Genomic DNA, 56,284 nt, shown 5'->3' on the forward strand with positions numbered 1-56,284 from the left:
AGATCGAGCCACTGACCGCGAAGGAGGGGCGTCAGCTCCTGGCGGTGGCACGGGGCAACCGGCTGTGGGCGGCCTACGAGCTGGCCGTACGGATCGGCCTCCGCCGCGGGGAGGTCCTCGGCCTGCGCTGGCGTGACGTGGATCTGCACGAAGGCGTGGTCACCATCCGCCAGACGATCCAGCGCGTGGGCGGCGAACTGCTCATCGCGGCCCCGAAGACCCAGCGTTCGGCACGCCGGGTGGCCCTGCCCGACGAGTGCGTGGCGGCGCTCCGGGCCCGCCGTGCGGAGCAGCAGGGGGACAAGCGGGCGGCCGGCGACAAGTGGAAGGGGGACGGCAGCGACCTCGTCTTCATGACGAAGAACGGCACCCCCATCGAGCCGCGCAACCTGAACCGGTCCTTCACGGCGCTCTGCGACCGGGCCAAGGTGCGCCGCGTCCGCTTCCACGACCTACGCCACACCTGCGCCTCGCTCCTCCACGAGCGCGGAGCCGACGCACGAACGATCATGGAAGTCCTCGGACACAGCTCCATACGCGTGACGATGGACATCTACACCTTCGTCCGACTGGACTCGCAACGCGCCGCCTTCGACCGCGTCGGCGACGCCCTGCGTGACGGCAACGAGCCAGACGACGATGCCGGCGCGGGCAGTGTCCCGGCCGCCGTCTGATCCACCCCGCGGAGCGGTTGCCGTCAAAACTGCCGTCATCGCAAACACCAGAGGCCCCTTCCGTTCCCGGAAGGGGCCTCTGGCCTGCTGCGCGCTCGGCAGGATTCGAACCTGCAACCTCTTGATCCGTAGTCAAGTGCTCTATCCGTTAAGCTACGAGCGCTTGGCTTCCCGGCGGTTTTTCTTGCCGGTCGGCGTTGCGGGAACAACATTACATGACCTGCGCCGTCACGCGAAATCCGTTTGCCACACCCCCTCTGACCTGCGAAAACGCCGACTACACAAGATCGACCGGCGAGTGCCCACGCGGAGCGCGGACCGCTTCGGAGGGCCGAATGTGAGCGCTTGCACATCCCTGGGGGCCGTCGGGATGTCCGAGGGGCGCGGTGGGGACGTTCGAGGGACCTTCGAGGGGTGTTCCAGGGGGCGCCGACGGGCGGACGGCGGGTCGAGGTTGTCCGAGGGGTGGACGGGGAGCGCGCCGGAAGGTGTCCGGAGACCACCAGAGGGCCGCGCGAGTCGGCCGGAAGAGGGGAAGGGCTCCACGCGGCCGGAAGCGGGAAGAGTCCGTCGGCCGGAAGAGCGAAGAGCACTCCGGCCGGGAACGGCGAAGGGCCCCGGTCGGTAGCGACCGGGGCCCTTCTCGTAAGCGGAGGCGGAGGGATTTGAACCCTCGATGGGGGGTAAGCCCCAAACCGCATTAGCAGTGCGGCGCCATAGACCGGACTAGGCGACGCCTCCATTGCCACTCCACACCGCGCAAGCGCGAGGTGGCGTGTGCAGATGATGACACAGCCGTGCGGCAGGTCACCAATCGCGTTCTACGGTACTAGGCCGCCCGGCACCGGAGCAAAGCGCTCGCCGGGGCCGCAACGTGCGGGGCGTGTGCGCGTTAGAGGAAAGGGGGCAGTGTGTGCCCCCGGCCCGCCGAGTCCAGGAGTACGACCATGAGCACGTCCACGCCGCTGCCGCTACTGCTGCGCCGGGCCGCCGTCGCCACCGCAGCGGCCGCCGCCGCCCTGACCAGCGTCCCGGCGACGGCCGTCGCGGCACCGCTGCCGCTGCCGCTCCCCGAGCGGGAGCAGCGCGCCGTGCCCGAGGACTCGGTGACGGGCGGGCCGGTGCACGACCCCGCCGGCCGGCCGGGCGACGGGGCGGGGACCGGCGACGCCGAGGAGCCGCGCGACCCGGAGCAGCACCTCACCGTCACCGTCCACGGCGCGGGGCTCGGCACGGACGGGATGTACGACTTGACCTGCCACCCCACCGGCGGCGACCACCCCAAGGCGAAGGCGGCGTGCGAGACGCTGGACGGGCAGACCCGGTGGGGTCGTGACCTGTTCGCCCCCGTTTCGCCCGGCTCGAACTGCACCCTGCAGTACGGCGGGCCGGCCACCGCACACGTCACCGGGGTCTGGGCCGGCCGCCCCGTAGACGCGCACTTCAACCGCGAGGACGGCTGCGAGATTGCCCGCTGGAACAAGTTCGTGCCCCTGTTGCCGAAGATCGGCTCGTGACGGACGCCACATGTCCGGCGTGCGGCGAGTCGCACAAAGGCGTGGCAGAACCTCCCTCTCATCCGCCGCCGCTCCCGCATCCCCTGCCCTTAGACTCCCTTCTAGTGACACTCCAAGGGCCGGGCGGCAGACTGGCCGCGGGTGTCGGCAAGGTGCGGTAACCAGGGAGGAAGCGTCGTCGTGAGCAGCAGGCCATCCCGAGGCGCTGCTCGCCTCGCAGCCATACTCGACGCCCTCCCCGACGCGCTGCTGCTGGTCAACTGCAACGGCACGGTGGTCAACGCCAACCACATCGCACTGGAGAGCTTCGAGACGCCCGGCACCGCGCTGGTGGGCCGTGGGCTCCTCGATCTGCTGCCGGACTTCGACTCCAAGCGCATCCCGGGATCGATGCGCCGCCCCATCGACGACCGCGAGGGCGGCCGCACCCGACCCACCCGGATGATGGCGCGGCGCACCGACGGGTTCCAGTTCCCGGTCGAGGTGACCAGCGCCAATCTGGAGGACGGCCGCACCCCGTACGCCGACAACCACAGCTACACCGGCGACGAGCTGCTCATGCTCGTCGTGCGCGACCTGACCGGCACGGTGGACACCGAGGCCGAACTCGCGCGCCAGCAGCGGCAGACCGAGATGATCCTGCGCGCCGCCGCCGAGGGCGTGGTCGGCGTGGACACCGACGGCAAGGTCGTCCTGGTCAACCCGTCCGCCGCGCAGATCCTGGGCTTCCGCGCCAGCGACCTGGGCGGCCAGGAGCTGCACCCGCTGGTGCACCACTCGCGCGCGGACGGCTCCCCGCTGCCGTACGAGGAGTCCCCGCTCGCCGACACGCTGCGCTCCGGGCGCAAGCACCGGGTGCGCAACCAGACGCTGTGGGCGAAGGACGGCACCAAGGTGCCCGTCGACCTGACCACCGCCCCGGTGCGCGACGGGGACCAGCTGGTCGGCGCGGTGATGACCTTCACCGACCGGCGGCAGTACGAGGCGATGGTCGCCCGCCACACCGAGCGCTATGACGCGATGGTGGCCGAGCAGACCGAGCGCTACGACGCCATGGTCACCGAGAAGACCGCCGCCTACGACGCCATGGTCGCCGAGAAGACCACGGCCTACGACGCCATGCTGGCGGAGAAGACCGAGGCGTACGACGCCATGCTCGCCGAGCAGACCGAGCGCTATGACGCGATGGTGGCCGAGCAGACCGAGCGCTACGACGCCATGGTCACCGAGAAGACCGCCGCCTACGACGCCATGCTCGCGGAGAAGACCGAGGCGTACGACGCCATGCTCGCCGAGCAGACCGAGCGCCACGACGCGCTGGCCGCCCGGCACGCGCAACTCCTCGCCGTGCTGGACGAGTCGCTGCGCGGGCCGCTCCTGCAGCTCCGCGCCGAGCTGGGCACGCTCGCCGCCGACCCGGCCGGCCAGCTGTGGCCCGAGGCCAACCAGATCCTGCACTACCTGGCCGCCGGCTACACCCGGATGACCACCCTCGTCGACAACGTCCTCAGCTTCCAGCGCCTGGACACCGGTGTCGAGCGGCTGGAGCGGCGGCGCGTCTCCCTGGACGCCGTGGTGACCGCGGCTGTCGAGGGCGCGGTCGAGCTGATCGGCCCCGGCCGGGCGCAGTTCGCGGTGCACGCGCCGCCCATCGAGGCCGAGGTGGACCCGGTGCGGCTGGCCCAGGCGCTCGCCCACCTGATCGCGGACGTCGCCGGGGTCGACTCCACCGGCAACGCGGCCGGCGGCGGAATCCCCGCCGGAGACTCCACGATCGTCGTCGCGGCCGCCCAGCGCGGTCAGGCCGTGCGGATCGAGGTCCGCGGGCCCTACCCGGGCGGCGACGCGGTGCACGGTCCCCTCGTCCGCGGCATCGTGCGGTTGCACGGCGGGGTGCTGCAGACGCACGAGGTGCCCGGGATGGGCGGCGGCAGCGCGTACGTCCTGGACGTACCGGCCTCGGCGGCGGCCGCCGGCCCCGCAGCCGCCGCTCCCTCCGGAGCCACCGCCGCATCCGGCGAACAGACGAACGGCGCGGGCGGCACCGCCGGCACGGACGCCACACATGGCACGCACGGCGCGGACGCCACGCATGGCGCGGACGTCACGGGCCGTGCGGACGCGACCGACGGCGCGGGCCACACCGACGGGAGCGGCCGCACCGACGGCGCCGTCGCCGCCACCGGTTCGATCCCGGTGCCGGTCGAGGGTGGCGAGCCGGACCAGGACGCCGAGCCGCAGGCCGGCGCGGATCCCGCGGCCGCCGGCGCCCCGAAGGGTCGCCGCGCCCGCCGCGCCGCGCCCGGCGACGCCACCGCGGGCCGAGCCCAGGGCCAGAGCCAGGGCCAGGGCCAGCTCCCGCCCGCGACCGACGGTGCCGACGCGACCGACGGGCGTGCGGTCGGCGGTACGGCCGGCGGCGCGCTCCCGACAGCGGCTCCGGTGGCCGGCGCGGGCGCGCCGAACGGCCTGGTGGCGGTCGCGGACGCGACTGCCGTCGCGCCGGAGGAGTTGCCCCGGCCGACCGGGCGGCGCCGGGCGCGCCGCGCCCCGGAGCCGGCTCCCGCCGCCGAACCCCTGCCCGCGACGGCCCAGGGTCAGGCGCGCGGCGACGCTCCCGGCGTCCTCGCGGCCGGTGCCGCCACTCCCGACGGATCCGCCGCGCCCGCCGGGCTCTCCGGCGCGCCCGGCGACGGCCACACTCCCGAGCAGGGAGTCCCGGCCCTCGACGGCCCCGCCGGGCTGAGCCCGGTCGGCCCCGCGGGGGTCGGACCGGGCGGCCAACGGCTGGTGCCCGCCCAGGGTCCGGCGGGCGAGGCCGTCCCTTCCGCACCCGCGCCGACCGGCCGCCGAGCCCGACGCGGCGCCCCCGCCCAGGAGTCGGAGGCCCCGGCGGGTGCCCGTGCGGCCTTCGCGCTCCCCCCGGCCGCCGCCGACGCCGCCACCCCGCCCCAGGGGCCCGCGGGCGCCGAAGGCCCGGTCCCCGCACTGTCCGCGGCGCCTGTTCCCGGCGAGGCCCAGCAGGCGCCTCCGGGCACCGGTCGCCGCCGCGCCCGGCGCGCCCTCTCGGAGAGCGCGGACCAGCCCGGACCCGGCGCGCCCCACGCTCCCGAGGCCACCGGCCCGCAGCCCCAGGGCGCCCCGGCCGACGGCGCCGCGCCGCCGGCCGCCCGCGCCCCCTTCGCCCTCCCCCCGGCCGCCGCCGACCGCGCGCCCGCGTCCCCGCCGCCGGGTGACCTGAGCCCGGCAGACCCGGGTCCGGCCGACCTGACTCCCGCCGACCTGGGTCCGGCGGGCCTGGTGCCCGCCCAGGGTGCGCCCGGCGCGCCGGGCGGGAACGGCCCCGCCGGGCTGCCGGCTGTGCCCGGCCCCCAGCACGCCCCGGACGGACACGGTCTGCCGGGCGGCAGCGCCCCCCTGCCCGTTCCCGGTGCCCCGGCGGGCGCCGACGCACGGGCCGTCCCCGGCGCCCGCGGTGTGGGCGGTCGGCCGTCCGACGCCGACGGGGTGAACGGCGTGCCCGCCACGCAGCGAGTCCCGCACGGCCTGCCCGGCTCACAGGACCTCGCCGCCGCCCGAGGCATGGCGCTGGCGGGGCCCGGCGCCGCCGCGCGCGGACGGCTCGACGACGGTACGGCGCCGGGCGGCGCACCCCATCCGCGCAGCCCTGGAGTGGGCACGGCGCGCGGCGCCGCCCCGGACGACGCCGCGGGCATGCCCGTGCCACCGCAGGCCGGTGCGCGCGGCGCCCTGCCGGCGCGGGACGACGACCGCCACGAGCCCGAGCTCGACGCCGATGCCGGGGCCGAGGTCGAGGCCAGCTGGTCCGCCGGCCCGCACGGCGCCGCGCCGCGCACGGAGGAGTGGGGCCACGCGCCGGGCGACGCGTTCGCCCCGGCCCAGCACGGTGCGCCGCAGACCGTCGCCGGTGCGGGTGCGCCCGCCGCGGGCCGACGCGCCCACCGCGGCGGCCCCGCGACCGCGCTGCCGGGTGGCCCGGGTGTTCCCGGTGCCCCGGACGTTCCCCGTGCTCCTGGCATTCCCGGTGCTCCTGGTGCCGTCGACGCCTCGGCCGACTGGGCGGAGGGTTCGGGCCACCCGCAGGGTCCGTACGCCCCCGAGGACAGCCAGGACGGTGCCCCCCGTGCAGTCGCCGTGCCCGGCGCGCGCCGCGCCCGCGTGGCCCAACCTCCGTACGGTCCGGGCGGCATGCCCGTCACCGATGACGACGCGGCCCCGGACGACGGCTGGGCCGACGGCCCGCAGGCCCCGGGCGCTCCCGCCGTGCCCGGCGCACGCGGCGCCCAACCCCCGTACGGCGAGGGCGCCACGGCGGCGCGGGACGGCTGGGCCGACGGCCGCCGGGCGGCGGGACCGTACGGCCCCGGCGTGGGCGCGCCGGCCGTCGACGAGGACCCCGGGACGCAGGGCGGCTGGGCCGGTGACGCCCCGGCCCCCGGCCGGCGGACGAGGGCGGACGAAGGGCCGCACGGGCCCGGCGCGGCCGGTCTGCCCGCCGCGCGACGGCCGGACGGCGGCCGGGGCGCCGGTTACCCGGCGGACGACACGACGGCGGGCGGCCCCGGCGCGGGTCTCGACGCGGGTCTCGACGCCGACGGGTCCGCGCCCGCGTTGCCGGCCGCGCGCGAAGCGGGCGACGGGGCACCGTACGACCCCGCGCGGCCCATCGCGCCCGGACAGCCGCAGGCGCCGGGGCAGGAGCCGACCGGCCGACGGCGGGCCCGCCGCCCCCTGGCCGAGGAGCCCCGCCAGTCGGCGGAGCCCGGACCCGGTACGGGCCTGGCCATGGGACCTGGGCCGGGCGGTCTGGGCCAGGGCGTGCCCGGCGGCTCCGGCGGGGCCGCGCAGCCGGGTCAGGACGCCTCCCACGGGCGGCCGATCAGCGTGCGCACGCTGGGACAGGGCGTGCCGTTCGCGCCGCCCGGCACCGACCCGCAGCGGCAGGGGCCGACCCCGACCGGCAGCGTGCCCGTCGCGGGTTCCGGCCGGCGCCGCAAGCTGGCCTCGCGACCGGAACTCGACGAGCAGGTCGGGCCGATGCCCGCCGGGCGCCCGGGCGCCACTCCGCCGCATACCCCACCGCACCCTCAGCCGCACTCCCAGCCGCGTGCGCAGTCGCCCGGCGGACCGCAGCAGGGCGCGCAGCCGCAGGGCGCCGCGGGTTCCGCGCTGGCCGGGACGCCGCAGCAGCCGCACCGGCCGGGGGCGCCCGTGGACGCCACCACCGGGCGCGGACGGACGTTCGCGATCGGCGCGCCCGACGAGGGCGAGGAGGGGCCGCAGCCGCTGGACGGGCCGAACGGCGCCATAGAGGTCGTCGACGACCGCACCCCGCAGCCGCCGCCGGACGACGAACTGCCGCCGGAGCCGCTGGACAACCCACGCCGGCTGCTGGTCTGGCCGGCGCCGGACGTCTCCACCCAGCAGGCGCTGAGCGACCGCGGCTACCGCCCGGTGATCGTCAACTCCCGGGAGGAGGTGGACGCTCAGATCGCGGCGTATCCGGCCGCGCTCTTCGTCGACCCGCTGACCGGGCCGATCACCAGGACCGCGCTGCAGTCGCTGCGCACGGCCGCCGTCGCGGCCGAGGTCCCGGTGCTGGTGACGGCGGGGCTCGGTCAGGCGACGCGCGAGGCCGCGTACGGCGCCGACCCGGCCGTGCTGCTCAAGGCGCTCGCGCCGCGCGACAGCGAGCAGCACCCGCCGCGGGTGTTGCTGATCGAGGAGCACGAGCCGATCGCCAGCGCGCTGACGGCGACGCTGGAGCGACGCGGGATGCAGGTCGCACGGGCGGTGACGGACGCGGACGCGGTGGCGCTGGCCGGGCAGATGCGGCCCAATCTGGTGGTCATGGACCTGATGCAGGTGCGGCGTCGCCGGGCCGGGATCGTGGACTGGCTGCGCGGCAACGGGCTGCTCAACCGCACCCCCCTGGTCGTCTACACCTCGGCGGACATCGACCCGGGCCAGCTGTCCCGGCTGAGTTCGGGCGAGACCGTGCTGTTCCTCGCGGAGCGCTCGACGAGCGCGGAGGTGCAGACGCGGATCGTGGACCTGCTGGCCAAGATCGGCACCAACTGACGGCGTCCGGCCGTCGACGGGCTGACGGCGTCCAGCGAACGCCGCTGCGGACGCGGACACGGACACGGACGCGGACACGGACGCCGCGGACACGGACGCGCGACGAGCGTTTCGGTGGTTCCGTAGGACGGTGGCTGTACGGCCGTGTCCGCGGGCGGTCACGCCGAACGGCCGAGCCGAGCGCCGTACGGGCGGAGTCCGGACCCCGTACCAGCGCCGCGCGGACGCCGTACGGAAGCCGCACCCGCGCCGCGCGGAAGCCGTAGCAGCGCCGCACGGGCGCGGTTACGAGCGCCGTACGGGCGGAGTGGGAGGGGCGGCGCCCGACGGCGCCGCCGCTCTCCCGCCGTACCGGCCTCAGTCCAGTGTCGTCACATCCAGCTCGCCCTCGGCGTACTGACGCCGGATCACCTTCTTGTCGAACTTGCCCACGCTGGTCTTGGGCACGGCGGGGACCAGCGCCCATCGCTCCGGGAGCTGCCAGCGGGCGATCCGCTCGCTCAGGAAGGCGCGCAGCTCCTGGTAGTCGACGGTGCTCCCGTCCCGGAGCACGACCGTGGCCAGCGGGCGTTCGCCCCACTTGTCGTCGGGGACGGCGACGACCGCCGCCTCCGCGACCGCCGGGTGGGCCATGAGGTGGTTCTCCAGCTCGACGGAGGAGATCCACTCGCCGCCCGACTTGATGACGTCCTTGGCCCGGTCGGTCAGCGTCAGATAGCCGTCGGGGCTGATGGTGCCCACGTCGCCGGTGCGCAGCCAGCCGTCCTCGCTGAACTTGTCGTCCGGGCGGAGCGGGGCGGCGCCCTCGCCCCCGTAGTAGGCGCCCGCGATCCACGGGCCGCGCACCTCCAGCTCGCCGGCCGAGGCGCCGTCCCAGGGCAGGAAGCGCCCCTCGCCGTCGCGCAGCCGGGCCTCGACCGAGGCGGGGAAGCGGCCCTGGGTGACGCGGTAGCGCCACTCGTCCTCCCCGGCCAGGCCGGCCGGGGGGTGGGCGACGGAGCCCAGCGGCGAGGTCTCGGTCATGCCCCAGGCGTGGATCAAGCGCAGCCCGTGCCGCTCCTGGAAGGCGCGCATGAGGGCGGGCGGGCAGGCCGCGCCGCCGATGATCACGCGCCCCAGGAAGCTCACGTCCCGCGGCCTGGCGTCCAGCTCGGTCAGCAGCCCGGACCAGATGGTCGGGACGGCGGCCGCGATCGTGGGCCGCTCCCGCTCGATCATCTCGGCGAGCGGGGCGGGCTGGAGGAAACGATCGGGCATCAGCAGGGAGCTGCCCGCCATGAAGGCGGCGTGCGGTGTGCCCCAGGCGTTGACGTGGAACATCGGCACGACCGGCAGCAGCACGTCGTGCGCGGCGAGGGCGAACGACTCCGCGGCGTTGAGCTGCAACGAGTGCAGATAGATGGAGCGGTGGCTGTAGGCGACGCCCTTGGGGTCGCCGGTGGTCCCGGAGGTGTAGCAGAGCGCGGCGGCGTCGCGCTCGTCGACCTCCGGCCAGTCGAACTCCACCGGGCGGCCGGCGATGAGCTCCTCGTACTCGTGGACCCGGGCCCGCGCGCCCTCCAGCGGACCGCGGTCGCCGGGGCCGGTGACGACGATGTGCTCGACGCAGGGCAGGTTCGGCAGCAGCGGGGCGAGCAGGGGCACCAGCGAGCCGTTGACGACGACGACCCGGTCGGCGGCGTGATTGATGATCCAGGCGAGCTGTTCGGCCGGCAGCCGCAGGTTGAGGGTGTGCAGCACGGCGCCCATGGAGGGGACCGCCAGATACGCCTCAAGGTGTTCCGCGTTGTTCCACATCAGGGTGGCGACCCGCTGGTCGCCGGTGACGCCCAGTTCGTCCCGCAGCGCGTGGGCGAGTTGCGCGCAGCGCGCGCCGACCTCTCCGAACGTGCGCCTGGTCGGTGTGGAATCCCCGGTCCATGTGAGGACGTACGAGCCGCTGTGCACGACCGCGCCATGCCGCAGTATGCGGCTCACGGTCAGCGGGACATCCTGCATCGTGCTGAGCACCGGGGCCTCCTGAAGGACCGGTTACGCGCCAGTAGGTGCCGCCGATTCTGCATTCGACCGGGCGGGATGTCACTACTTCGGCGTGACCGAGCCCTCTCGGCGCGTCGCGAGGAGCGCGATGCGGGCCGGCGCCGTGAGCGTCCACCTGCGCCATCGGGCGCGTCGGACGCCGTCGGGCGTGTCGCACACCGTCGGCACCCTCGGGCGTGTCGCGCGCCGTCGGACGCCACCGGGGGCGGTTCGGCACCTCGGAGCCGGTGTCTCCGCCGCCATGGGTGGCGGTCGGCGCCGTGGGAGGGGCGGGGCTCAGGCTGCGCGCAGCTGCTCGGCGCCGCGGCCGGGCTGCAGTTCGGGGTTAAGCTCGGGGTCCTCGCGCAGCTTGCCGAGGGCGCGGGAGACGGCGCTCTTGACGGTGCCGACGGACACCCCGAGCACCTCCGCCGTCTGAGCCTCGCTCAGATCCTCGTAGTACCTGAGGACGACCATGGCCCGCTGGCGGGCGGGCAGCCGCAGCACCGCTCGCCACATCGCGTCGCGCAGCACCTGCTGCTCGGCGGGGTCGGGGGCCGGGATCGGATCGGGCTCCGGCAGCTCGTCGCAGACGAACTCCTCGACCTTGCGCTTGCGCCACTGGGAGGTGCGGGTGTTCACCAGCGCGCGACGGACGTAGCCGTCCAGCGCGTGGTGGTCCTCTATGCGCTCCCACGCCAGGTAGGTCTTCGTCAGCGCGGTCTGCAGCAGGTCCTCGGCGTCGCAGGGGTTGGCGGTGAGGGCGCGGGCGGTACGCAGCAGAACCGGCCCTCGTGCCCGGACGTACGAGGAGAACGACGGGAACACGACGGTCGATGCGCTGGGGCACACTGGCGTGGTCATGGCGTCCACGCTATGAGCGCGTAGCGCCTCAGGGATCGGCCCCAGGTGCCGAAGCCGGATCCCCCTCAGGTTGTAGGGGTGGGGCTGGCACCACCTCCTGGGGGCGGACGGGAGGAGGAGGTCCTTCAGGGTCGGCTCTCAGGGATGCGGTCCCTGGACCCGGTATCAGCGGTGGTCAGCCCGATGATCGCCGACCCGCGGGGCAGGGGGCCGGCGGCCATCCGTGCTTATTCATCACTCAACTTTCCATGGTCAGCGGACGATCGCCACCGGGGCGTCGACCCTGTTGCGGTCGATGCTCAACCGCTTGCCGCCGTGCTTCTCGCTCACGTTGCCCGCGTACTGGTGGATGCGGCGGTGGGGGTGCCACGCGTTCGGCCGCAGCACCGGCTCCCCGAAGACCGTGGCCTTCACGCCCCAGCGCGCGAACCACATCGCCGACGGCAGATCACGCACCCCGGCCCGACGGGCCTGCTCCAGGTGAAGCACCCCGGACTCGGCGCTGCTGTAGAAGCCGGGGAAGTAGCCGGAGTCGCGCACCTCGCGGTTCCAGCCGCGGATGAAGGAGAGGGTGGCGCGGGCGCAGGCGCGGCGGGTGTGGTCGTACGCCTCCATGTCGAGGTAGAGGGCGCTGCGCTCCCGCAGGCCGAACGCCTCCGCGCGCCGCACCGCGTCGCGGCCCTCGCTGCGGCCCTGCTCCCAGGGGTGGGCACCGATCCGGACGCCCATCTTCGCCGAGTTGCGCACACACGGGGACTGCGAGCCGACGTACACCGGCAGCAGCCGCCAGCCCAGATCCTCGGCGCCCAGCGCCCAGGAGCGGGTGAGCCGGGGCTGGCTCGGGCAGGCGCGACCGCGGCCGCCGAAGTAGACGCCGATCACCCGGTACGGGGAGGAGCGCCACGCGCGGAGGGTGGCGAGGGAGGGGGCGTGGCAGGTGTCGATGCCCCAGCCGCGGAAGATCCGGGCGCCGTGGACGCGGGGGTCGGGGAGAGCGGCGGGAATGGCGGGGCCGACGGCGCGGGGCCCGGTCATGGCGTCCCGCTCGCCCTTCGTTCCCGCCGTTTCCTCCGCTTCCCTCCTTCCCTTCGCGTCCTTGGGGTCCCTGGGGTTTCTGGGGTCCTCGGCGCCCTTCGCATCCGTCGCGTCCGTCGCGTCCTCGGCCTTCGTGCTCTTGCCGTCCGCCGTCGTCTTCGCCGCACGGGCGGCCTTGGCTTCCTTGGCCACCTTGGCGGCCTTCGCTGCTTGGGCCGCCGTCGCCGCTTGCGTGCCCACGGACTCGGCGGCCTTGGCGGCGGCGGCCGCCTTGGTCAGGGCGAGCCGGGCGACAGTGGACGGATCGGCGGAGGAAGCCGCGACCGCCGGAGTGGCGGCGGCGTGGGTGGAGCCGGGTTGCGGGGCACCGGCGAACACGGTCTGCCCGGCCAGCCCGGCGCCCGTGGCGACCGCCGCGAGCAGGCCGACCGTAAATCCGGTGATCTTTCTTCGTCTGATCGTCTTGAGTCGGTCCATACGGCGAGTCAAGGCGGCGACCGCCGGGCCGGTCCCGTAGACACGCGCGCGGGGAGCCGCGATTCAGCCGTCTGCACCGATTCGACCACCTGCACCGATTCGACCGGCTGCGCCGATTCGACCACCTACGCCGATTCCGAGGCCGCGAGGGTGTCACGTCCGGGTCGGGTGACCGGCCGACCCGTCGTCCATGCCGAGGATCAGGGCGGAGGTGGGCACACCGGTTCCCGCCGTGACCAGGACATGGCGGACCTCCGGCAGCTGGTTGACGGCGGTGCCGCGGAGCTGCCGCACCGCCTCGGCGATGCCGTTCATCCCGTGCAGATACGCCTCGCCGAGCTGGCCGCCGTGGGTGTTGAGCGGCAGCGCGTCCGCCGCCACGAAGTCCGCCGCCTCGCCTCGCCCGCAGAAGCCGAACTCCTCCAGCTGCATCAGCACGAAGGGGGTGAAGTGGTCGTACAGGATGCCCACGTCGATGTCTTCGGGGGTGAGCCGGCTGGTGCGCCACAGCTGCCGCGCGACGACACTCATCTCCGGCAGCCCGGTGAGCCCGCCGTCGTAGCCGCGGTCGCGGTAGTAGCTGGTCATCTGCTCCTGCGCGCGGCCCGCCCCCTGCGCGGCGGCGCGGATGACGGCCGGCGGGTGGCGGAGGGTCCGGGCCCGTTCCACGCCGGTGACCACCAGGGCCTGCCCCCCGTCGGTCTCCTGGCAGCAGTCCAGCAGCCGCAGCGGCTCGGCGATCCAGCGCGAGGCGGCGTGGTCGGCGAGGGTGATCGGACGGCCGTAGAAGTACGCCGCCGGATTGGTCGCGGCGTACCGGCGGTCGGTGACCGCGACATGGCCGAACGCCTCAGGGGTCAGCCCGTACGTGTGCAGGTAGCGCTGCGCGGCCATGGCGACCCAGGAGGCCGGGGTGAGCAGGCCGAAAGGCAGCGACCAGCCGAGCGCCGTGCCTTCGGCGGAGGGCTCGCGGTGAGTGACGCCGGAGCCGAAGCGACGGCCGGAGCGCTCGTTGAACGCGCGGTAGCAGACGACGACGTCCGCGATCCCGGCGGCGACGGCGAGCGCGGCCTGTTGGACGGTGGCGCAGGCCGCGCCACCGCCGTAGTGCACCCGGGAGAAGAAGGACAGCTCACCGATGCCGGCCGCCTGCGCCACGGTGATCTCCGGGCTGGTGTCCATGGTGAACGTGGTCAGCCCGTCCACGTCGGCGGGGGTCAGCCCGGCGTCGTCGAGCGCCGCCCGCACCGCCTCCACGGCCAGCCGCAGCTCGCTGCGGCCGGAGTCCTTGGAGAACTCGGTGGCGCCGATCCCCACGATGGCGGCCCGACCGCCGAGGCTGTCGGCACGGTGCAGACTCATGGCGTCCTCCGGCGCCGCGGGTCGGGCCGGGGCGGGTCGGAGGGCCGGGGTGGGCCGGAGGGCCGGGGTGGGTCGCAAAGCCCTGGTGGCCCGGGCGGGTCGGAGGGCCCAGGTGGTGGGGGTCGCTCGGAAGAGCCCAGCTCGACGGTGGCCTCGCCGGTGACGTGCCGTCCCAGGGAGTTGCGGCCGACGATCCGTACCCGCGCCGTGCTCCCCTCCACGGCGGCGACGGTCCCTGTCAACGTCAACTCGTCCCCCGGATAGTTGGGCGCTCCGAGCCGGATGGCGAGTCGACGCAGCACGGAGGCCGGGCCCGCCCAGTCGGTGACGTAGCGACCGACCAGGCCGTTGGTGGTCAGGATGTTCATGAAGATGTCCGGCGTCCCGCGCGCCCGTGCCGCCTCCGGGTCGTGGTGCACGTCCTGGAAGTCGCGGGAGGCGAGGGCCCCGGCGACGATGAGGGTGCGGGTGACGGGGATGCGGAGCGGGGGCGGCGCCTGGGCGGCCCGGAACACGGGCAGTAGCTCCCCCTCCGCGTCATGGAGGAACTCCAGCTCGACCTCCATGCCGATACGCACCGCCTCCGGCGGCACCCCGACGATGTTGCTGATCATCCGGACACCCTCGGCGAGCTCGACGAGCCCGACGACATACGGGGGGTCGAACGCGAGGAACGGCGGGTGGTGCATCACGACGCGGCTGAAGACGGTGCCGCGGCCGGAAGCCCGCACGGTGTCCCAGCCCTGCCCCCCGCAACCGTTGCACCCCGGCAGCCAGGGGAAGCGCAGGGCGCGGCAGTCGACACAGCGCTGGATCAGCAGCTGACCGGCGGCGACGCCCTCCCAGAACCCGGCGTTGTCGCGGTTCACGACGGGCTGCGGGCGCGCCGGCCGCTGACCGGGGCGGACGGGCCCGGGAGCGGGGGCGGAGCCGGGGGCCGGAGCCGTTCCGCACGATCGAGCCGGGTCCGAGGACGGAACCGGGCCGGGGAACGGAGCCGGACCGGGGGACGGAACCGGGTCGGGGCACGGAACCGGGTCAGGCCGCTCCGAACCGGCGTGCGGCGGCGCGTACTTGAGGATGCGGAAGCGATGGGTCCCGGCGAGCTCGCCGTCGGCCCGTAGGTCCATGCGCGTGGTGACGAAGTGGCCGCGACCCAGCCTGGTGGTCTTGAGCGGCGAGACGGACTCGATCACGGCGTCGAAGGTGACGCGGTCGCCGGGACGCAGCAGGCGTGGGTACTCCTGCTCGCAGTCGGTGGCGACGACGGAGGTGAACCCGGCCCCGTCCAGCCGGGACAGCAGCTCGTCGTAGGCGCTCGAACGCTCGCCGGCGGCACCGCGGCCGGAGAGCCCGCGCATCGTCCACACCTGGAGCATGGCGGGCGGGGCGACGGCGGGGTAACCGGGGTGGGTGTCGCCGACGGCCTCGCACCAGTGCCGGATCATCGGCTCGTTGACGGGGTCCTTGCCCCGCCCGCCGATGACGGCGGCGTGGCCCTCGTACGCCTTCAGCTGCTGGTAGAGGGAGTCGGCGCTCATGGTTTTCTGACTATCCGTCAGCTATGCGACTCCGTCAAGACATTGCGGCGCGGAGGGGCGGGACGGCCGGTTTGGTCGGGCTGGCCGGGTTGGCCGGGGGCCGGGGGCTGGGGAATCCGGGGAGACGGAAGCGCGACGGCACCGAAGTGCCGCCGCGCGACCATCTGACCTCACCCAGTCCCTTTCAGTTCACCGCATCACCACCACGGAACGAAGACGACAGTGGCGTTGTGCTGGTCGATGTAGACGTCCTCGGCCCCGATGACACTGGCGGTGTTGTTCTGGTTCGACGCACCGGTGCCGGTGGCGATCTGCTGAGTGGTGGTGGAGTTGCCGTTGTTGTCGTCGCCGACGCCGCTGCCGACGATGGACCCCACGGACTTGTTCGGCCCGTCACCCGCGCCGTCGTCCCCGTCCGCGTGGGCGACGCCCCCGAAGAGCGCGACGGCGAGGGGGAGAGCGGCAACGGCGGCCAGGGTACGGGCGGGACGGATACGCGCCATGTCCATTCCTCCAGGAAATCGAGAGTCGAGGTGTGGGGAGCCCGGGATGGCGGTCGGCCGGTCGCCCCTCGGTGTCGCTCCGCCACGGTCGTACTGAAGCGTGACGACGTCGCGGAAGCAGAGTTGCCCATGAACTCCCTGGCGAACCATCCGTGTTGTCCCAATTACCTCGCAAGCATGAGGAACCTTTCTTAAACACCGCTTGCGCCCCCAATGCACCCCTCTCCCTCACCCCAGGCGGTCACAGGCCGTAAGGGAGAAGGGAAGAACCGTTCCCGCATGCCTTCGGCCACGCACGGCCCCCGACGCCCCCGAATCCCCCGCTTCGGACCTCCCTCACCCTTCCCAGAATCGAACATCTGCGCGAAAATGACCCTATGGCGGACAACCCCCTGGTCCACGCCCTGGCCGCCGCGGCGCACGGCTTCGCGGTGATCCCGCTGACCCGCGCGAAACTTCCCGCCGTGCGCTCCCCGCACCACCGCGACCCGGTCTGCGCGCCACCACCGGGGGTCGACCCGGACTCCACCGAGCCTCCGGGGCCGGAACGGGGACGGTCCCCGACCACGGGCACAGGCGGGAGAGCGGTCATGGGCACGGATCCGTGGTCGGTCATGGGCACGGACCCGTGGTCGGTCATGGGCACCGACCCGAGCCCGGACGCCGACACCGACCCGAGCCCGGACGCCGACACCGACCCGAGCCCGGACGCCCGTACGGGCCCGAGGCCGGACGCTCACACAGGCCCGAGCCCGGACGCCCGCACGGGCCCGAGCCCAGGCCATGGGCAGAGGGGTGCGCCGGGCCGTGGGCCGGGGGGTGATCCGACGACGCCCGGCCGGGGGTGCGGACCGGCGACGCCCCGCCCCGCGCGGGCGGCCCCCTGCCACGGTGAGTGCGGACGGCTCGGTCACGGCGTCTACGACGCCTCGACGGACCCCGACACCATCCGCGCCCTCTTCGCCGCCGCCCCATGGGCCACGGGCTACGGCATCGCGTGCGGAGTCCCCCCGCACCACCTGGTCGGGGTGGACCTGGACCACAAGCCCGCGACGGCCACCGACGGCCTGGCGGCCTTCGCCCGGCTGGCGCGCGAGGACGCCTTCGCCGTCCCCCACACGGTGACCGTCCTCACCCCCAGCGGCGGTCGCCATCTGTGGCTCACCGCCCCGGGGGACGCTCCCGTCCACAACTCCGTGGGTCGGCTGGCACGCGGCGTCGACATCCGTGGCCTGGGCGGCTATCTGGTCGGGCCGGGCTCCCGCAGCTCGCGCGGCGACTACCGCCGGGCCCCCGGGTCCCCCCTCTGGACCCCGGCTCCCGCACCGGAGGCGCTGCTGCGCCTGCTCGCCCCGCCCCGTCCCGTCTCCCGGCCGCGGCCGACCCGCCCCCTCACGCCCCACCGTGCCGCCGCCCTGGTCGCGTTCGTCCGCGCCTCCCGCCCCGGGGAGCGCAACTCCCGCCTCTACTGGGCGGCTTGCCGCGCCTGCGACGCGGGAGCCGACCCGGCCCTCACCCATGCCCTTCTGAACGCGGCCCTCAGCACCGGCCTCCCGTCCCACGAAGCCGCCGCCACACTCGCCTCGGCGGCGCGCCGGGACGGGCTCCGAAGCGCCGGTCAGGGGTGAGCGGCCGGCCCCCCGGCGTCCGCGCTGCCCCGTGCCGCCTGCCAGGCCGCGGGGTCGTGGAAGTGCACGTCGTAGCGGTCCTGTTGGGGCAGGAGGCTCTCGAAGGGCTCCAGTCCGTGCTGGATGCGGCCCAGGGCCCGGAAGTACCCGAATCGGTCGACGCCCGGCGTCAGCACCGCGATCAGGTCGGCGGTGGTGCCAGCGGCGGCTCCGAAGGCGTGCGGCATCGTCGGCGGGACGACGACCAGTCCGCCCGCGCCCACCGGCTTCAGCTCGCCGTCCAGGAAGAACTCCACCGTGCCGTCGAGCACGTAGAAGAGCTCCGTGGAGAGCGCGTGGTGATGCGTCCGGGCGCCGTCCGCGCCCGCGCCGAGGGTGAGGCGGTTGGCGCCCAGCGCGCCGCCGGTCTCACCGCCGTCGGCCAGCAGCCGGAAGCCTCCGCCGTGCGGCAGCGGCACGTGTTCGGCCTGCTCGGGCAGGATGACGAGCGCGTCACGGGTTTCCAGGGTCATCGTTCCCGGTTCCTCTCCGGAGTCTCCGCCAGGCCCGACTCCGTTCGCCGTGGCCGACTCCGTCGACTCCCACGGCTCCATTCGAGCCCGGGAAGAAGCTCCGTACCAGAAGCGGTTTCCACCGGCAGAAATCATCGATCGTGATGAATCGGGGGACGGGTGGAACTGCGGCAGCTCCGGTACTTCGTGGCCGTGGCCGAGGAGGGCGGGTTCGGCCGGGCCGCCGAACGGCTCAGCATCGTCCAGTCGGCCGTGAGCCAGCAGATCCGCCGTCTGGAACGCGAGCTCGGGGTGACCCTCTTCGACCGCTCCACGCGCCGTGTGCACCTCTCCGGCGCCGGCGAACGGCTGCTCCCGGAGGCCCGTGCCGCCCTCGCCGCCGCCGAGCGGATCCGGCGGGTGGCCGCCGACATCACGACCGGCGACGAGGGGGTCCTGCGGCTGGGCGGCGTCCAGGGGCCCGGTGATCGGATCTACCGGCTGCTCGCCGCGCTGTCGTCCACGGCCCCCCGGCTGCGCGTCCGGCTGCGGCGTCTCCCCGTCTCCGACCGACTCACCGCCGTGCGCACCGGCGAGTTGGACGCCGCGCTGGTCCGGGCCCTGCCCGCGGCGCCGGGGTTGGAACTCCTCCCCGTCTGGACCGACCCGCTGTACGCGGCCCTCCCCGCGGACCACCCCCTGGCGGCCGAGCCGTCCCCCCGTCTGGAACACCTGGCGGAACTGCCGCTGCGGCTGGCCCCGCGCGAGCAGAACCCGCCCTTTCACGACCTGGTCACCGAGGCGCTCCGCACGGCGGGCGCCGACCCGGTGCCGGGACCTCCCTTCACCCACCTCCAGGAGACGCTCACCGCGATCGCCGCCGGCGCCCCCTCCTGGACGGTCTTCTACGACGTGGTCGGGCTGCCGCCGCTCCCCGGCGTCGCCCTCCGCCCGCTGGCCGGGCTCACCCTGACCACCTTCCTGGCCGTGCTCCCGGGCCCTCCCCCCGCGCCGGTCCGCCACCTCCTCCAGGCCGCCGCCAGCGCCGAACTCCCGACCTGACCAGGCGCTTCACGACCAGTCAGACGGCAACCGACCCGGCTCCCACCCACTCCGGAAAAAATCCTCACCGCTCCTGTCACACGCGCGCGGCGCGCCGTGTCAATCAGGTGACGGGCTCACCGCGCCCGGCCGGCGCGGCCCGCACCGGCACACCGCCTGATGAGGAGCACCTTCGGATGTCCACCACCTACGTCGTCATCACCGTTCTGGCCGCCGTCATGTCGGGCTTCTCCGCCGGCTCGATCTTCTTCAACGCTCCCTGGGTCGTGCAGCCCATGATCGACTACAGGGTCCCGCGCGGTTGGTGGACCTGGCTGGGCATCGCCAAGGCCGCCGGCGCCATCGGCCTCCTCGTGGGCCTGGCCATACCGCTCATCGGCGTGCTGGCCGCCATCGGCCTGATCCTCTACTTCACCGGCGCCGCCATCACCGTCGCCCGCGCCCGCTGGTACAGCCACATCGCCTTCCCCCTCGTCTACATGGCCCCGGCGGCCGCCTCCCTGATCCTGGGCCTCACCTCCTGAGCCCGCGCCCCCAGCCACGCGCCGGCATGCACCGGCGAGCCGGGGGACGGGGGGAACCACTATCTCTTGATGCTGCCGACGGTCACCGCGCCCGCGGTGCGGATGTAGGCGCTGAGGGCGTGCAGGAGCATGCCGAAGGCGTGGGAGGGGGGCCGGGAGGCCGACCAGGCGAGCATCGCCGTGCACGGGGGTAGGTCGGTGACGGGGATGAAACGGATGCCAGGCCAGGGCATGAGCCCCCGGCTGCTTTCGGAGACGAAGCGGATGCCGTTTCCCAGACTGACGAGGGAGACGCAGGCCTCCAGCGTGATGCCCGTCTGGTCGGTGTACCGCACCGGACTCCCGTCGGGGCGGGGGTCGGCGGCCCAGAAGTCGCGCCACTCCCGGTCCATCTCGGGCGGGAAGCCGATGACCGGCTGGTCGGCTAGGTCCGCGAGGGTCAGGGCTTCACGGTTCGCCAGTGGATGAGTGTCGGCCAGGCAGGCGAAACGAGGTTCGGTCGCCAACTGAAGCGCCCGGATCCCCTCGGGCATGGGCCCGTAGCACGCCACGCCGTCCACCTCCCCGTCCAGCACCACGCGCGCCTGCTCGACGGGGTCCACGGCACGCCACTCGACGTCGGGAACCTCATGGCGTTTACGCAAGTCCTCGACGAGGATTCGCAGAGCGGGTAGGCCGGAGACGTAGCCCCCGAGAACCACCCGGTCCGGTGCCGCCGGGCGCGCTTGCACCTTTGCGGCACCGCGAAGGGCGTCAACGGCGTCCACCACCGCCCGCGCGCGCGGCAGCAGTGCCTCCCCAGCCGGCGTGAGCTCCACCCGCCGCGTGGACCGCTCCACGAGCGGCACCCCCAGATGCTCCTCAAGGGTGCGGATCTGGCGGCTGAGCGTGGGCTGACTGATGAACAGCCGCCTGGCTGCACGTCCGAAATGAAGTTCCTCTGCCAACACCAAGAGCAGGCGCAACTGATGCGCGCTCGGATCCGTGGTCATGAATCCCCCCAGCGGCCTACTGATCACTCGTCCGCGACGTATGCGGGCAAGGATATCAGTGGCTCATTCAGCCACGTCGATCACCATGCCGATTTCGGTATCAATCCTCGCGGGACGGACCGGCCACCACACGAATGGAACCCAGCATTCGCCGCCAATGGCTCTCTGCCACCTCACCTCCGCCGCTGTGGCACTACCCAGGCACCACACCCCTGACCCCACCAGCACATACAGCAAAGAATGATTGCCACTGGTCCAGTATCTACTTTCTTCCAGCAGGAAAACCACGGGGGGAACCGGGTCAATCACCATACACACCTCGAAGTATTTCGCAGTGGTGACTACCACCTCTTCGACAACTCGAATTGCGACCCCCAGGTCACGCCGATGATCTCAGTTCAGGAGATTCCCTTAATCGCTTTACCGGCGGACCAAAAATGAGTTACTGCGTCTACTTATACGCATCACCCACCACGCTCGGCGACCTGACCGCCTCGCGCGTGGTGGCGGTCGGCCTTCGACTGGAGCACTGAGCGAGTGCGCTGATCACCGGTCAGGGGAATCACAGGTCTGCCAGCAGAAGTGAGTCCCGGTTCCGCCCATCACACGGCTGCTGCCCGATGAAGGCCGGGGTGAGATGCTCCTCTCGACTGCGAGACAGAGCCCAACACAAAGGGGTGCCCCGTTCCTTGGGGCACCCCTTCTGACCAGCTACGTCGCTGACCTCGGCGGAGAGTGTGGGATTTGAACCCACGGTGACGTCGCCGCCACGACGGTTTTCAAGAGCGCTCCGGTTCCTAGGGTCCCTGCCTAGTTGACCTGCGGAAACGTCCGATACCTCGCCTCGGTCATCTCCGCTGGCCCACACATGGCCCACAGCGACCGGGGCTACGCCTCGAATGGCCCCGGCCGACAGGTCACACCGAAGGCATGAGGCGACTTGTGAAGCCTCCCTGGCAGAGTCGCTCGTACGCCGCCATGACGTCCCCCGGAACGTCCTGCTCGATCATGAAACCCTGCTTGGGATAGATCACGAGCCGCTGGAGCGCACCCACGAGCATGTCGATCACGAGACGGCCGTCGCCGATGCTGTCGACATACTCGGGAAACTCCATCGGCGCCGAAGCGCAAACGATGTCCACCTGAGGCCAGAGCTTGCGAGCGGTCGCGTACGCCCGGCGTTGCTCGTACGGCTTGGAGACAAGGAGGACCGACAAGACGTCGATGCCCGCAGCCTCCAAGAGCTCTCGCGAGTACGTGATGTTCTGACCGGTGTTGGTGGCGTTCGTGTCGACGAGGATCGCGTCCGCCGGAACCCCGAGTCCGACCGCGTGCTTCCGGTAGGCAATGGCCTCACCCTCCGGAAAGCGACTTCGAGTCGTCGGACTGTTAGCCCCGGTGAACACGATCACCGGGACCATGCCCGCCTTATACGCCTCGGCTGCGGCTGTGGCGACACTCAGATCGTGACTGCCAAGGCCGATCGCAACCGAACAAGGCTTCGGGGAGTGGTGCATCTGGTGGTAGTCCCAGACGACCCGGGCGTCGTCCCACGCCTGCGCCGAGATCACTTGCCCGCCTCTCCCCTCACGAGCCGCAATGCTTCGGCCGCCTCGCCGTCGGGGAGCTGCTGGGCCCAGGACATGAACACAGCTCGGACCTGCGCCACGTCGGCCACACCGAGCGCCTTCGCAAGCTGCTCCCACGTTGCTCCGTGCCGCAAGCCCTCTCGGACCAGGCGCTGTTCCTCGTCGTCGACGACGAGGCGAATCACGGCACCGAGGGCGAGCGCGGCAAGTGCGTCGCCAACGCCGACATCACCTGTGCCCCGACCTGCCACACGAGCGGTGTGACGCTCTCGCCTCTCCGCGAGCAGCCACAGGTTGGCGGTGGGGACGTCGCTGGGTGCCGTGATGACCGCTGTGTCGATCGGCTGGGGCTTTCCTTCACTCGGCACGGGGGCCTCCTTCCTGGGACTTCTGATCGCGGGCGGAGTCGGGAACCTTGAAGTCGTACTCCCACGCGAAGCGCGTGGCGGCATGCACACCAATGGCGAACTCCACCACAGTGCCATCAGCCGTGTACGTGGTCCGATGCAGTTCAACGACAGGCTCGCCCGGGGGGAGCTGGAGGAGCTTCACCTCCTCGGCTGTGGGCACGCGCGCGAGCAGCTCTTCCTTCATGTGGTCGATCTCGTACCCAGCGTCGTACAGCACCCGAAATCCACCGCCTCGGCCGGCGGGTCCGGGCTTCGGGTCGACGATGCGGGTTCCTTCGACATGCTCGGGCCGGTAGTAGCTGGTCAAGGTATGCGTCGGCTGATCGCCTTCCTTCACCAGCCGCGCACGTGCGTAGACCTCGGCGCCTGCCGGGAGTCCGTGAGCGGCAGCGACGGCCGGAGGGGCTACGACTCGGCTGACGGTCTGGGTCTGCTCACCGCGGCGGTACGCACGCCCGGACGCGACACGGTCGGCGATGAACGCCACCTCGTCGCCGTCGCGCCACTTCGCCTTGTCGTACCGGGCGATGCCGAGCCGCTTGAGCGGCGCTCGCTGGCGCACGACGGTGCCGTGGCCGCGCGAGGAGGTCACGAGCCCCTCGGCTTCCAGAGCCTTATAGGCCGCGTGAACCGTGGATTTGGAGCCTTCACCCGCGTCCACCCAGTCCCTGATCTGCGGCAACTGGTCGCCCGGCGCATATTCACCGCTCTGGATCTTCTCAGCGATCCGATCCGCCAGCTCTCGCCACTTAGGTGCCATGCAGAACCTCCTTCCGGCATGGACCAGTGAAACACAGTCCTAGGACTGTTGACAGTCCTAGGACTGTGGGCCACTCTCTTCATCAACGGAACGCAGTCCTAGGACAGCGCACCGCGAAGGGCCTTCTCAGGGCTTCTTCGAGCACGCCCGGAGGACCTGGCGACAGGCCCGAAGGCAGCGATTGGACCTTGAGAACTCAACAGAGCGCATGAACGGCGGGGTGGAAATCCCCGCTCCCGAGGCGGCCCGGGTGATGGTCGTCGGCGGCCACTTAGAGGCGGGTGGACCTGTCCCGCCCGCGTGCCAGCTCTGGAGAACACCGCTGGGGATCATCCCTTCATTGCTGAAGGTCAACCCCGGGGTGCCACCTGGTGCGCGCCGCCCTGCTGGCGTCAGAGCAGTGATGATGACGCGCCCGAATCTCAGGCTCGGAACCGGCCCGCCGTGACAACGGCGAGCCGGTGAAGCCTGGCCCCGATACGGCCGTGATGGTGCGGGATCGACTCCCGCTCGGGGCACTCCGGCCGCTGGCCGGCGACCCACACAGAGCGCGGCCCCGGTGTCCTACCACCGGGGCCGCTGTTCGGGCCGTTCCTGTCGAAGGGAGCACGACCCAATGAAGTGCATCGTTGCTGTTCCGGCGGGTGTTACCGCCCTTGATCTCGACCGCGAGCCGTCGGCCGCGGAGCTGGACGCGATCGACCGCGAGATGCCCGTCATCCGGGCGGAGGTCGAGTTGTTGGACGTGCAGATCATGACGCTGGACCGGCCGCTGTCGGAGCTGGACGAGCGGCGACTGCGGCGGGCGCGGCGGCGGGTGCTGGCCGCGCGCGTCGCCGTGATCAACCAGACGGCCGGTGCGAGCGTTCCCGGGGGTGCCGCGTGAGCGCCGCACCCGATACCGAGATCATCAGGGCTCACAAGCTGAGCGCGCCCATGCTTCGTGCCCTCTACACGGGTGAGGAAGGCCAAGTGGTGGCGTGCGGTGTCCGCACGGAGCGCGCCCTGATCGCCCGGGGTCTGATCCACCCCGTTGAGAGCACGCTGACGGAGAAGGGCTCTGCCCTGCTGGCGAAAGTCCGGGGCCAGGGCACGGCTATGGGGTCGATCACCCCCCGCACCGCCGCCGACCTCCCGAAGGGGACCCGCGTCATGTGCGCCGAGGGGCGCATGGGGACCGTCAACGGGGTCGACATCGGGCGCGTCACCAACACTGACCACCCGAATCACGGTCGTGAGTACGTCGGCGTGGGGTGGGACGCAGTCGAGGGTGACATGGGCTGCAACCGGCGCAGCCGCCCCTTCGTCGACGAACTGACTGTGGTCGGGGAGTGTGGCGTGGCCGGCACCGTCCGTTGCCCAGCCGCTCACCCCGACGACCCGACCCCGTGCGACGGCCCGGCCGTCGTGACCGTGCTGGACGCCTACAACGATGGGGCGGACGGCTGCGAGCACCACGGGGCCCGGCTGCTGGCGTCGTTGGAGCGTGGCAGCGTCTACGCCCTGCCCGACGCCCCGGCGGGCGCCGCCATCCGTGTCTTCATCGCCGCGGACGACATCCCGCCGTTCGTCTGGTACGAGGGCGCCCCGCGTACTCAGCCGAGCCAGCGCAGCCGCGCGGAGAACGGCCGCAAGGGAGGTACGGCGTGAGCGCCAAGACCGTTCTTCCCGCCGTGGCGATGACGGCGGTGTCCATGGTCCTCACTCTGGCCGTGGTCCTGGTGTGGCTGGGCACGGCGGTGCCGTGGCCGGTCGCGCTGGTCGTCGGTCTCGGCATCGACGGTGGATGGCTTGCCACGCTCGCCTATGAACGCCGACTCGCCGCGCAGGGCGACCACAACCGCACCGTGACGGGCGTCGGCTGGTTCTTCGGCCTGGTCGCCACTGGCGTCCTCATCGCCCACGCGCTGACCGCCGAAGAGTCGCCGGGCGCGTGGCTGGCCGTGGCCTGGCTGCCCCTCGCGGCTAAGGCAATGTGGCTGGTCCACAGTCTGTGGGAGCGCACCGCCCTCACCCCGGCCGCGCTCGGTGCGATCCGGGGAATCCAGCAAGAGGCCCGTGACGAAGCGGCCGTTGCCCGCGCCCGGCTGCGGGCGGAAGCTGCCACCGAGGAGACCCGGCTGACGGCCGTGACGCAGGCCGGGGCCCGCGTCGCACGCGTCCAGGCCAAGACCGCTGACACCCTGGCCGAAGCATGGTCGACGCTGGAGACGGCGCGGCGGGGCGAGGAGACCGGCAGGGCCCTGACCAGCGTGACGACCCGCGTCACACCTGGCGTCACACCCTCGTGGGAACTCCCCGTGTGGGGTCCCACCGAGCCCGTTCCCGCGCTGGAGACAGGGCCCGCACTCACGGATGAAGCGCTTGACGCGCTGGTCGACGAGATCCGGCACAGCGAGACGCCCGCCCTGTCCTACCGCGAGATGTCCGCCCGGTTCCGCGCGGCAGGCCACTCCGCATCCGAAGTCCGCCTCCGGGCCGCATGGAAGCGCGTGGCCGCATGACCATCTCGACCCCGCCCAAGGAGGGGGGACTTCTATGACGAACCTTCCGGCCCCGCGGCCCACCCCGCCCGCGGTCGTCCAGCTCCCGGACGGCACCTGGGCCTACACCGATCAGCTCCCGGCCCTCCCCGCTCAGGTGCCGGTGCCCCAGGTGATCCATGTGCATCAGGCTCCGCCGGACCGCACCATCCAGCGCGTCGCCCTCGGGGCTGGCGCCGGCGGCGGTGCGGTGGCCGCGGGCGTGTACTTCGGCCCGCTGCTGGTCGCCGCGCTCACCTCGGTCGCGATCAGCCTCGCCATCGCCGCCCTGGTCGTCGCCCTCGTCTGCTCGGCCGTCGTCAGCGTGGTCCGCTCCGTGGCCGGTGCCGACGGGCAGGCCGCGGCCAAGGCGGTCGGCAAAGCCCGGCGGCGTGGCTGAGCGTCCGGCCGCCGTGCTCCACGTGCCGCCTTGGGCGTGGGGTGCGGTGGCCGGACAGCCCGGCCACCACCAGGGAAGGAAGCCGACTCCATGACCGCCCAGACCAACTGGCCCGCGGGCGTCATCGCCCGGTACCGCAACCTCTCCGGCGCCACGGCCGATGTCCGGCTCACGCCTGAGCCGGGCTCCGGCGAGCGCCACGTCACCGAGTGCACCGGATGCCCGCCCGGCGCGACCGGGATCGTCACCCTCAGCCTGACCCGGGCCACCGAGTGGGCCCAGGAACACGCCGAGCGCTGCCGCGCCATCCCTCGCCCGGTCACGGCCTGACGGCTGCCCGACCCGCCCGACCCTGCACCCCGGGCGGTGAAGGGGAGCCGGACAGACCGGCCCCAGACAAGGGGAACCCGATGGCCCAGCACGAGCCCGAGCCGAAGCTGACCGCCGGCGAGAAGGCGCGGGTGGCCTGGTACGTCGCCCGGATGGCCAAGCGCGGCATCGCCGGCGACGAGAACGTCTTCCAGGCCGACTTGGAGCGCAAGGTCGACCGGATCATCGACGGCGCCCGCAAGCGCGAGGAGCGCGAAGCCAAGAACAGCAAGTGACTGCGCCCCCGGGGCGGCCGTCCCGGCCAAGGAATCGGGCCGCCCCGGGGCCCTGCACCGCCAACCAGCAGCACAGGAGGGAGCACCATCATGTCCGACCTGAGCATCAGGGGGGAACCTGACGTGGGTGAGGTGGTCGACCTTGACGAGCGCCGGGCCCGCCGCGCCCTCGTCAGTCTCGTCAAAGAGGCGACCGTCCCCGAGGCGGCCCCGGTCGCCGACGCCATCCCGGAACAGGTGCAGCAGCCGGCCGTTGAGGACGCGCTGCCCGCCCACGGCTCTGGCCGCGCCCGCCGGTTGAGGCGCGCTGCTCGCCGGGTGCGCACGATCGCTACGCACGACCGCACCCGCAAGGCTCTTCGTGCGGCGGTCCGACACACCGCCTACGTGTGGGGAGGCGCCGGGGTCGTCACGAAGCGGGCCTGGGAGGGCCGCACCGTTGCTGTTCATCACCGCATGCGGGCCCTGGCTCTGGCGGCCGGGGACCACATGGCGGCTGCGGAGTGGCAGGCCAAGGCCGACTCGTTCCGCCGGGAGCGTCACCAGCGCCGGATGGACCTGATCACCCGCACCCCGCAGGCGGTGAAGTCCGCCGCCATCGGCGCGGCCGGTGTCGAGGGTGCGTTACTGCTGCTCGGCGCCTGCATGGCCATCCATGACCATCAACTGCACGACGTGGTGGCGCCGACTCTGGCCGCCGTCGACGCGGTACGGGCGCTGTGCTGGTTCGTGGGGGTCGCTTGGGGTCCGGCACTGGCGCTGATGACCCTGGCCGGTCTCTCACATCTGTGGCGGGCCGGGCAGAAGCACGAGACGGCCCCTCGATGGGCCCGGCCCGCATCCGGCGCGGTGGACGATGTGCCGATCACCCCGTCGATCGTGGTCAAAGCCCTGTCCGACCTGGGTGTCCCTCAGTTGAAGAAGGGCATCAAGGAGATGGCGGATGGTGCCGCGGGGATGCTCGGGCCGATCACCTTGGCCGGGTGCGGTGTCGAGGTCGACGTCACTTTGCCGTCCGGCGTCTCCACGGAGGAGGTCCTCGGTAAGCGGCGGAAGCTGGCGGAGAACATGAACCGTCACGAGCACGAGCTCCACATGACGCTCCCGCCAACCCCCCGCACCGTGCGTATGTGGATCGCTGACTCGGGTGCGCTCGATCTGCCGATCGGCCCGTCGCCGCTGGTCATCGACCCGGACACCACCGCACAGATGCACCACGGCCGGGCCCCGTGGGGGCAGGACCTGCGCGGGGACGCGGTGTTGGTCAACCTGCATCAAAAGCATCTGCTCATCACGGGCATGTCCAACCAGGGCAAGACGGCAAGCCTGCGGGCACTCGCCCTATGGACCGCGCTTGACCCACGGGTGAAGTTCCGGCTTGCCGACCTCAAGGGCGTCGGCGACTGGCAGATGTTCGAAGGCATCGCCGAAGTGCTCATCCAGGGCCCGACCGACGAGCACGTGATCGAGGCGACGCACATGGTCGAGGAGGGCGTCGCGGAGATGCAGCGCCGGGGGAAACTCATGCTCCAGCTCTCCGCCAAAGGCTGGAGCCAGGACAAGATCCTGGCCGACCCCCGCTTCGACCCGCTGGTGCTGATCGTCGATGAAGCGCAGGTGGCCTATGGATCCGGCGCCGTGGAGACCTACACCACGGACAGCGGAGCCGTCCGGAAGGGCGCGCCCTACGGGGGCGCGAAACAAGACTCCCGGTACTTCCAGGCCATCAAGGCCATCCATGACCAGGGCCGCGCGGTGAACGTCACCACCTGGGAAGGCACGCAAGATCCGACGGACGCCAACTTGCCCAAGCGGTCTCGTGAGGGCAACCACATCCGGGCATCCCTGGTGCTGGGCACCGAATCGCAAGCCAAGATGGCGCTCGGCGAGAACCCCGTCGACGCCGGCGCGGCCCCGCACAAACTCAGGCAGGGCCTGGACAAGGGCACCTTGGTGGTCGCAGGGGCAGGCATCGACATGCCGCCGGGACAGCCGTCCATCACGGTTCGGACGCACTACATCAACGAGGACGACGCGAAAGAGATCGCCGAGCGGGCCAAGGCTCTGCGATCCGGCCTCAAGACCCAGGGCGCGGACAAGGACGCGGCGCAGGAAGTGGACCACCTCGCCGACGTGCTTACCGTGCTCGGCCAGGCGGACCGGCTGAGGTCCCCGGACATGCTGCACGGCCTGAAGAACCTCAACAGCGCCGTGTACGGGGAGTGGACGTTCGAGGTTCTGACGCAGGCCCTGAAGCCGGTCGGGGCAGAGCCGCGCAAGTACAACGGCAACCCGTCGATCTCCCGTGCACGGGTGCTCGCGGCCATCGAGCGGCGTGCCGAAGAGGCCGAGAACACCACCGAGTTCGACGGACAGTGATGGGGAGGTAGTTGGGGAGGCACGGAAATCTTGGGGAGTTCTCCCCAACCACCTCCCCAACCCACCTCCCCAGCATTGACCTGCGACAACACCCCACTTAGGGAGTTTGGGGAGCCTGGGGAGGCACTCGCCGAACACCTCGGGAAACCCGCGAAATCACGCGCTGCGCCCCCTCCCCCATCCTCCCTCCCTGCACGCACAGTGATCGCTCTTGGAGGTTCAACCATGGCTCGACTGCGCATCCGGCGCGTCACCTGGCCCCGCGCCGCGCTCGTCCTGGCCGACACTCCCCGCCCCGACTGCCGCCTCTGCGACGGCGACGGCGGGACCGCGCACGACTACGGCGACTACGAGACCGGTGAGTACGCCGGGACCGAGTGGGACCCGTGCCCCTGCTGGAACGAGGACCGGTCCTGGGTCCTGCTCCCGCTCCCCAGGCTCCCGCGCCGCCGTCAGCCGCACGTCGACCCGTGGGGCAACGGCTACAGCGACGAGCCCCCGTTCTAGCAACGTCAAGGGCGGCCCCCGTCTCGCCAAAGTCCGGGGCCGCCCTCGTCCAGCACCGATCAGAGAACTGGAGACATCCAGCATGACCCATGCCACCTCGGTCCGGCGAGATGCCCGGACCGGCGCCCTGCTCGACCTCGCACTGCAGCTGGCGGCCGACGGGCTGCCGGTGCTGCCGCTGAGCGCGGACAAGCGGCCGTTCGGCAACTGCTCCGACTGCGCGGGCAACCGGTGCGGCGGGCGGCCGAACATGAAGACCCCCGGCCCCTGCGTGTGCCCGCGTCCGTGCCACGGCTGGGCCGCCGCCACCCTCGCCCCCGCCGTGCTCTCCTCCCACCCGTGGGCGGCCGCGTGGCGCCGAGCCGGGGCCGTCGCCTACCACCCCGGCGGCGCCGGCGTCACGGTCGTCGACCTCGACAGCCCGGCCGCGGTCGACTGGGCCCGCGCCACGCTGCCGCCGACCCGCACCGTGCAGTCGACGCGGGGCGAGCACTGGATCTACTCCGGCACCGTGCGATCGGTGAACGGCGTCCGCGCCAGTGTCGACATCAAGTCCCTGATCTCCTACGCCCGCTGGCTCGGCCCCGGCACCGGCACCATGACGGGCCTGCCTTCGGCCGTCCGTGCGCTCGCCGAGAAGAAGCCCACCGCCGTCCGGGCCGCGCCCCGCTCCCTCACGGTTCCCGCGCCGACCGGGGGTGGGCAGTGCCGTCACCGCTCGCCCGCCTACCTGGAGCGGGGGATCGCGATGGCGGAGCAGCGCATCACGGACGCGAGCAGCGGGATCCACTCCACTGTGTACCGGACGTTCCTGGCGGTGCTGTCCGCGCACGGCCGGTGCGGTTGCCTCACCGAGACGCACATCGTCCGGCTGTTCACCGCTGCGCAGTCCAAGGGGGAGTCCCCGCGGCACTGCACGGACGCGTGGACCAACGCCCGTACGGCTTTGGGGATGTGACATGGCCGAGGACGAGAAGAGCCCGGCCCGCGAGGTCATCACCGACTACGCACAGGAGCACTTCCGGTACTTCCGCACCATCGACGGCACCGTCTACGCCCAGCGCAACGGCCACCCCGTCGCCCGCCCGATCCGCTCCCAGGGCACGACCGGCAGCCACCGCCAGGAACTCATGGTCGGCCTGTTCCGCGACGGGCTCGGCGTCTTCAACGGAACCGCCTTGAAGGAGGCACTCGACTTGATCGAAGCACTCGCGCTCACCGAGGACGTCCAGCCCGTCCACATCCGCGTCGCCCCCGGATTCGACGGAGCGACCTGGCTCGACCTCGGGCGCGACGACGGCCGATCCGTCCGCATCCACCCCACCGGCTGGGACATCCTCATTCCCGACCCCCGTGAGGTCTGCTGGCGCCGCACCCAGCTCACCGGGGAACTCCCGCTCCCAGTCAAGGACACCGATGGCAAGGGCATCGACCTGCTCATGCGGCTGTGCAACTTCACCGATGCCCGCGCCGAGTCCCTGGCCCTCGCGTGGCTGATCGGCTGCCTCGGCCCCGATGTCCCGGTCCCTGCCCCCTTCCTTACCGGCCCGCAGGGCGCCGGTAAGTCCACCGCCGGCAAGATGCTCGTCCGCATCATCGAGGGCATGAGCGGCGACCTGCGCCGCGCCCCGAAGGACGAGGAGAACCTGATCACGGCCGTCGCGGCCGGATGGGTCACCGGCATGGACAACCTCTCCCACCTCGGCCCGGACTTGTCCGACCTCATGTGCTGCATCGTCACCGGCGCCGAGAACATCAAGCGCGCCCTGTTCACCGACGGCGACGTCGTCCGCGCCCGCTACCGCCGGCCGATGCTCCTGACCGGCATCGACGTCGGCGTCATCCGCCCCGACCTCGCCGAACGCCTCCTCCCCCTCCGCCTCGAACGCCCCTGCGTGCGGCGCACCGAAGCGGAGCTGTGGGCGGAGTTCGCACGCGACCTGCCCGTGATCCTCGGATCCGTGCTCGACCTGGCCGTCACCGTCCGGGCGACCCAGGCCGACATCCCGACCGACCTGCGCATGGCCGACTTCGCCCACCTGTGCGCGCAGCTCGACGCCGCCCAGAGCTTCGGCGCCCTGGACGCCTACCGGGCCAGCCTGGACGACCTCAACGACGACGTCATCGAGGGCGACCTCCTCGCCCAGACCGTCCTCAAGCGCGCCGCCGACATCGAGCCCGGCACCGACGTCCGCATGACGTCCGCCGAATGGCTTCACGGACTCACCCAGCTCTACACCGGCGAGGGAGAGTGCCGCCCCCTGCCCAAGGGCTGGCCCACCACCGGCAAAGTCCTCTCCGACCGCCTCAAGCGCCTCCAGCCCGTCCTCGCCGCCCGCGGCGTCCTTGTCGACTGGGGCCGCACCCGCACCGCCCGCTACATCGAGATGGCCCGGCCCAAGCCCGCGCAGGACGAGCAGGGCGAGGTGTTCTAGCCCCGCGCCACGCGGCCCGCCGCACAGGCAAGAGGAGCACCCCCGGCCCTGGCGCGACGGGTGCTCCTCTTGTTCTTCGGCGGCTTGCCGCCGCCCCAAAGGCGTGCCGCTCTGCGGCTCCTTCTTCACGCCTGAAGGGGCGCACAACAACAGACACAGGCCCCTCTTTTCCTAAGTAGGAAGACGCTGCGTCACCTGCGTCACCACGGCCCCGAAAACGGCCCCTGAGCTGCATCAACAAGGGTGACGCAAAGCCCGAATCGCTGCGTCACCCTTCGTCACCTGCGTCACCCCATGACGAACAGCTCTGTCACTGGTGACACAGCCCGTCACCCCCTGCGTCACCGAAACCCGCAGGTCAGAGCGGCAAATGACGCTGATGACGCCGTGACGCAGAAATCCCCACCTCGGACAGACACAGGGTCCTGGCCCGCCGTCTTCGCCACACGAAGGAGTGCCATGGCACGTCAGCCGATGCTCAAGCTCCCCGAGGTTCTCGCCGAGCTCGACATGAGCCGAGCCGCCTTCTACCGGATGCGCGCCCGCAACCAGGGGCCGCGCCTGATCAAGCTCCCCAACGGGCAACTCCGCGTTCGGCGTTCGGACCTGGACGCCTGGCTGTCCCAGTGCGAGGAAGCCGCCGCCTGATCCACCCCGCATCGAGGGGGCCCCACCGCCGGTGGGCCCCCTCGCCTATCTGGAGAAGCATGCTCACGTACGACGTGGAATTTTGGGCCATCCGGCAACGCAACCGCCCGAAGCCGTTCGAACTGCGGTGGCGAGTCGGCACGCAGAAACACTCCCGGAGCTTCAAGCTCAAGACGCAGGCCGAAGGGCGCCAGAACGAGCTAATGGCCGCGCTGCGCAAGCGCGAGCAGTTCGACGAGGAGACCGGGCTGCCGGTCTCTGAGCTTGAAGTTCTGACCACGCCCACCTGGTACGAGCACGCCACCGCGTACGTGCTCATGAAGTGGCCGAACGCGGCGGCCAAGCACCGCGCGAGCATCGCCGAGACGTTGGCCACCATCACGCCGGTCTTCGCGTCCAGCTCGCGCGGGACCCCGGAAGCATCCGTGCTGCGGAGGGCGCTCTATGGGTGGGCCTTCCGTGCGGTGCGGGACGCGGAGGGCACCCTGCGGCTGCGGCATCAGGTAGAGGAGCCGCCGGCCGACGTCACCAAGGCGCTCGCCTGGATCTCGGAACACACGTACAAGGTGACCGAGGTCGCCAAGTCGGACCGGCTGCGCGCGGCTCTGGACGCCATTTCCCGGAAGCTCGACGGGAAGCCCGCGGCCGACAACACGGTGAACCGTAAGCGCATGGTGCTGAGCAACGTGCTGCGGTACGCCGTCGAGCGGACGATCCTCCCCGCGAACCCGCTGGGTGGCGTGGACTGGGCAGCACCGGTGAAGGACGACGAGGTCGACTTCCGGTACGTCCCCAACCCGGAGCAGGTCACCGCCCTCATAGGGGCCGTTCGACAGATCAGCGACCGGGGCGAGCACCTGGCCGCGTTCTTCGGATGCCTCTACTACGCCGCCATGCGCCCCTCGGAGATCGCGGCCCTGCGCGATGCGGACTGCACCCTGCCAGCGTCCGGGTGGGGCGAACTCATCCTCGCCGGAAGCCGTCCCGAGGTCGGCTCCGGCTGGACGGACGACGGGAAGTCGTACGACGAGCGCGGCCTGAAGCGACGGGCGCGAAAGGCCACCCGCCCGGTGCCCATCCCACCTGTCCTCACGGCGATGCTCCGGGAACACCAGGAGCGGTACGGCGTGGCCGATGACGGCCGGCTCTTCCGGGCAGTCGAGGGTGGACGCGTCACCTCCACCGAGTACTGCGCGCTCTGGGACGCGGCCCGCCTCAAAGCCCTCTCGGCGAAGGAGGCGAAGACGCCCCTTGCAGACGTGCCGTACTCGCTGCGGCACGCGGGGGTGTCCCTGTGGATCAACTCCGGAGTGGACCCGGTGGAGGTCGCCCGGAGGGCGGGGCACAGCCTCACGGTTCTCTTCCGGTTCTACGCCAAGATCCTCCGGGGACAGCAGGACAAGGCGAACGCGCTCATCGAGCAGGGGCTCAACGGCGGCTGAGTCGCCGATCCTGGCCCGCACCTGGCCCGCACGCACTGGTCAGGACCGGGATACGGGCGAGTCAGGGTGAGACAGGGTGAACGCAGAGGGCGGGCCCCGGAATCCGGGGCCCGCCCTCTGACCTGCTGCTTCTCTGACCTGGCGGAGAGTGTGGGATTTGAACCCACGGTGACGTCGCCGCCACGACGGTTTTCAAGACCGTTCCCTTAGGCCGCTCGGGCAACTCTCCCCGCGTCACCCCGGAGGGGAGACGCGGGGATCAGCCTAGCGCGTCAGCTGTCGCCCTGGCGCTCGCCCAGGGTGAGCTGGGTCGTGGACTGCTTGCCGTCGCGTACGTAGGTGATGGTGACCTTGTCGCCCGGCTGGTGGGTCCAGATTTCGCTGATCAGGGTGGGGCCGCTGTCGATGACGGTGTCGTCGAGCTTGGTGATGACGTCACCGGGCTTGAGGCCGGCGCGGTCGGCGGGGCCGCCCGGGGCGACGGCGTCGCTGCCGCCGGCGCCGGTGGAGGCGATGGTGGCACCGTTGCCGGTGTCCTTCATGTTGACGGTGGCCTCGATGACCGGGTAGACGGGCTGGCCGGTCTTGATGAGCTGATCGGCGACGTTCTTGCCCTGGTTGATGGGGATGGCGAAGCCGAGGCCGATGGAACCGGACTGCTGGGATCCGCCGCCGAAGCCACCCCCGCCACCCGCGGACTGGATGGCGGAGTTGACGCCGATCACGGCGCCGTCGGCGTTGAGCAGCGGGCCGCCGGAGTTGCCCGGGTTGATGGAGGCGTCGGTCTGCAGCGCGCTCATGTACGAGGCGTTGGTGCCGCCGCCGTCGCTTGAGGCCACCGGGCGGTTCTTGGCGCTGACGATGCCCGTGGTGACCGTGCCGGAGAGGCCGAAGGGAGCCCCGATCGCCACCGTCGCGTCGCCCACGGAGACCTTGTCGGAGTCGCCGAGGGGGAGCGGGTTCAGACCGTCGGGGGCGTTCTTCAGTTTGATCACGGCGACGTCGTAGCCCTCGGCGCGACCGATCACCTCGGCGTCGTACCGCTTGCCGTCGGAGAAGGTCGCGGTGAGCCTGCCGCTGTCGGCGGCCGAGGCCACCACGTGGTTGTTGGTGAGGATGTGGCCCTGCTTGTCGTAGACGAAGCCGGTGCCGGTGCCGCCCTCGCCGTTGCTGCCCCGCGCCTCGATGGTCACCACGCTGGGCAGCGCCTTGCCGGCGATGTCCGCCACCGAGCCCGGCGCCCGGCTCTCCGCCTTGGGGTCGCCGGAGGAGGAGACGGTGGTCGAGGTGGAGGTCTCGTCGCGGTCCGCGGCCCAGTAGCCGACCCCGCCGCCGATCCCGCCGGCCACCAGCACCGCTGCCAGCACCGCGGCGACGATCCCGCCGGAGCGCCCGCGCCCGGACGGCGGAGGCGGCATCGGCGGCGCGCCCCACGCGCCGCCACCCGGACCACCGGCGAAGCCGCCGCCCGCCGCGCCGGCGACCGGGCCGCCGGAGCCGTACGGAGCGCCCGCACCGGTCCCGTCCCACCAGGTCCCCGAACCGTCCTGGGCCGGGGGCGGCGGGGGCGGAGACGGCGGGGCGGCCGACCCCACCGCCGCGGCGGTCGCCGGCATGGCCGTCGTGGCCGCGAGCTCTGGCGTGGGCGGAGTCTCCAACGCGGGCGCCGGAGCCAGGGGTTCCGTGGGCGCGGCCACATCCGGAGGCGAAGCCGGAGCCGGAGCCGGCAGGTCGTAGTCGCCGTCCGCCTGCGCCTCGCGCGTCTCCCGCGCCGCCGATGTCGCTCCCGCCGTCGGTCCCGTCGCCCGCTCCGGCGCCGGGCCGGACTCGGCATGGGCCACCGCGGGCTCGACGTCGGGCGCCGGAGACGCCGCAGACGGAACGGCGGCGCCCTCGTTCTCGGTGCTCACAGCTCTCTCCTCAGGTGCACGACGGTTTTCACAGCACGGCCGGCCCACGGCACGTGCTGACGAGCCTTCCACCAGCTTTTCCCACCGCGCGTCAGGCCACCGTAAGGAGCGACAGGTGCGACAAGTCAGACATAGCGGACCGTAGGTAGACCATATCCACGGACTCCTGCCCAGCGGTGGCACGATAACGCGATGACCTATGCGCGCCCGGCCGAGGAGATCCAGCCCAGTCCGCACACCCTCGCCGTCGTCGCCCACCGCGGGGCCTCGGAGGTCGCGCCCGAACACACCCTGGCGGCGTACCGGCGCGCGATCGACGACGGCGCCGACGCCCTGGAGTGCGATGTCCGGATGACCGCGGACGGGCATCTGGTCTGCGTGCACGACCGCCGGGTCAACCGCACCTCCAACGGCCGCGGCGCGGTCTCCGCGCTCGAACTCTCCGACCTCGCCGCCCTCGACTTCGGCTCCTGGAAGGGGCAGGGCGGCGACCCCGAATCCCCGGACCGCGACAGCACCGCGGTGCTCACCCTGGAGCGGCTGCTGGAGTACGTCGCCGACGCCGGGCGCCGCGTCGAGCTCGCCATCGAGACCAAGCACCCCACCCGCTGGGCGGGCCAGGTCGAGGCGCGGTTGCTCGAGCTGCTGCGCCGCTTCGGCCTGGACGCGCCCCCGGCCGGCCAGCCCTCGTCGGTACGCGTGATGAGTTTCTCCGCGCGCTCGCTGCACCGGGTGCGGGTCGCGGCCCCGGCCATCCCGACCGTCTATCTGATGCAGTTCGTGCTGCCGCGCCACCGCGACGGCCATCTGCCGCCCGGCGTGCACATCGCGGGCCCGAGCATCCGGATCGTGCGGAAGGACCCCGACTACGTCGCCCGACTGCACCGCGCGGGGCACCGGGTGCACGTCTGGACCGTGGACGAGCCCGAGGACGTGGAGCTGTGCGTCGCGCTCGGTGTGGACGCGATCATCACCAACCGACCGAAGGAGGTTCTCTCCCAGCTCGGCCGCGGCTGACCCCACCTGCTCGACCGCACCGACCGGTCCACCCATGGACCCCGCCCCACCTGCGAGAACGCCCATGGGCCGGCCCTCGACCGGTCCTTGAGCGACCCTCGCTCGGCACCCACTCGAGCCGCACTCGGGCCCCGCTCGGGCCGGCGGCCGGAATCCGACGCTCGGCCGCGCGACGGCGTGCCCGTAATCCGCCCCGTCCTCCCGCTCTGCGGCCATTACATGGAGTGCACCGGCGCGTTCGGAAGGTGTTCGATCGTGACGAGTGCGTCACTCGATGCCAGGTGGCCGGTTTCCGTTCCAGCTGCGCGGGGCATCCATCCCCTGGCGTGGGGCAAAGGAGGTCTCGGGGGTGGCGTTGGTGGTGGCACAGGAGGTGCCGACGTCGTCGAGCATGGCCGTACCCCATGGTCCGATGGGTGTCGGTCAGGCCAGGCGCCGGATGCGTGGGGATCTGCTCCGGAGCGGGGTGCCGGATTCGGTCATCGACGACGCGGTTCTCATCCTCTCCGAGCTCCTGAGCAACGCGTGTCGCTACGGCCGCCCGCTCCGCTCCGACGATCAGGGCGGCGGGGACATACGAGCCGCCTGGCGCGTCGACGACCGCGCGTGTCTGACCGTCGAGGTCACGGACGGCGGCGGCCCCACAAGACCGCTTCCGGCCACACCTTCGGTGACCGCCCGCGGCGGCCGCGGGCTCCACATCATCACCGCCCTGTCCAAGGACTGGGGCGTACGGGACACCGTCGGCGAGGTCACCGTATGGGCCGTCCTGTCCACGCGCGACGCTTTTGCTACGCGCGTCACGCTCTCGCCCGACATCGACCACGGCGAGGAGGAGGCCACCGGTAGCGGCGTCCCGGGGAACGTCCCCGGCGACACCCCGGAAGGCTTCCCCGGAGACATCCCCGGCGACATCCTCGAAGGAATCCCCGACAGCGTCCCCGAGATGGGCGCCCGCCGGATGAGTACAAGCCTCTCCGAGCCGGGACCTTCCCGCCTCGCCCCTTCCCAGCCCGAGCGCTCCGAGCGCGGCCCCCGCGAGGTCGGCGTCCCCGAGCTCGGCCACTCGGTCCGACACCCCTCCGGCCCGCACCGCTCCGAGCGGGACCGCTCCGAGCCCGGCCCCCGCGAGGGAGGCGGCTCCGGTCCGCGGGCGCCCCGTCCCCGCGTTCCCGGACGGTACGGGCACGGCCGCGCCGCCCACGGCCGCCCCGCCTCCGGTCACGAGGCCCTCGACGGCCTGGACGGCCTCGACTTCGCCGACCTGGACGAGCCGGCGTAACCGACGAGGTTCGACCCAAGGACTAGGCTCGCGCCCGTAACCGCCGTACGGGCCGCATCGACCCGTACGGTGCCCGCCTTGAGCCGTACCGACCGGGAGACAGCCACACCATGGCCAAGAAGCGCCGCCCCCAGACGAAGGCCGCAGGAGCACGGGTCAGCCCCGGATCCGCTGACGCCACCTACCCGGTGGTGGGCGCCCGCGAGCCCTGCCCGTGCGGTTCGGGTCGCCGCTACAAGGCGTGCCACGGGCGGGCCGCCGCGCACGCCGTGACCGAGTTGGTGCAGCGGCCGTTCGAGGGGCTGCCCGGGGAGTGCGACTGGGTGGCGCTGCGCGAGCTGGTGCCCGCCGCCACCGCCGAACTGCGCCTGAAGGACGGCCTGCCGGAGGGCGTGCCGTCGGTGACGCTGGCGACCGTGCTGCCCATGGCCTGGCCGGCCCTGCGCCGGGACACCGGCGCCGTCCTCCTCGGGCTGCAGAACGACACCGCCTCCGGCGACATCAGCCGCGACCTGGCGGACACCCTCCGGCGCGCGCTGACCGCCGAGCCGGGCACGGCGGTGGCGGCCGGGCGGACCACCGCCGAGGGGGACCGACTCCAGGACCTGCTGGACCCGACGGCGCCGTTCACGCCCGTCGTGCACGAGGGCTTCGAGTTCTGGCTGGAGAACGCGGAGGGGGCCAGCGGCGAGGTCGCCGCCTCCCTGGAGCGGGCCAACGCCGCCGCGATCCCGACCGCCCGGCTCACCGGCGTCGAGGCCGCGTACTGGTGCCAGGCCACGGAGAAGAACCATCTGCGCTGGGTCATGGCCCACCCGGAGGAGGGGCTGCTGGACGCGCTCGCGCGGCTGCACGCGGCGGGCGCCTCCTCGCTCGGCGAGGGCACCCGGCTCATCGGCTCCTTCCGGGCGCACGGGTTGGTCGTGCCGGTGTGGGATCTGCCGCAGTCGGTCCGCGCGGACGACGTGGAGAAGCCGGCCGCCACCTTCGCGGAGCGGCTCGGCGAGGCGCTGGCCTCCCAGGCCCCGCTGACCCCCGAGGAGCGGCGGGCGCGCGGCGGTCTCACCAACCGTCAGGTCACCCTGAGCTGACGCCCGACGGACGGGCCGGCCGCGCGGGCGTCCCCGCAACACGCCCCGCGGTCGGCCCACCGAGGATCCGCCCCACAACACGCCCCGCGGTCGACCCGCCGACGATCCCGCCCCGCAACACGCCGCGCGGTCGACCCGCCGACGATCCGTCCCCGCGCGCCGCGCGGACGACCACCTGCCGAGGATCTCCGACACACCATGCGGGTGACCCGCAGAGGATCTACGGGACGTCGCAACCCGGGCAACCGACGGCGATCTTCAACGCCGCGCGGCCGTCCCGCCGACGATCCGTCCCCGCCCGCGCCGCGCGGACGACCACCCGCCGAGGATCTCCCACACTCCACGCGAGCGATCCCGCCGACGATCTCCGGCACGCAGCCCGGGCAACCGTCGACGATCTCCGGCACCCCGCACAAGCGACCCCATCGACGATCTCCGGCACCCCACACAAGCGTCCCCGCCCACGATCTCCGCCCCCCCCCACAGGCTCCTCGCCCACGATCTCCGGCACGCCGCGTGGGTCGGCTCGCGCCCGGCTCGCGGCGATCTCCGGAGCGTCGTTCAGGTGGCGTGACCCTGCTCACAACTCGCGTCGGTGGCCGGGAATTGGGCGTCCGGAAATCCGCGATCGAATTTGCGAACCGCCGATCTCTTGTTACGGTTCTAGAAGCCCGGTCGCTGGTGCATCCCCCGTCGCCAGCGACCGGGCGCTTCCATGCCCGGGCACGGTCCGGGGAGGCGTACGGGCTAACGCCCCGCCTCCCGCGCCGAGTTGCCCGTCGAGCGCTCCGCACCGGCAAGATCCACGGCGCCCTGCCGCCCGCCTCCGGAGCCGTTCTCCCGGCCCTTCTCCCGGCCGTGCCCCGCTTCCGTGCCGGTGTCGTCCGAGCTGCCGGAACGAAGCAGCAGCAGCCCCTCCGCCGACGCCACCTCCGCCATCGCGGTGGTTTCCGCGGCCTCGGCACCGCCGACCCGCTCAGCGGCGCCGTCAGCGGCCTCCGGGGCCGTTCCCGACCGCTCGGAGCCCTGCTCAGGGGCCTTCTCGGCGGTCGCCCCGCGTGGGGTCCGCGCCCCGCGCGTCGCCGTCTCGCGCGGGGTCTCGCAGGTCGCGGGGTCGTCGTCGGCGTCTACCGGGCAGTAGACCTGCCGGGTCTGGCCGTCCGCGCGCATGAGGGTCAGCGCGACGGTCAGCGGGCCGCCGGTGGCGTTGCGGTAGTAGGTGCGCGCCCAGCTCTCCCGACCTTCGGTCAGCACACAGGTCTGCGCCTCCACCCCTTCGGGTGAAGCGAGTTCGGGGCCGCAGGCGGCGGTGGTGCCGGGACCCACCCGGATGCTCGGGTTTCGGCCTCCTCCCTCCGGGTGGAGTCGCCCCTCGACCGGGTGATTCAGGCCAACTGGCGCCGCCTCTGGACCAGATGATTCCGGAAAGCCGACCGAGCCCGCGGTCGCCACGGCCAGCGGCACGCCCGCGCCGAGCGTGACCACGCCGGCGAGCGCGACCAGTCGCAGTCGCGCCGGGCGCCCCGACCCGTCCGGGCGGGCGACGCCCCGGGCATGGCCGGCCGGGCCCCCGACGCCGGGACGGACCCCGGCGGGTCGGGAGGGCTCGGTGGGCCGGGTGGGGCGGAACCTGCGCGCCATGGAGACCCCCATCAGCGCCTCGAGGGAACGTTTGTCGGCATGCCGAACATAGCGCTCAGATCGCACCATTCCGATCTACCGCGCCCCCCATCCGGGGGACTCCACGCACACGGCACCCGAACGAGTGAGGCGAGGGCCGCACGGCTTCACCGCCGTACGGCCCTCATGGAGCGAGTCCGCTGCCTCCGCCCAGCGCACTCTTCCGCCGTCACCGCATCCGACGGCCGTCACCGCGGACCGACCCCGGCGCCCCCACGCCGTGCCGCGCCCGACCGGTCCCGTCGCCACCGTCGCCCCGGCGCGCCCCGACCGTTCGGCCGCGTTCCGCGGTCCGCCTCGACCGGCGGGTCAGTACGCGAGCTTGCTGCCGCCGCCCGGGGCGCTGGCGCTGGCCTCGACCAGCGCGTCCACCACGGTCTCGACCCGCGGCAGCCACTGCGCGCGGGCGCGGCGCAGCGGTGGGCGCTCCCAGCGCACCCGGCCCGCCCCGGTCCGCGAGGGCGGCAGCACCACATAGCCGCCCTCCCCGTGGAACCGCAGCGAGCTGGGGACCCAGTCCTGGCGGTGCAGCAGTTCGCCGAGCTCTTCGAGCCCGTACGGCGCGACCAGGAACGACCAGCGGGTGGGGGTGGCGACCACCGGGCCGAGCCGCACCCCCGCGTGGTCGAGGACGGCCAGCGCCCGCCCCGCCGCCACGGCGGGCAGGCTCACCGCGCACGGGGCGCGGCCGCCGGTCGCCAGGATGATCGGGGCGGTGGGGCGGTTGGTCCACCACCAGCGCACCATGCGGGCGTCCGTGGTCGCGGCGAGCAACCCCGGGTCGAAGGGGTGCGCGCCGGGCACCGCACAGTCCGGGTGCGGGCAGCCGCACTCGCGCGGGCGCGCCTCGGCGTCACCCGCGCCGGGGCCGCCGCGCCCGCCGCCGGGGTCCTCGCCGGCGGGCTGGAGGCCCACACCGGGCAGGACCGGCCACTGCCACTCGGTGGCACAGACCAGGGCCGCGCGGAGCGCCGCGGTGGGGCTCCCGCTGGGCCGCAGAAGCGAGAACTTGCGTCGCCTTCCGGGGATCTCGCGCATGAGCGCTCGTCCTTTCCGTAAACGCCGAGGGGCCGTATCCATAGCAATCCGTCGCACTACGAGGCGCCACTCACCACGAGGCGCCGCACTACAGGGCACTGCTACGAGCGCCTGCAACCGTCGGCCGCAAGCACCGCTGTACAAGGCATTACGTGGCGCTTGCCGGGATTGTTCGAACCGTCACGCCATGTGGATCACAAGTCACTGCGCGTACAGGGCAGCGCATCACGCCGCGGGCCGAGCGTGGAACGTGGCGGGGGGTGGCGCGCGCATGGCGCTTGCCACCCCGGTGTACCGCCCCCGCCACTCGGGGATGGGCGCGGCCGTCGCCGACTAAGACGCTCGGCCCGGCCACGGGGTTCCGGGGCGGCGTCAACCGCCCCCACCCGTCTCCGAATACGTACCCACCGCGCTCGATATGACGCGCTGCCAGTGCTCGCCAGTCGACAGCAGATCTGAAGGGTAGTGGCCTTTTTTCGGCCATCTTCGATTCCCCACAGACACCAATATCCCCACCGGTCCGATGCTGGACATCGCGTCACCGGTGCGTGTACATCTGAGGGCAGTAGCGGCGCAGCACGACAGGGGGTTTGCGATGCTATGGAGCAGTACGGACCGTCCGGCCGAGCGCGCGACAGCCTGCAAAAATCCTCCGCAAAGCACGCAATCTCCCTCCTGTGACGGTGGGCCCGGCGGTGATTCCCGGCCATCGCCCCCGTTGCCGAGAACCGCCCCCCTGGGCAGCACGCCATGAGCGCCCGGCATCTGCCGAAAGTGGCTGGAATCGATCCGCCGCTTCCCTCTCCCGCGCACACTGCCGACCCCGTCGCCCCACCCCCCGCTCCCGCCCCGGCTCCCCCGCCGAACGGCTTGGTCCTCGACCGCCTCGCGGGCTGGGTCTCGGACCTCACCACCCTCCACGAGCTGACCGAGCGGCTCGCCCGGACCGCCACCCTGGACACCGCGCTGGACGAACTACTGCAGGCCGGGGCCACCCTGGTCGGCGCCCGCCGGGGGCTGGTCGCCCTCGAACCCGCGGACGGGCTCGGCCCCGTGACCACCGTCGGCCTGGGCCTCGGCCGCGCCGAACTCGGCCACATCGAAACGATTCCGCGGGGCACCGCCTCGGCCGCCCACCTCCTGGACGGCCTCCCCGAGCCGCACGCCCAGCGGCCCGAGGTGATCCACCCCGACCTGGCCCGCGAGGCCGACCTCGACCCGCGCCACCGCGAGGTCGCCGCCCGGCTCGGCTACGCCGCGAGCTACGCGGTCCCGCTGGATCCGCACGGCGAGCCCCGCCCCGGCGCCCGCTCTCCCCTCCTCCCCGTCACCCCGCCGACCCCCTCCTCCCCCTCCGCCCCCTCTTCCCCGTCTGCCCTGGTGTCCGCCGCGTCCGCCCCGTCTCCCCTGTCCGCCCCTCCCGTGACTCCCCGCGCGGGAGGGGCCGCCGAGCACCACCCCGACGAGGGCAGCGCCACCCCCGGCCGACTGGGCGCCGCCGTATGGCTCTACGACGAGCCGACCGAGCCGGTCGAGCGGCAGCGCCATCTGATGGGGCTGTACTGCGCGTACGCCGCCGAACACCTCGCCCGGCTGCTGGACCTCACCCGCGCCCGCACCACCGCCGCGACCCTCCAGGAGGAGTTGCTGCCCGCGCGGCTGCCGCGGATCGCCGGGGTCCGGCTCGCCGTACGCCACCGCACCGGCCCCCACGGCGGCGGCGACTGGTACGACGCGCTGCCGCTGCCGGAAGGGGCGCTCGGGCTGGCGGTGGGCGCCGTCTCGGGCGCCGGCCCCAGCGCCGTGGCGGCCATGGGACGGCTGCGCGCCTCCCTGCGCGCGTACGCCGTGATGGAGGGCGAGGACCCGGTCGCCGTCCTGTCCGACCTGGAGCTGCTGTTGCGGCTCACCGAGCCCGCCCGCTCGGCCACCGCGCTGTTCGCGTACTGCGAGCCGGCGCTGCGCAAGGTGGTGCTGGCCGGTGCCGGGCACTGCCCGCCCCTGCTCATCGGCGAGCTGCGCACCGAGTTCGTGGAGACCTCCCTGTCGGCCCCGCTGGGCATGCTCTCGTGCTGGGAGGCGCCCAGCGTGGAGCTGGAGCCGGCACCAGGAGAAACGCTCCTCTTGTACAGCGACGGGCTGCTGCACCGCAGCGGCGAGGAGATGGACCGCGCCTTCGCCCGGCTGCACGCGGCCGCGGCGAGCGTCCCCAGGCCGGCGCGCACCGACCCGGAGGCCGTCGCCGACCACGTGCTGCGGGCCATGCTGCCGAACGGGGCGTCGACGGACGCGGCGGGCGGAGACGCGGAGACGGTGGGCGCGGCCCGGGGCCCGGAGGCGGTCGACGCCGAGGACATCGTGCTGCTCGTCGCCCACTTCGAATGACCCGGACGGCGCCCCGGACCGGCGTGTGCCCGGCGTCACACCCCTCTCGGAAGCATGCACTCCCCACCTACCATGGGTGAGGTCCATTCGAGGAGGAATACGTGACCGAGGAGCAGACCACGGAGCAGCCGGGGGCCCTGGAGAACCCCGAGGGCACCGATGCCGAGGCCCCCGTCAAGCAGCGGAAGAACGGCCTGTACCCGGGCGTCTCCGACGAGCTCGCCGAGAGCATGAAGTCCGGCTGGGCCGACACCGAGATGCGGGACCTCACGCCGATCGAGCAGGCGCCGCACACGGCACGCCGTCGCGCCGCGCTCTCGGCGCGTTTCCCCGGCGAGCGCCTGGTGATCCCGGCGGGCAACCTCAAGACCCGGTCGAACGACACGGAGTACAGGTTCCGTGCCTCCACCGAGTACACGTACCTCACCGGCGACCAGACCGAGGACGGCGTCCTGGTGCTGGAGCCCACCGGCGCGCAGGGCCACCGGGCCACCGTCTACCTGCTGCCCCGCTCCAACCGGGAGAACGGCGAGTTCTGGCTGGACGGCCAGGGTGAGCTGTGGGTCGGCCGCCGGCACAGCCTCACCGAGGCCGAGCGGCTGCTGGGCCTCCCGGCCAAGGACGTGCGCCAGCTGGCGGACGCGCTCAGGGAGGCCACCGGCCCGGTCCGCGTCGTGCGCGGCCACGACGCCGGGCTCCAGGCGGCCCTGACCGACAAGGTCACCGCCGAGCGCGACGAGGAGCTGCGGGTCTACCTCTCCGAGGCGCGCCTGGTCAAGGACGAGTTCGAGATCGGCGAGCTGCAGAAGGCGGTCGACTCGACCGTCCGCGGCTTCGAGGACGTCGTCAAGGTCCTCGACAAGGCGGAGGCGACCAGCGAGCGCTACATCGAAGGAACGTTCTTCCTCCGTGCCCGTGTCGAGGGCAACGACGTCGGCTACGGCTCCATCTGCGCCGCCGGCCCGCACGCCACCACCCTGCACTGGGTGCGCAACGACGGCCCGGTCCGCTCCGGCGAACTCCTGCTCCTGGACGCCGGCGTGGAGACGCACACCCTCTACACCGCCGACGTGACCCGCACGCTGCCCGTCAACGGCCGCTACACCCCGCTCCAGCGCAAGATCTACGACGCGGTCTACGAGGCGCAGGAGGCGGGCATCGCCGCGGTCAGGCCGGGCGCGAAGTACCGCGACTTCCACGACGCCGCCCAGCGCGTGCTGGCCACCAGGCTCGTCGAGTGGGGCCTGGTCGAGGGCCCGGTGGAGCGCGTCCTGGAGCTGGGCCTCCAGCGCCGCTGGACGCTGCACGGCACCGGCCACATGCTCGGCCTGGACGTGCACGACTGCGCGGTGGCGCGGACGGAGACGTACGTCGACGGCGTGCTGGAGCCGGGCATGTGCCTGACCGTCGAGCCGGGTCTGTACTTCCAGGCGGACGACCTGACCGTGCCGGAGGAGTACCGGGGCATCGGCGTCCGCATCGAGGACGACATCCTGGTCACCGAGGACGGCAACCGGAACCTGTCGGCGGGGCTGCCGCGCCGGGCCGACGAGGTCGAGGAGTGGATGGCCGGCCTCAAGGGCTGAGCCGCCGCACGGGCCGATCGCGCCCGGCGCGCCGCGTGCACACCGACACGGCCCCGACCGCCTTCCCCGGCGGTCGGGGCCGTGTCGTGTCCGGCGCGGGCCGGCTCCGGGGCCGGGTCCGGCGGCCGTCGGTCAGGAGGTGGCGGTGGCCCGGCCGTGCAGCACCAGGGCCCAGGTGAGGCAGCCGAAGGCGGCGGCCGAGGTCACCGCGCGGACCACGTTCCAGCGCACCCACACCGCCTCGAACTTCTCGCGTACGGCGGCCGGATCGGCGATCCGGCCGATCGGCCCGGCGGCGTCCAGCTCGTGGTTGAGCGGCACGTTGACCGCCGCCGTGATGACGAACATCGCCAGGTAGAGCACGAGCGCGGCGATGATCCACGGCGCCGCGGACCGGTCGCCGCCGCCCCACAGGTGCAGCCCGGCGCTGACCGCGGTCAACGCCAGCGCGCCGAGGAAGCAGGCGAAGAACCACCCGTTGAGGATGGAGACGTTGATCCGCTGCATCGCGTCGACGAAGGTCCGGTCCTCGGCCTGCCGGAGGCCCGGCATCACCGCGTAGGCGAAGGAACAGAAGAGCCCCGCGGTGAGTCCCGTGGTCACCGTCGCCGCGATCAGTGTCGCGCCCCGCATCACCGCTGACATCGTGCCCATCCTCCGCGTTCGCGCCGTCGTGCCGATGCCTCAAGTCAAGCGGCCCGCCGGCGAGATGAACATGATCGAGCGGCTCGCCTCCATGTGCGTGCGTCTACGCTGATCCGTATGGACGTACTCGCGGGGCTGCTGGACGGGCCGAGGGCCCGGGGCGCGTTCCTGATGCGGGCGATCATGGATCCGCCGTGGTCGATCCGGATCGAGGACCGGGCGCCGCTGACGCTGGTGGCCCTGGTGCGCGGCGCGGCCTGGGCGGTGCCGGACGGGGACGCGCCGCGCCGGCTGTTCCCCGGCGACATCGCGATCATGCGCGGCCCCGATCCGTACACCTTCGCCGACGATCCGGCCACCGAGCCGCAGACCGTCATCCTGCCCGGCGAGCGCTCGGCGACGCCGGAGGGCGACGAGCGGTGCGAGGAGATGGACCTGGGGGTGCGCACCTGGGGGGACAGCCCCGACGGCGCGACGATGATGCTGGTCGGCACGTACCAGATGCGGGGCGAGATCAGCCAGCGGCTGCTGAGCGCGCTGCCCGTGCTGTTGGTGCTGCCCGCCGCGGAGTGGGAGTCGCCGCTGGTCCCGCTGCTGGAGGAGGAGATCGTCAAGGACCGGCCCGGGCAGGAGGTGGTCCTCGATCGGCTGCTCGACCTGCTGTTGATCACCGCGCTGCGGGCGTGGTTCTCCCGCCCCGAGGCGGCCGCCCCCTCGTGGTACCGGGCCCAGGGCGACCCGGTGGTCGGCCGGGCGCTGCGCCTGCTCCACGACGACCCGGCCCACCCGTGGACGGTGGCGAGCCTCGCCGCCAAGGCGGGTGTCTCCCGCGCCGCCCTCGCCCGCCGCTTCGCCGAGCTGGTCGGCGAGCCGCCGATGGCCTACCTCACCGGCTGGCGGCTGGCGCTCGCCGCCGACCTGCTGCGCGAGCCCGACGCCACCCTGGCGGCCGTCGCCCGCGAGGTCGGCTACGGCAGCGCCTTCGCGCTGAGCACCGCCTACAAGCGGGTGCGGGGCGTGACCCCGCAGGCGGACCGGGGCTGATCGGGCTCGTCTCCGACGGCGGCGACGGCGTCGACGGCGGTGTGCGGCCGACGACGACGGCGGCGGTGTGCGGCCGACGACGACGGCGGTGTGCGGCCGACGACGACGGCGGTGTGCGGCCGATGGCCGGAACCCTGCGCCGGCGCATGCCGGGCGCGTTGCCTTCCGATCATCCGATCGTTCGCCTGTGTACCCCCCACCGGATACCCAGTCGGACGAACCGGAAGAGAGAACGCCATGCGCCTGCGCACCGCCTCCGCCCTCGGCGGATCGGCCACGATCGTCTTCGCCGCCCTGGCGGCCTTGGCCCCGGCGGCCCTGGCCGACACCGCACCCGACGGCCCCACGCCGTACGCCTACGTCTCGGACGGCGGCCAGATCAAGATCTGCACCCGGGGCACGCTCTTCGACGGCATGGTCAACCTGGGCTGCCGGCCGCCGCACCACCTGGGCCCGGAGACGACCTGGCGGGAGCTGCGGGCGGAGGAGGACGCGGTGGAGCCGATGCTGTGTCGTCCGGCCGTGGTCAACGAGGCCGTCCACGCCACCGAGGTGACCCTTCTCGGCTCGGGTGCCGCCCTCCAGTGCACCCCGGTCCCCGACTCCTGGGGACCGTGACCGCCGGCCCGCCGCCCCGCCGGTCGCGGAGGATCAGCCGCGGCCGCCGGCCATCAGCGCGTTGAGCTCGCCGTACGGGACGGGGTCGGCGAGGTGGGCGTAGGTGCCGGTGGTGGCCAGTTCGCGGGCGGCCCGCAGGGCGACGGCGTAGGCGGCCTCGGCGACCGCGGAGCCCAGGCTGATCCGGGCCACGCCCAGGCCCGCCAGCCGCTCGACGGTGGGCGCACCGGGGCCGGCCATGATGTTGACCGGGGCCGCGATGTCCTTGGTGAGGGCGCCGACGACATCCGGGTCGGTGGTGCCGGGCACGAAGACGCCGTCGGCGCCGGCCTCCAGGTAGTCGCCGGCCCGGCGGAGCGTCTCGTCCAGGCGGTCCCGCTCATCCCCGACGGCCAGCAGGTAGACGTCCGTGCGGGCGTTGATGAAGAGCGGCACCCCCGCGGCGTCCGCGGCCGACCGGGCGGCGGCGATCCGCTCGGCCTGTTCCGCCGCCGGACGCAGCGCGGCGCCGTCCGGGCCCGGAGAGTCCTCGATGTTGACGCCCACCGCGCCCGCGGCGACGACCCGGGCCACGGTCTCCGCCACCTCGTCCGGGGTGGCTCCGAAGCCGCTCTCGATATCGGCGGTCACCGGCACCTCGACCGCCCCGGCGACCCGGGCGATGAGGGCGATGGCCTCGTCGCGGTGCAGCCGGTTGCCGTCCGCGGCGCCCAGCCCCCAGGCGACTCCGGCGCTGGTGGTGGCGACGGCCGGGGCACCCGTCGCCGCGACCAGGCGGGCGCTGGCCGCGTCCCAGGCGTTGGCGAGCGTGAGCGGGGTGCCGGGGACGTGGAGGGAGTGGAAGTGCCGGGCGAGGGCGTGCTGTTCCGTCATGGGCAGCAGTAGATCACCGGCGGTGGGAGCCCCACTGGCGGGAATCCGACGTCTACGTCGGTGCGGGGCCCGGATGCGGTCCACGCGCGGCGAACCTCCGTCCGCTTGCGTAGGGTCGGCGTCGTGGATGTGATCAGGTGGATGTGATCAGGGAGGCCGCGAGGCCGGCCGGGCCGGCTACCGGCCACGGGACGGGCAGCGCCCGATGACCGCGCGGTGGTTCACCCTCGCCACGCCGCTCCCCAGCGGACGCATGCGGGTGGCGGTGACGGACCAGGGGGTCGCGGCGGCGACCTTCACCTCGCGCGAGGCAGTGACCTTCCCACCCGGGCCGCCCCTGGCCGACCCCTCCGAGGACCGGCGCGCCGCCGCCGTGGCGGAGCAGTTCGGCGACTACTTCGCCGCCCGACGACGGGAGTTGACGCTTCCCATCGACTGGCGGCTCACCGCGGGCCCCCAGCGCGCCGTCCTGGGCGCCCTCCAGCGCGGGGTGCGCTTCGGCCAGACCATCGCCTACGGCGAACTCGCCGACCTGAGCGGCGCCTTCGATACCGACGAGCCCGAACAGCGGGCGCTGGCCGCCCGTACGGTGGGCGCCATCATGTCCACCAATCCGGTCAGCCTGCTCATCCCCTGCCACCGGGTGATCGCCGCCGACGGCATCGGCGGCTACGGCGGTGGTGCGGTCGGCATGGAGACCAAGCGCTGGCTGCTGACCCTGGAGGGGAGCCTGCCGCCGACGTTGGACTGGGCGGGCTGACGGCCGCACGGCGGCGCCCCGCCGCTCAGGCGGCGGGCGGAGCGGTCCACTCCTCCGGGACCTTGGGCGGGGTGCCCTGGGTCCACACCACCCGCAGCGCCGTGGCGGCGATCCGCCACCCGTCGGCCGTCCTGACCAGCGTGGTCTCGGTGTGGCCGCCGGAGGCGAAGAACTCCTCCGACCCGTCGGCCAGCACATGCGTGCTCAGCTGGGCCCCCCGCGCGGTGGCCCGGTCGCCGTCGATCTCGATGACCGCGTTGGTCGCGAAGTGCACGGTCCGGTCGAACAACGCCATCCCGCGCCGGATGTGTGCCATGAGCGCGTCCCGCCCGTGGATGGTGCCGATGGGCATCTCGGCGGTGACGTCCTCGGTGTGGAAGGCGCGGGCCCACTCCTCGTCGAAGACCCTCTCGTCGAAGGAGCGGAGGTAGCGGTCCATGAGGTCGGTGATCTCGGCACGGTCGGTCAGGGTCTGCAGCTGACGCCGCATCTGTTCGATGTCCATGCCGAGACTCTCACACTTCAACCTTTGTTGAAGTCAAGCACGACCGCGACCCCGATCGGTTCACCCTTCGGTCCGACCGTTCCGCCCCTCGGTCCGGCCGGTCAACGCCCGTCGGCCCCACCGATCCGCCCCTCGGTCCGGCCGCCGCCTACTCGGCGACGGGCACGGCGCCCTTCCCGTGACGGATGTCGTCGACGACGTACGGCAGGGCGGGGAGGAGCAGCGGGAAGCCGGCCCAGAAGGGGACGGTGAACAGCGGGTCGTCGCCGATCAGCCAGTTGCTGAGCATGATCGCGGGCACGCCGACCAGGAAGGCCAGGCCCCAGCTCCGACCCAGGCCCATGCCGCCGCGCCGCAGCTCGTATCCGACCGTGACCAGGGCGAGGACGGCGTAGAAGACGAAGTCGTTGGGCTCCACATCCCGTTCGGGGGTCCACCTGACGAGGCAGGTGAGCAGCACCAGGACACCGAGCAGGAGGCTGGCCATCGCCGCGGTGCGCAGCACGCGGCGGTACAGCGGGGCGCGGGCCCGGGCCCAGGTGGCGGCGAAGGCCCTGACGTCCTCGCCGACCACGTCCCGCGCCGTGCGGCCCGCGGCCTCCGCGTCATCCAAGTGGGTGGAGAGCTCGTCGAGCATCTCCCGCACGGAGGCTTCACTGAGCCCCCGGTACTCCCAGTTGCTGCGGCAGATCGCGAGGACCTGGTCGTTCGTCATGGTGTGGTGTCCCCCGGTGATTCGGTGTGTGCGGCGAGGATCCGGCCCACCTGACCGCTGAAGGCGCGCCACACCTCTCGTCCACCGGTCAGCTCGGCACGCCCCGCCTCGGTGAGGCGGTAGTACTTGCGCGGGGCGCCGCCGCTGGCGGACGGGGCGCGATAGGAGGAGATCAACCCTGTCCGCTCCAGCCGCGCGAGCAGCGGATAGACGCTGCCCTCGCTCACCAGCTCCAGCCCGCCCGCGGCGAGCGCCTCGGTGAACTCGTATCCGTATCGCGGCCGTTCGGCGATCAGCGACAGCAGACAGAGATCGAGCACGCCGCGCAGGAGCTGACTGCGCCGCTGGTCGCCGGTCGCAGGCAGCCCCTTTGTCATGCGGTGCATGGTAGTCGGCGATTCCCTTGCTCCGCAAGACAATCGAAGGGGGGTGGCCCGCCGCGGTCGGCTGACCCCGACGGCGGCGGGCTTCGACGCCGCCGGCTCACCCGACGGTGGGCCCCGTTGCCGCCGGCTCACCGGACGGCGGTGGGCCCGGCGCCGGCGGCCTACTCCGCCGCGGGCTCCGCGTCGTCCACCGCGCCGGGCGCCAGGGCGGGGGCGGGGAAGGCGTGGCGGGCCTCTCCGCCGGACCACCAGACGCCGATGGCGAAGACCGCGGTCGCCTCCAGCAGCGCGGCCCGGTCCAGGCCGCCGCAGGGCAGCGGGACGCAGCCCATCGACCGGATCAGTTCGGTGGTGAGGGTGGCGGCGGCCGAGTCGTCCACGCAGAACGGCACGGCCAGCGGCGCGCCGTCGAAGGACGGTCGCGGCAGGGTCCAGATGCTCTCGTGGCAGATACCGAAGACCTTGGCGACCCCGGCCTCCGGGGCGGCGGCCGCGATCCGCGCGGCGACCGAGTCCGGGCCGCCGGCCGTGGTCAGGGCCGGACCGCCGGCGGCGGGCTCCATCGGCACCGTGCAGTCGAGCACGGTCCGGCCGGCGAGGTCCGGGGCCAGCTCCGCGGCCAGCCGCTCGGCGGCAGCGGCGGGTACGGCGAGCAGCACCGCCTCGCCGTACCGCGCCGCCTCGGCGAGGCCGCCGTGCCCGGCCGCGCCGATGCGGGCCGTCGTCCTGGCGGCGGCGCCCGGGTCCCGGCCGCCCACCATCACCTGGTGTCCGGCCCGCACCCAGGCGCCGCCCAGCACCGCCGCCATGGCCCCCGTGCCGAGAACGCCGATCCGCATCGCCCTGCCCCTTTTCACGTCGAGGGATGTCATGCCCGGGACGCTAGGCGGGCCGATGCGCACCACCTGGTAGGCATCGGCGGGGCAGGATGGGCGCATGGACGAGGTGGACATGCAGGGGGACGTGTTCGCGGCCGACTGCCGAGCCCGGATCGCCTTCGAGGTCCTGGCCAACCGGTGGGACAGCGTGGTGGTCTACGTCCTCCACGAGGGCGGCCCGATGCGGCCGCGGGCGCTGCGGGACCGGATCGGCGGGATCAGCTCCAAGGTGCTCAACGAGGCGTTGCGCCGTCTGGAGTACAACGGCCTGGTGGAGCGGCGCCGTTACGCCGAGGTCCCGCCTCGCGTCGACTACTCCCTCACCGCGGCCGGCGCCGCCCTGATCCCCCCGATCCAGGCGCTCGGCGCCTGGGCCGCGACCCACGCGGACGCCGTCCTGGCGGCCCAGGACCGCTTCGACCGCAAGCCCTGAGCGGGCTCCTCGGGCGCCGGCCGGTGCCGTCCTCCCCCAGGCCGTCGCCTCGGGAACGCCGAACCCCGCCCCCACGCGTCGCCGGCGGCACCGGGCGGCTACGCGCTCGTCAGCGGTTCCAGCTCCGCGATCTCGTCCAGGGACATGTGCAGCTGCTCGCGGAGGAAGCGCACGACGGTCCAGTGCGGCAGCGCCCCTTCGTCGAAGGGCCCGAACGCGGCGCGGTACAGGGGAAGCCAGCGCAGCGCCTCCTCGACGACCTGCTCCCGGCCCGGCTCCCGTTGGTAGTCCTCGTAGCCGACGCTGCGGTGGTGGATGAAGTAGCGCCCCGGCAGCCGCTCCTCGCACAGCGCTCGGTACTCACGGGTCTGGAGGATCAGGTAGTGCCAGATCTCGTCGATCTCCTGCTCGACCGGCAGGAAGAGCCCGCTGAGCCGTTCGCGGTGGAGTGAGACGAGGTAGAGGTAGCGGAGGCATTCCAGGACCTGGCGCTCGGCGTACTCGCGCTCGGCGCCCGTCCTGTCGGTGACGTACCGCACCGCCTCCTCGTGGAGACGGGCGCCGAGGAGGTCCTTCAGGTCCTGGGCGGTGAGGCGCGGCCGGCTGGTCTGTGCGGTCATGGAGGGTCCCCTCGTCTGATCGAGGCTCAGCGGTCGCCGGCGAGCCAGGTGTACTTGCCGGACTTCCCGATGGGGAGACGCCCCTGGTGGTCCAGGGCGCAGTCGCGGCCGGTCAGTTCGGCCACTCCCCGCTCCAGGGCGGAGGTCTCCTCGGGGTCCAGTGGTCGGCCGTCGAAGGTGGTGTAGCTCAGTCGGCACCCCGACGCGCCGGTGAGTCGCAGCTGGTGCAGGAACACCCGGCTGGAGACGGAGCTGATGCGGTCGTCCAGGTCCGCCTGCGCCACGGGCCCCCGCTCGGTGGCGAGCAGTTCCTTCTCGCGGCCGCAGAAGGCGGTGATCTTCTCCGGGTCGGGTGTTCCGTCGAGGGTGCGCACGCAGTCGCCCGAGCGGTAGCGGACCAGGGGCATGTACGGGTTGCGGACGCTGGTGACGATGAGGCTGTGGATCTCGCTGTCGGGCGCGACGGGAATCAGCTCGACGCTCATCCGGTCCAGGTAGGGCCGGTACCGGCCGTCGCGGTCGCTGTAGTACAGGTAGCCCAGCTCGGTGCTGCCGAAGAGGTCGACGATCGGGCAGTCGAAGTGGTCACGCAGGTACCGCCGCACCCCGTGCGGGGTGTACTCGTAGGCGTGGATGATGCTGGCGGGCGGGGGGAAGTCGGCCCACAGGCCCCACGCGTCCACCTTCCGCACCAGGTGGGCGAGGTGGTAGCCGGAGCAGTCCAGGTGGTAGCGGCCCTGCGGATGGGCCGCGCGAACGGCGCGGATCTCGGCCAGCATGCGCTCGACCTCCGCGCGATCCCACAGGGCCGGGTCGAGCCGGAGGTTGAGGTAGAGCGTGCGCTCGTCCAACCTCCGCTCCTCCAGGGACGGGGCCGCCTCCGGTTCGGCGCCGCGCTTCGCGGCGTTGACCCGGGCCACGTGCTCGGTGGCCAGCACCGTGGTGAGGGAGACCCGTTGGCAGCCCTGCCGCCAGGTCTCGGCGATGTCGGGGTGCTCGCTCCAGAGCCGGTAGTAGGAGTAGAGCAGGAAGTAGGGGGGCCGGATGAGCCTCATCCGGGCGTGGTTGGTGCCGGTGGAGAGCACGTACTCCGCGTCGCCGTCCGCCAGCGCCCGGGCGAGCCCCGGGGTCATCCAGTTGTCCGGGAAACCCCGTGCTATCTCGGGTTTCTCGAGTATGGGGAAGTATCCCCGCGCGACCGACGCGCGGTAGATCGGGATGTCCCGTACCCGGTCGATGATGTCGGGCGTCGGCTGACCGTCCATTGCCACCCTCGGGTGTCCTCGAAGAAACGGAAGCCCCGCACGGGTGGCGCGGGGCCGAAGGGCGGAGAGGGCGTCACGGCCGCGGTGGCCGCGACGCCCACTCCGGTCATGCGGTGCCGTGGTGTCGCCGACGGGTCAGGAGATGCATCCCGTCTTGCCCGCCGCGCTGATGCAGCCCGTCTTCGGCGCCGCGCTGATGCAGCCGTCCTTGGCGCCCTGGGCCGAGTTGGCGGCCACCCAGCGCTGCCAGACCGCGTCCTGAGCCATCTTCTTGATCAGCTGTTCCATGATGAAACCTCCGAAATGCGTTAATTGCGGCGAAGATTGGCATATGTACCGCTCCGCACCGACCGTAAAGGTTTGACCAACTGAGTGTCAACGCATGGTCAGTTGATGTGATCGCCACCATGCGGGCGTGCGCGGCCGCGCCTGGACCGGCCGCGACTCGGGGGTCCAAGGGCGCGCCGGCGACCCCGAACCGCCGCCCGGGTGGCCCCGGGCGACTCCGGGCAGGGCGTACGGAGGCGCGCCGGGGGCGACCCGGAGGCGTGCCGCCAGGGGCCGGAGCGCGTGCCGAGACGGCCCGCGGCTGGTCGCCTACGGGCCACCCCGGCACGGCACTTCGGCTGATTCCGACGGTGGCACCGCCGGCCGGATCAGTCCGTCTGTATCAGTACGGATCAGTCCGTATCAGTCCGGCCGCGCTCCGATCAGCCCGGCTCGGCCTCGATCAACCCGCCACGCGCACCGACGCGGCGGCCTCGTCGCCCGCCTCGGCCGGACCCGTCATCCGCACCGGCTCGGTGCCGGTGATGTTGTGGCGGGCGGCCCAGTTCTCCAGGGCCGCGCGGCAGGCGTGGTCCAGGTGCCGGACCGCCGTCAGGTCGAGCTCGATCGGCCGGTCCTTCGGCAACGCCTCCAGGGTCTCCAGGATGCGCGGGAGCCGGAGGAAGGTGGCGTTGCCGGAGAGGGTCACCACCGTTCTCCCGCCGGTGAGTTCGCGGGTGTCGAGGTGGACGTGCGAGGTCTCCCACGCCGACTTCGCCACGGCCAGCACCAGGCCCA

51 protein-coding genes, 3 tRNA genes and 2 pseudogenes (2 of these 56 cut by a window edge) are annotated in these 56,284 nt (G+C 72.9%); 28 read left to right on the forward strand and 28 right to left on the reverse strand.

All coding sequences use genetic code 11. The annotated features are described in order from the left end of the window. Window positions 1-674: the 3' portion of a site-specific integrase gene (locus LRS74_RS15785; RefSeq protein WP_277741604.1), read on the forward strand. It extends 601 nt beyond the left edge of the window; 674 of the gene's 1,275 nt are visible here — the last part of the coding sequence; its start codon lies beyond the left edge, outside the window; the stop codon is at window positions 672-674. 90 nt (window positions 675-764) lie between these two features. Here the strand turns inward: LRS74_RS15785 and LRS74_RS15790 are convergent. Both LRS74_RS15790 and LRS74_RS15795 read right to left on the reverse strand, forming a co-directional pair. After that, window positions 765-837: transfer RNA gene (locus LRS74_RS15790), tRNA-Arg, on the reverse strand. 487 nt (window positions 838-1,324) lie between these two features. Continuing rightward, window positions 1,325-1,415 (reverse strand) — tRNA-Ser (locus LRS74_RS15795). A 206-nt stretch (window positions 1,416-1,621) separates the two neighbouring features. Between LRS74_RS15795 and LRS74_RS15800 the strand changes: the two genes are divergently transcribed. Both LRS74_RS15800 and LRS74_RS15805 read left to right on the forward strand, forming a co-directional pair. Next, entirely contained in the window at window positions 1,622-2,191 is a 570-nt protein-coding gene (locus LRS74_RS15800) for an SSI family serine proteinase inhibitor (protein ID WP_277741605.1), read from the forward strand. Between the two features lie 180 nt (window positions 2,192-2,371). Further along, the gene (locus LRS74_RS15805; protein WP_277741606.1) at window positions 2,372-8,293 is read left to right on the forward strand and encodes a PAS domain-containing protein; all 5,922 of its coding nucleotides are present in this window, start codon (window positions 2,372-2,374) and stop codon (window positions 8,291-8,293) included. 357 nt (window positions 8,294-8,650) lie between these two features. On the opposite strand, the gene LRS74_RS15810 is transcribed toward LRS74_RS15805, so the two are convergent. From LRS74_RS15810 to LRS74_RS15840, 7 genes and pseudogenes are all read right to left on the reverse strand, one after another. Beyond that, the gene (locus tag LRS74_RS15810; RefSeq protein ID WP_277741607.1) at window positions 8,651-10,303 is read right to left on the reverse strand and encodes a long-chain fatty acid--CoA ligase; all 1,653 of its coding nucleotides are present in this window, start codon (window positions 10,301-10,303) and stop codon (window positions 8,651-8,653) included. 306 nt (window positions 10,304-10,609) lie between these two features. Beyond that, window positions 10,610-11,176, reverse strand: coding sequence for a SigE family RNA polymerase sigma factor (locus tag LRS74_RS15815; RefSeq protein WP_277741608.1), 567 nt, complete (start codon window positions 11,174-11,176; stop codon window positions 10,610-10,612). A 252-nt stretch (window positions 11,177-11,428) separates the two neighbouring features. Further along, window positions 11,429-12,211, reverse strand: coding sequence for a DUF1906 domain-containing protein (locus LRS74_RS15820; protein WP_277744773.1), 783 nt, complete (start codon window positions 12,209-12,211; stop codon window positions 11,429-11,431). Between the two features lie 630 nt (window positions 12,212-12,841). Further along, window positions 12,842-14,050 carry a lipid-transfer protein gene (locus tag LRS74_RS15825; protein ID WP_277741609.1) on the reverse strand — a complete coding sequence of 403 codons (1,209 nt, stop codon included), beginning with the start codon at window positions 14,048-14,050 and terminating at the stop codon, window positions 12,842-12,844. After that, window positions 14,047-14,565, reverse strand: coding sequence for a MaoC family dehydratase (locus tag LRS74_RS15830; protein WP_277744774.1), 519 nt, complete (start codon window positions 14,563-14,565; stop codon window positions 14,047-14,049). The genes LRS74_RS15825 and LRS74_RS15830 overlap by 4 nt, the downstream gene beginning before the upstream one ends. Next, window positions 14,548-15,591: pseudogene (locus tag LRS74_RS15835) on the reverse strand (OB-fold domain-containing protein); the annotation flags it as partial. The pseudogene LRS74_RS15835 and the gene LRS74_RS15830, both read right to left, overlap by 18 nt. A 197-nt stretch (window positions 15,592-15,788) precedes the next feature. Next, on the reverse strand, window positions 15,789-16,094 hold the full coding sequence (locus tag LRS74_RS15840) for a hypothetical protein (RefSeq protein WP_277741610.1): 306 nt from the start codon (window positions 16,092-16,094) through the stop codon (window positions 15,789-15,791). A gap of 464 nt (window positions 16,095-16,558) precedes the next feature. Here LRS74_RS15840 and LRS74_RS15845 point away from each other — a divergent pair, with 464 nt between their 5' ends. Then, window positions 16,559-17,722 (forward strand): bifunctional DNA primase/polymerase, encoded by a 1,164-nt coding sequence (locus LRS74_RS15845; protein WP_277744775.1) that lies wholly within the window; start codon window positions 16,559-16,561, stop codon window positions 17,720-17,722. Here LRS74_RS15845 and LRS74_RS15850 read toward each other — a convergent pair. After that, window positions 17,713-18,234: a cupin domain-containing protein gene (locus tag LRS74_RS15850; protein ID WP_277741611.1), complete on the reverse strand. Its 522-nt coding sequence runs from the start codon at window positions 18,232-18,234 to the stop codon at window positions 17,713-17,715. The two genes, LRS74_RS15845 and LRS74_RS15850, sit on opposite strands and share 10 nt — an antisense overlap. Before the next feature lie 159 nt (window positions 18,235-18,393). Between LRS74_RS15850 and LRS74_RS15855 the strand changes: the two genes are divergently transcribed. Both LRS74_RS15855 and LRS74_RS15860 read left to right on the forward strand, forming a co-directional pair. Next, the gene (locus LRS74_RS15855; RefSeq protein WP_277741612.1) at window positions 18,394-19,275 is read left to right on the forward strand and encodes a LysR family transcriptional regulator; all 882 of its coding nucleotides are present in this window, start codon (window positions 18,394-18,396) and stop codon (window positions 19,273-19,275) included. Window positions 19,276-19,451: 176 nt separating this feature from the next. Beyond that, window positions 19,452-19,799, forward strand: coding sequence for a DoxX family protein (locus tag LRS74_RS15860; protein WP_277741613.1), 348 nt, complete (start codon window positions 19,452-19,454; stop codon window positions 19,797-19,799). A 59-nt stretch (window positions 19,800-19,858) separates the two neighbouring features. On the opposite strand, the gene LRS74_RS15865 is transcribed toward LRS74_RS15860, so the two are convergent. From LRS74_RS15865 to LRS74_RS15880, 4 genes are all read right to left on the reverse strand, one after another. After that, a complete protein-coding gene (locus tag LRS74_RS15865; protein WP_277741614.1) occupies window positions 19,859-20,791 on the reverse strand; it encodes a LysR family transcriptional regulator in 933 nt (310 codons plus the stop codon). A 917-nt stretch (window positions 20,792-21,708) separates the two neighbouring features. Then, window positions 21,709-22,362 (reverse strand): YdcF family protein, encoded by a 654-nt coding sequence (locus LRS74_RS15870; protein ID WP_277741615.1) that lies wholly within the window; start codon window positions 22,360-22,362, stop codon window positions 21,709-21,711. Next, window positions 22,359-22,748, reverse strand: a complete 390-nt coding sequence (locus tag LRS74_RS15875; RefSeq protein WP_277741616.1) for a hypothetical protein — start codon at window positions 22,746-22,748, stop codon at window positions 22,359-22,361. Before LRS74_RS15875 ends, LRS74_RS15870 begins: the two co-directional genes overlap by 4 nt. Continuing rightward, a complete protein-coding gene (locus tag LRS74_RS15880) occupies window positions 22,738-23,550 on the reverse strand; it encodes a GntR family transcriptional regulator (protein ID WP_277741617.1) in 813 nt (270 codons plus the stop codon). The genes LRS74_RS15875 and LRS74_RS15880 overlap by 11 nt, the downstream gene beginning before the upstream one ends. A 616-nt stretch (window positions 23,551-24,166) precedes the next feature. Between LRS74_RS15880 and LRS74_RS15885 the strand changes: the two genes are divergently transcribed. From LRS74_RS15885 to LRS74_RS15940, 12 genes are all read left to right on the forward strand, one after another. Further along, a complete protein-coding gene (locus LRS74_RS15885) occupies window positions 24,167-24,436 on the forward strand; it encodes a DUF6284 family protein (RefSeq protein ID WP_277741618.1) in 270 nt (89 codons plus the stop codon). Between the two features lie 50 nt (window positions 24,437-24,486). Then, entirely contained in the window at window positions 24,487-25,200 is a 714-nt protein-coding gene (locus LRS74_RS15890) for a hypothetical protein (protein ID WP_277741619.1), read from the forward strand. Then, entirely contained in the window at window positions 25,197-26,054 is an 858-nt protein-coding gene (locus LRS74_RS15895; RefSeq protein ID WP_277741620.1) for a protein spdB, read from the forward strand. Before LRS74_RS15890 ends, LRS74_RS15895 begins: the two co-directional genes overlap by 4 nt. Window positions 26,055-26,088: 34 nt before the next feature. Beyond that, window positions 26,089-26,472, forward strand: a complete 384-nt coding sequence (locus LRS74_RS15900) for a DUF6251 family protein (protein ID WP_277741621.1) — start codon at window positions 26,089-26,091, stop codon at window positions 26,470-26,472. A 90-nt stretch (window positions 26,473-26,562) separates the two neighbouring features. After that, on the forward strand, window positions 26,563-26,802 hold the full coding sequence (locus LRS74_RS15905; protein ID WP_277741622.1) for a hypothetical protein: 240 nt from the start codon (window positions 26,563-26,565) through the stop codon (window positions 26,800-26,802). An 80-nt stretch (window positions 26,803-26,882) separates the two neighbouring features. Then, the gene (locus LRS74_RS15910) at window positions 26,883-27,077 is read left to right on the forward strand and encodes a DUF6257 family protein (protein WP_277741623.1); all 195 of its coding nucleotides are present in this window, start codon (window positions 26,883-26,885) and stop codon (window positions 27,075-27,077) included. A gap of 90 nt (window positions 27,078-27,167) precedes the next feature. Further along, window positions 27,168-29,456 (forward strand): FtsK/SpoIIIE domain-containing protein, encoded by a 2,289-nt coding sequence (locus LRS74_RS15915; RefSeq protein WP_277741624.1) that lies wholly within the window; start codon window positions 27,168-27,170, stop codon window positions 29,454-29,456. A 225-nt stretch (window positions 29,457-29,681) separates the two neighbouring features. After that, window positions 29,682-29,963, forward strand: coding sequence for a hypothetical protein (locus LRS74_RS15920; RefSeq protein WP_277741625.1), 282 nt, complete (start codon window positions 29,682-29,684; stop codon window positions 29,961-29,963). 82 nt (window positions 29,964-30,045) lie between these two features. Beyond that, entirely contained in the window at window positions 30,046-30,921 is an 876-nt protein-coding gene (locus LRS74_RS15925) for a DNA primase (protein ID WP_277741626.1), read from the forward strand. A gap of 1 nt (window position 30,922) precedes the next feature. Beyond that, window positions 30,923-32,398 carry an ATP-binding protein gene (locus LRS74_RS15930; protein WP_277741627.1) on the forward strand — a complete coding sequence of 492 codons (1,476 nt, stop codon included), beginning with the start codon at window positions 30,923-30,925 and terminating at the stop codon, window positions 32,396-32,398. 459 nt (window positions 32,399-32,857) lie between these two features. Further along, the gene (locus tag LRS74_RS15935; RefSeq protein ID WP_277741628.1) at window positions 32,858-33,046 is read left to right on the forward strand and encodes a helix-turn-helix domain-containing protein; all 189 of its coding nucleotides are present in this window, start codon (window positions 32,858-32,860) and stop codon (window positions 33,044-33,046) included. 59 nt (window positions 33,047-33,105) lie between these two features. Continuing rightward, complete coding sequence (locus tag LRS74_RS15940; RefSeq protein ID WP_277741629.1) at window positions 33,106-34,488, forward strand: site-specific integrase; 1,383 nt, start codon at window positions 33,106-33,108, stop codon at window positions 34,486-34,488. A 139-nt stretch (window positions 34,489-34,627) separates the two neighbouring features. On the opposite strand, the gene LRS74_RS15945 is transcribed toward LRS74_RS15940, so the two are convergent. After that, a tRNA-Ser gene (locus LRS74_RS15945) sits at window positions 34,628-34,717 on the reverse strand. A 43-nt stretch (window positions 34,718-34,760) separates the two neighbouring features. Further along, window positions 34,761-36,398, reverse strand: coding sequence for a trypsin-like peptidase domain-containing protein (locus LRS74_RS15950; RefSeq protein WP_277741630.1), 1,638 nt, complete (start codon window positions 36,396-36,398; stop codon window positions 34,761-34,763). Between the two features lie 192 nt (window positions 36,399-36,590). Here LRS74_RS15950 and LRS74_RS15955 point away from each other — a divergent pair, with 192 nt between their 5' ends. The 3 genes and pseudogenes from LRS74_RS15955 to LRS74_RS15965 all read left to right on the forward strand — a co-directional run bounded on the left by LRS74_RS15955 (window position 36,591) and on the right by LRS74_RS15965 (window position 39,788). After that, the gene (locus LRS74_RS15955) at window positions 36,591-37,415 is read left to right on the forward strand and encodes a glycerophosphodiester phosphodiesterase (protein WP_277741631.1); all 825 of its coding nucleotides are present in this window, start codon (window positions 36,591-36,593) and stop codon (window positions 37,413-37,415) included. 274 nt (window positions 37,416-37,689) lie between these two features. Next, window positions 37,690-38,193: pseudogene (locus LRS74_RS15960) on the forward strand (ATP-binding protein); the annotation flags it as partial. 614 nt (window positions 38,194-38,807) lie between these two features. Beyond that, window positions 38,808-39,788 carry a DUF5926 family protein gene (locus tag LRS74_RS15965; protein ID WP_277741632.1) on the forward strand — a complete coding sequence of 327 codons (981 nt, stop codon included), beginning with the start codon at window positions 38,808-38,810 and terminating at the stop codon, window positions 39,786-39,788. Between the two features lie 747 nt (window positions 39,789-40,535). Here LRS74_RS15965 and LRS74_RS15970 read toward each other — a convergent pair. Next, entirely contained in the window at window positions 40,536-41,429 is an 894-nt protein-coding gene (locus tag LRS74_RS15970; protein ID WP_277741633.1) for a hypothetical protein, read from the reverse strand. Between the two features lie 348 nt (window positions 41,430-41,777). Further along, entirely contained in the window at window positions 41,778-42,506 is a 729-nt protein-coding gene (locus LRS74_RS15975; protein WP_277741634.1) for a bifunctional DNA primase/polymerase, read from the reverse strand. A 750-nt stretch (window positions 42,507-43,256) separates the two neighbouring features. Here LRS74_RS15975 and LRS74_RS15980 point away from each other — a divergent pair. Together LRS74_RS15980 and LRS74_RS15985 are read left to right on the forward strand one after the other, a co-directional pair. Then, window positions 43,257-44,891: a PP2C family protein-serine/threonine phosphatase gene (locus LRS74_RS15980; protein ID WP_277741635.1), complete on the forward strand. Its 1,635-nt coding sequence runs from the start codon at window positions 43,257-43,259 to the stop codon at window positions 44,889-44,891. Window positions 44,892-45,028: 137 nt separating this feature from the next. Then, window positions 45,029-46,477: an aminopeptidase P family protein gene (locus tag LRS74_RS15985; RefSeq protein WP_277744776.1), complete on the forward strand. Its 1,449-nt coding sequence runs from the start codon at window positions 45,029-45,031 to the stop codon at window positions 46,475-46,477. Window positions 46,478-46,609: 132 nt separating this feature from the next. Here the strand turns inward: LRS74_RS15985 and LRS74_RS15990 are convergent, their stop codons facing one another. Further along, window positions 46,610-47,080 carry an anthrone oxygenase family protein gene (locus tag LRS74_RS15990; RefSeq protein WP_347178138.1) on the reverse strand — a complete coding sequence of 157 codons (471 nt, stop codon included), beginning with the start codon at window positions 47,078-47,080 and terminating at the stop codon, window positions 46,610-46,612. Here LRS74_RS15990 and LRS74_RS15995 point away from each other — a divergent pair. The 3 genes from LRS74_RS15995 to LRS74_RS16005 all read left to right on the forward strand — a co-directional run bounded on the left by LRS74_RS15995 (window position 47,073) and on the right by LRS74_RS16005 (window position 48,784). Beyond that, window positions 47,073-47,234, forward strand: a complete 162-nt coding sequence (locus LRS74_RS15995; RefSeq protein WP_277745052.1) for a hypothetical protein — start codon at window positions 47,073-47,075, stop codon at window positions 47,232-47,234. The genes LRS74_RS15990 and LRS74_RS15995 overlap by 8 nt on opposite strands. A gap of 5 nt (window positions 47,235-47,239) precedes the next feature. Continuing rightward, a complete protein-coding gene (locus LRS74_RS16000) occupies window positions 47,240-48,166 on the forward strand; it encodes an AraC family transcriptional regulator (RefSeq protein WP_277741637.1) in 927 nt (308 codons plus the stop codon). 237 nt (window positions 48,167-48,403) lie between these two features. Continuing rightward, window positions 48,404-48,784, forward strand: a complete 381-nt coding sequence (locus LRS74_RS16005) for a hypothetical protein (RefSeq protein ID WP_277741638.1) — start codon at window positions 48,404-48,406, stop codon at window positions 48,782-48,784. Window positions 48,785-48,817: 33 nt separating this feature from the next. On the opposite strand, the gene LRS74_RS16010 is transcribed toward LRS74_RS16005, so the two are convergent. Next, window positions 48,818-49,657 (reverse strand): isocitrate lyase/phosphoenolpyruvate mutase family protein, encoded by an 840-nt coding sequence (locus LRS74_RS16010; RefSeq protein WP_277741639.1) that lies wholly within the window; start codon window positions 49,655-49,657, stop codon window positions 48,818-48,820. 205 nt (window positions 49,658-49,862) lie between these two features. Here LRS74_RS16010 and LRS74_RS16015 point away from each other — a divergent pair, with 205 nt between their 5' ends. Beyond that, on the forward strand, window positions 49,863-50,417 hold the full coding sequence (locus tag LRS74_RS16015; protein WP_277741640.1) for a methylated-DNA--[protein]-cysteine S-methyltransferase: 555 nt from the start codon (window positions 49,863-49,865) through the stop codon (window positions 50,415-50,417). Between the two features lie 25 nt (window positions 50,418-50,442). Here LRS74_RS16015 and LRS74_RS16020 read toward each other — a convergent pair whose 3' ends face one another. From LRS74_RS16020 to LRS74_RS16035, 4 genes are all read right to left on the reverse strand, one after another. Beyond that, entirely contained in the window at window positions 50,443-50,922 is a 480-nt protein-coding gene (locus tag LRS74_RS16020) for a nuclear transport factor 2 family protein (RefSeq protein WP_277741641.1), read from the reverse strand. Window positions 50,923-51,070: 148 nt separating this feature from the next. Continuing rightward, window positions 51,071-51,637 (reverse strand): hypothetical protein, encoded by a 567-nt coding sequence (locus LRS74_RS16025; protein ID WP_277741642.1) that lies wholly within the window; start codon window positions 51,635-51,637, stop codon window positions 51,071-51,073. Continuing rightward, window positions 51,634-52,014 (reverse strand): PadR family transcriptional regulator, encoded by a 381-nt coding sequence (locus LRS74_RS16030; protein WP_277741643.1) that lies wholly within the window; start codon window positions 52,012-52,014, stop codon window positions 51,634-51,636. Before LRS74_RS16030 ends, LRS74_RS16025 begins: the two co-directional genes overlap by 4 nt. Window positions 52,015-52,184: 170 nt before the next feature. Beyond that, complete coding sequence (locus LRS74_RS16035; RefSeq protein ID WP_277741644.1) at window positions 52,185-52,895, reverse strand: NAD(P)-binding domain-containing protein; 711 nt, start codon at window positions 52,893-52,895, stop codon at window positions 52,185-52,187. A gap of 64 nt (window positions 52,896-52,959) precedes the next feature. On the opposite strand from LRS74_RS16035, the gene LRS74_RS16040 reads away from it, so the two are divergent. Next, window positions 52,960-53,334: a helix-turn-helix domain-containing protein gene (locus LRS74_RS16040; RefSeq protein WP_277741645.1), complete on the forward strand. Its 375-nt coding sequence runs from the start codon at window positions 52,960-52,962 to the stop codon at window positions 53,332-53,334. Between the two features lie 98 nt (window positions 53,335-53,432). Here LRS74_RS16040 and LRS74_RS16045 read toward each other — a convergent pair whose 3' ends face one another. The 4 genes from LRS74_RS16045 to LRS74_RS16060 form a co-directional block, all read right to left on the reverse strand. Next, window positions 53,433-53,954 carry a hypothetical protein gene (locus tag LRS74_RS16045; RefSeq protein ID WP_277741646.1) on the reverse strand — a complete coding sequence of 174 codons (522 nt, stop codon included), beginning with the start codon at window positions 53,952-53,954 and terminating at the stop codon, window positions 53,433-53,435. Between the two features lie 26 nt (window positions 53,955-53,980). Further along, window positions 53,981-55,219: a hypothetical protein gene (locus LRS74_RS16050; protein WP_277744777.1), complete on the reverse strand. Its 1,239-nt coding sequence runs from the start codon at window positions 55,217-55,219 to the stop codon at window positions 53,981-53,983. A gap of 135 nt (window positions 55,220-55,354) precedes the next feature. Next, complete coding sequence (locus tag LRS74_RS16055) at window positions 55,355-55,507, reverse strand: hypothetical protein (RefSeq protein ID WP_186318976.1); 153 nt, start codon at window positions 55,505-55,507, stop codon at window positions 55,355-55,357. A 442-nt stretch (window positions 55,508-55,949) separates the two neighbouring features. Further along, window positions 55,950-56,284, reverse strand: the 3' portion of a protein-coding gene (locus LRS74_RS16060) for a SulP family inorganic anion transporter (RefSeq protein WP_277741647.1). Its footprint extends 1,186 nt past the window's final position; 335 of the gene's 1,521 nt are visible here — the last part of the coding sequence; the start codon falls outside the window, past its right edge; it ends in the stop codon at window positions 55,950-55,952.

The organism is Streptomyces sp. LX-29, from assembly GCF_029541745.1.
Lineage (GTDB): Bacteria > Actinomycetota > Actinomycetes > Streptomycetales > Streptomycetaceae > Streptomyces.

Excerpts from the sequence above, each read along its gene's own strand:
- LRS74_RS16020 (WP_277741641.1), bottom strand. The coding sequence starts at position 50,922 with ATGGACATCGAACAGATGCGGCGTCAGCTGCAGACCCTGACCGACCGT.
- LRS74_RS15850 (WP_277741611.1), bottom strand. The coding sequence starts at position 18,234 with ATGACCCTGGAAACCCGTGACGCGCTCGTCATCCTGCCCGAGCAGGCC.
- LRS74_RS16005 (WP_277741638.1), top strand. The coding sequence starts at position 48,404 with ATGCGCCTGCGCACCGCCTCCGCCCTCGGCGGATCGGCCACGATCGTC.
- LRS74_RS15930 (WP_277741627.1), top strand. The coding sequence starts at position 30,923 with ATGGCCGAGGACGAGAAGAGCCCGGCCCGCGAGGTCATCACCGACTAC.
- LRS74_RS15825 (WP_277741609.1), bottom strand. The coding sequence starts at position 14,050 with ATGAGTCTGCACCGTGCCGACAGCCTCGGCGGTCGGGCCGCCATCGTG.
- LRS74_RS16000 (WP_277741637.1), top strand. The coding sequence starts at position 47,240 with ATGGACGTACTCGCGGGGCTGCTGGACGGGCCGAGGGCCCGGGGCGCG.
- LRS74_RS16050 (WP_277744777.1), bottom strand. The coding sequence starts at position 55,219 with ATGGACGGTCAGCCGACGCCCGACATCATCGACCGGGTACGGGACATC.
- LRS74_RS16055 (WP_186318976.1), bottom strand. The coding sequence starts at position 55,507 with ATGGAACAGCTGATCAAGAAGATGGCTCAGGACGCGGTCTGGCAGCGC.
- LRS74_RS15800 (WP_277741605.1), top strand. The coding sequence starts at position 1,622 with ATGAGCACGTCCACGCCGCTGCCGCTACTGCTGCGCCGGGCCGCCGTC.
- LRS74_RS15940 (WP_277741629.1), top strand. The coding sequence starts at position 33,106 with ATGCTCACGTACGACGTGGAATTTTGGGCCATCCGGCAACGCAACCGC.
- LRS74_RS16035 (WP_277741644.1), bottom strand. The coding sequence starts at position 52,895 with ATGACATCCCTCGACGTGAAAAGGGGCAGGGCGATGCGGATCGGCGTT.
- LRS74_RS16025 (WP_277741642.1), bottom strand. The coding sequence starts at position 51,637 with ATGACGAACGACCAGGTCCTCGCGATCTGCCGCAGCAACTGGGAGTAC.
- LRS74_RS15965 (WP_277741632.1), top strand. The coding sequence starts at position 38,808 with ATGGCCAAGAAGCGCCGCCCCCAGACGAAGGCCGCAGGAGCACGGGTC.
- LRS74_RS15955 (WP_277741631.1), top strand. The coding sequence starts at position 36,591 with ATGACCTATGCGCGCCCGGCCGAGGAGATCCAGCCCAGTCCGCACACC.
- LRS74_RS16040 (WP_277741645.1), top strand. The coding sequence starts at position 52,960 with ATGGACGAGGTGGACATGCAGGGGGACGTGTTCGCGGCCGACTGCCGA.
- LRS74_RS15890 (WP_277741619.1), top strand. The coding sequence starts at position 24,487 with ATGCTTCGTGCCCTCTACACGGGTGAGGAAGGCCAAGTGGTGGCGTGC.
- LRS74_RS15935 (WP_277741628.1), top strand. The coding sequence starts at position 32,858 with ATGGCACGTCAGCCGATGCTCAAGCTCCCCGAGGTTCTCGCCGAGCTC.
- LRS74_RS15975 (WP_277741634.1), bottom strand. The coding sequence starts at position 42,506 with ATGCGCGAGATCCCCGGAAGGCGACGCAAGTTCTCGCTTCTGCGGCCC.
- LRS74_RS15815 (WP_277741608.1), bottom strand. The coding sequence starts at position 11,176 with ATGACCACGCCAGTGTGCCCCAGCGCATCGACCGTCGTGTTCCCGTCG.
- LRS74_RS15820 (WP_277744773.1), bottom strand. The coding sequence starts at position 12,211 with ATGACCGGGCCCCGCGCCGTCGGCCCCGCCATTCCCGCCGCTCTCCCC.
- LRS74_RS16045 (WP_277741646.1), bottom strand. The coding sequence starts at position 53,954 with ATGACCGCACAGACCAGCCGGCCGCGCCTCACCGCCCAGGACCTGAAG.
- LRS74_RS15840 (WP_277741610.1), bottom strand. The coding sequence starts at position 16,094 with ATGGCGCGTATCCGTCCCGCCCGTACCCTGGCCGCCGTTGCCGCTCTC.
- LRS74_RS15970 (WP_277741633.1), bottom strand. The coding sequence starts at position 41,429 with ATGGCGCGCAGGTTCCGCCCCACCCGGCCCACCGAGCCCTCCCGACCC.
- LRS74_RS15980 (WP_277741635.1), top strand. The coding sequence starts at position 43,257 with ATGAGCGCCCGGCATCTGCCGAAAGTGGCTGGAATCGATCCGCCGCTT.
- LRS74_RS15905 (WP_277741622.1), top strand. The coding sequence starts at position 26,563 with ATGACCGCCCAGACCAACTGGCCCGCGGGCGTCATCGCCCGGTACCGC.
- LRS74_RS16010 (WP_277741639.1), bottom strand. The coding sequence starts at position 49,657 with ATGACGGAACAGCACGCCCTCGCCCGGCACTTCCACTCCCTCCACGTC.
- LRS74_RS16015 (WP_277741640.1), top strand. The coding sequence starts at position 49,863 with ATGACCGCGCGGTGGTTCACCCTCGCCACGCCGCTCCCCAGCGGACGC.
- LRS74_RS15880 (WP_277741617.1), bottom strand. The coding sequence starts at position 23,550 with ATGGCACCTAAGTGGCGAGAGCTGGCGGATCGGATCGCTGAGAAGATC.
- LRS74_RS15920 (WP_277741625.1), top strand. The coding sequence starts at position 29,682 with ATGGCTCGACTGCGCATCCGGCGCGTCACCTGGCCCCGCGCCGCGCTC.
- LRS74_RS15915 (WP_277741624.1), top strand. The coding sequence starts at position 27,168 with ATGTCCGACCTGAGCATCAGGGGGGAACCTGACGTGGGTGAGGTGGTC.
- LRS74_RS15885 (WP_277741618.1), top strand. The coding sequence starts at position 24,167 with ATGAAGTGCATCGTTGCTGTTCCGGCGGGTGTTACCGCCCTTGATCTC.
- LRS74_RS15910 (WP_277741623.1), top strand. The coding sequence starts at position 26,883 with ATGGCCCAGCACGAGCCCGAGCCGAAGCTGACCGCCGGCGAGAAGGCG.
- LRS74_RS15900 (WP_277741621.1), top strand. The coding sequence starts at position 26,089 with ATGACGAACCTTCCGGCCCCGCGGCCCACCCCGCCCGCGGTCGTCCAG.
- LRS74_RS15865 (WP_277741614.1), bottom strand. The coding sequence starts at position 20,791 with ATGACCACGGATCCGAGCGCGCATCAGTTGCGCCTGCTCTTGGTGTTG.
- LRS74_RS16030 (WP_277741643.1), bottom strand. The coding sequence starts at position 52,014 with ATGACAAAGGGGCTGCCTGCGACCGGCGACCAGCGGCGCAGTCAGCTC.
- LRS74_RS15925 (WP_277741626.1), top strand. The coding sequence starts at position 30,046 with ATGACCCATGCCACCTCGGTCCGGCGAGATGCCCGGACCGGCGCCCTG.
- LRS74_RS15860 (WP_277741613.1), top strand. The coding sequence starts at position 19,452 with ATGTCCACCACCTACGTCGTCATCACCGTTCTGGCCGCCGTCATGTCG.